The 57,671-nt window shown below is 34.7% G+C and carries 57 protein-coding genes (1 of these 57 only partly in view); 20 read left to right on the top strand and 37 right to left on the bottom strand.

Annotation, left to right across the window (positions count from 1 at the left end):
• Together JHL15_RS06815 and JHL15_RS06810 are read right to left on the bottom strand one after the other, a co-directional pair.
• Positions 1 to 1,787: the 5' portion of an AAA family ATPase gene (locus JHL15_RS06815; protein ID WP_200244438.1), read on the bottom strand. It extends 1,249 nt beyond the left edge of the window; only the first 1,787 of its 3,036 coding nucleotides appear in the window; its start codon is at positions 1,785 to 1,787; its stop codon lies beyond the left edge, outside the window.
• A 2-nt stretch (positions 1,788 to 1,789) separates the two neighbouring features.
• Positions 1,790 to 2,995 (bottom strand): metallophosphoesterase family protein, encoded by a 1,206-nt coding sequence (locus tag JHL15_RS06810; RefSeq protein WP_200244436.1) that lies wholly within the window; start codon positions 2,993 to 2,995, stop codon positions 1,790 to 1,792.
• A 448-nt stretch (positions 2,996 to 3,443) separates the two neighbouring features.
• On the opposite strand from JHL15_RS06810, the gene JHL15_RS06805 reads away from it, so the two are divergent.
• Positions 3,444 to 3,695 carry a VF530 family protein gene (locus JHL15_RS06805; RefSeq protein WP_200244434.1) on the top strand — a complete coding sequence of 84 codons (252 nt, stop codon included), beginning with the start codon at positions 3,444 to 3,446 and terminating at the stop codon, positions 3,693 to 3,695.
• A 113-nt stretch (positions 3,696 to 3,808) separates the two neighbouring features.
• On the top strand, positions 3,809 to 4,309 hold the full coding sequence (locus JHL15_RS06800; RefSeq protein WP_200244432.1) for an FKBP-type peptidyl-prolyl cis-trans isomerase: 501 nt from the start codon (positions 3,809 to 3,811) through the stop codon (positions 4,307 to 4,309).
• Between the two features lie 66 nt (positions 4,310 to 4,375).
• Here the strand turns inward: JHL15_RS06800 and JHL15_RS06795 are convergent, their stop codons facing one another.
• Together JHL15_RS06795 and JHL15_RS06790 are read right to left on the bottom strand one after the other, a co-directional pair.
• Positions 4,376 to 4,753 carry a YchJ family protein gene (locus tag JHL15_RS06795; RefSeq protein WP_200244430.1) on the bottom strand — a complete coding sequence of 126 codons (378 nt, stop codon included), beginning with the start codon at positions 4,751 to 4,753 and terminating at the stop codon, positions 4,376 to 4,378.
• A gap of 225 nt (positions 4,754 to 4,978) precedes the next feature.
• Positions 4,979 to 7,120: a M3 family metallopeptidase gene (locus JHL15_RS06790; protein WP_200244427.1), complete on the bottom strand. Its 2,142-nt coding sequence runs from the start codon at positions 7,118 to 7,120 to the stop codon at positions 4,979 to 4,981.
• Positions 7,121 to 7,342: 222 nt separating this feature from the next.
• On the opposite strand from JHL15_RS06790, the gene JHL15_RS06785 reads away from it, so the two are divergent.
• On the top strand, positions 7,343 to 8,158 hold the full coding sequence (locus JHL15_RS06785) for a head GIN domain-containing protein (protein ID WP_200244425.1): 816 nt from the start codon (positions 7,343 to 7,345) through the stop codon (positions 8,156 to 8,158).
• A gap of 3 nt (positions 8,159 to 8,161) precedes the next feature.
• On the opposite strand, the gene JHL15_RS06780 is transcribed toward JHL15_RS06785, so the two are convergent.
• From JHL15_RS06780 to JHL15_RS06760, 5 genes are all read right to left on the bottom strand, one after another.
• The gene (locus JHL15_RS06780; RefSeq protein ID WP_200244424.1) at positions 8,162 to 10,048 is read right to left on the bottom strand and encodes a monovalent cation:proton antiporter-2 (CPA2) family protein; all 1,887 of its coding nucleotides are present in this window, start codon (positions 10,046 to 10,048) and stop codon (positions 8,162 to 8,164) included.
• A gap of 3 nt (positions 10,049 to 10,051) precedes the next feature.
• Positions 10,052 to 10,573, bottom strand: a complete 522-nt coding sequence (locus JHL15_RS06775) for an NAD(P)H-dependent oxidoreductase (protein WP_200244423.1) — start codon at positions 10,571 to 10,573, stop codon at positions 10,052 to 10,054.
• Between the two features lie 180 nt (positions 10,574 to 10,753).
• Entirely contained in the window at positions 10,754 to 11,560 is an 807-nt protein-coding gene (locus tag JHL15_RS06770; protein ID WP_200244421.1) for a TPM domain-containing protein, read from the bottom strand.
• On the bottom strand, positions 11,541 to 11,969 hold the full coding sequence (locus JHL15_RS06765) for a TPM domain-containing protein (RefSeq protein WP_234047703.1): 429 nt from the start codon (positions 11,967 to 11,969) through the stop codon (positions 11,541 to 11,543). Before JHL15_RS06765 ends, JHL15_RS06770 begins: the two co-directional genes overlap by 20 nt.
• Positions 11,969 to 12,577: a LemA family protein gene (locus JHL15_RS06760; RefSeq protein WP_200244420.1), complete on the bottom strand. Its 609-nt coding sequence runs from the start codon at positions 12,575 to 12,577 to the stop codon at positions 11,969 to 11,971. The genes JHL15_RS06765 and JHL15_RS06760 overlap by 1 nt, the downstream gene beginning before the upstream one ends.
• 74 nt (positions 12,578 to 12,651) lie before the next feature.
• Between JHL15_RS06760 and JHL15_RS06755 the strand changes: the two genes are divergently transcribed.
• Both JHL15_RS06755 and JHL15_RS06750 read left to right on the top strand, forming a co-directional pair.
• Positions 12,652 to 13,146, top strand: coding sequence for a dihydrofolate reductase (locus tag JHL15_RS06755; protein ID WP_200244418.1), 495 nt, complete (start codon positions 12,652 to 12,654; stop codon positions 13,144 to 13,146).
• 75 nt (positions 13,147 to 13,221) lie between these two features.
• On the top strand, positions 13,222 to 13,794 hold the full coding sequence (locus JHL15_RS06750; RefSeq protein WP_200244417.1) for a tetratricopeptide repeat protein: 573 nt from the start codon (positions 13,222 to 13,224) through the stop codon (positions 13,792 to 13,794).
• A gap of 62 nt (positions 13,795 to 13,856) precedes the next feature.
• Here the strand turns inward: JHL15_RS06750 and JHL15_RS06745 are convergent, their stop codons facing one another.
• The 3 genes from JHL15_RS06745 to JHL15_RS06735 form a co-directional block, all read right to left on the bottom strand.
• Complete coding sequence (locus JHL15_RS06745; RefSeq protein WP_200244416.1) at positions 13,857 to 14,489, bottom strand: trimeric intracellular cation channel family protein; 633 nt, start codon at positions 14,487 to 14,489, stop codon at positions 13,857 to 13,859.
• Between the two features lie 99 nt (positions 14,490 to 14,588).
• Positions 14,589 to 15,053, bottom strand: a complete 465-nt coding sequence (gene coaD, locus JHL15_RS06740; RefSeq protein ID WP_089028976.1) for a pantetheine-phosphate adenylyltransferase — start codon at positions 15,051 to 15,053, stop codon at positions 14,589 to 14,591.
• 2 nt (positions 15,054 to 15,055) lie between these two features.
• The gene (locus JHL15_RS06735; RefSeq protein WP_200244415.1) at positions 15,056 to 16,048 is read right to left on the bottom strand and encodes a D-alanine--D-alanine ligase; all 993 of its coding nucleotides are present in this window, start codon (positions 16,046 to 16,048) and stop codon (positions 15,056 to 15,058) included.
• 156 nt (positions 16,049 to 16,204) lie between these two features.
• Here JHL15_RS06735 and JHL15_RS06730 point away from each other — a divergent pair, with 156 nt between their 5' ends.
• The 6 genes from JHL15_RS06730 to murI all read left to right on the top strand — a co-directional run bounded on the left by JHL15_RS06730 (position 16,205) and on the right by murI (position 23,142).
• Positions 16,205 to 17,317, top strand: a complete 1,113-nt coding sequence (locus JHL15_RS06730; protein ID WP_200244414.1) for a PASTA domain-containing protein — start codon at positions 16,205 to 16,207, stop codon at positions 17,315 to 17,317.
• 71 nt (positions 17,318 to 17,388) lie between these two features.
• Positions 17,389 to 18,453 carry an RluA family pseudouridine synthase gene (locus JHL15_RS06725; RefSeq protein ID WP_200244412.1) on the top strand — a complete coding sequence of 355 codons (1,065 nt, stop codon included), beginning with the start codon at positions 17,389 to 17,391 and terminating at the stop codon, positions 18,451 to 18,453.
• 51 nt (positions 18,454 to 18,504) lie between these two features.
• Positions 18,505 to 19,455, top strand: coding sequence for a PorP/SprF family type IX secretion system membrane protein (locus JHL15_RS06720; RefSeq protein ID WP_200244411.1), 951 nt, complete (start codon positions 18,505 to 18,507; stop codon positions 19,453 to 19,455).
• Between the two features lie 50 nt (positions 19,456 to 19,505).
• Positions 19,506 to 20,630, top strand: a complete 1,125-nt coding sequence (gene hemW / locus JHL15_RS06715) for a radical SAM family heme chaperone HemW (protein WP_200244409.1) — start codon at positions 19,506 to 19,508, stop codon at positions 20,628 to 20,630.
• Between the two features lie 45 nt (positions 20,631 to 20,675).
• Entirely contained in the window at positions 20,676 to 22,268 is a 1,593-nt protein-coding gene (locus tag JHL15_RS06710) for a DUF4139 domain-containing protein (RefSeq protein WP_200244406.1), read from the top strand.
• A 43-nt stretch (positions 22,269 to 22,311) separates the two neighbouring features.
• Complete coding sequence (gene murI, locus JHL15_RS06705; protein WP_200244405.1) at positions 22,312 to 23,142, top strand: glutamate racemase; 831 nt, start codon at positions 22,312 to 22,314, stop codon at positions 23,140 to 23,142.
• Positions 23,143 to 23,197: 55 nt separating this feature from the next.
• On the opposite strand, the gene JHL15_RS06700 is transcribed toward murI, so the two are convergent.
• Positions 23,198 to 23,797, bottom strand: a complete 600-nt coding sequence (locus JHL15_RS06700) for a nitroreductase family protein (RefSeq protein WP_200244403.1) — start codon at positions 23,795 to 23,797, stop codon at positions 23,198 to 23,200.
• Between the two features lie 83 nt (positions 23,798 to 23,880).
• On the opposite strand from JHL15_RS06700, the gene JHL15_RS06695 reads away from it, so the two are divergent.
• Complete coding sequence (locus JHL15_RS06695; protein ID WP_200244402.1) at positions 23,881 to 24,228, top strand: winged helix-turn-helix transcriptional regulator; 348 nt, start codon at positions 23,881 to 23,883, stop codon at positions 24,226 to 24,228.
• Here JHL15_RS06695 and JHL15_RS06690 read toward each other — a convergent pair.
• The 4 genes from JHL15_RS06690 to JHL15_RS06675 all read right to left on the bottom strand — a co-directional run bounded on the left by JHL15_RS06690 (position 24,225) and on the right by JHL15_RS06675 (position 26,608).
• On the bottom strand, positions 24,225 to 24,803 hold the full coding sequence (locus JHL15_RS06690; protein ID WP_200244401.1) for an RsmD family RNA methyltransferase: 579 nt from the start codon (positions 24,801 to 24,803) through the stop codon (positions 24,225 to 24,227). The two genes, JHL15_RS06695 and JHL15_RS06690, sit on opposite strands and share 4 nt — an antisense overlap.
• 74 nt (positions 24,804 to 24,877) lie before the next feature.
• Positions 24,878 to 25,594 (bottom strand): DUF3822 family protein, encoded by a 717-nt coding sequence (locus tag JHL15_RS06685; protein ID WP_200244399.1) that lies wholly within the window; start codon positions 25,592 to 25,594, stop codon positions 24,878 to 24,880.
• An 18-nt stretch (positions 25,595 to 25,612) separates the two neighbouring features.
• On the bottom strand, positions 25,613 to 26,107 hold the full coding sequence (locus tag JHL15_RS06680; RefSeq protein WP_200244397.1) for a Smr/MutS family protein: 495 nt from the start codon (positions 26,105 to 26,107) through the stop codon (positions 25,613 to 25,615).
• Positions 26,108 to 26,113: 6 nt separating this feature from the next.
• Positions 26,114 to 26,608 carry a metallophosphoesterase family protein gene (locus JHL15_RS06675; protein ID WP_200244395.1) on the bottom strand — a complete coding sequence of 165 codons (495 nt, stop codon included), beginning with the start codon at positions 26,606 to 26,608 and terminating at the stop codon, positions 26,114 to 26,116.
• A 100-nt stretch (positions 26,609 to 26,708) separates the two neighbouring features.
• On the opposite strand from JHL15_RS06675, the gene JHL15_RS06670 reads away from it, so the two are divergent.
• The gene (locus JHL15_RS06670; protein ID WP_200244393.1) at positions 26,709 to 28,253 is read left to right on the top strand and encodes a serine hydrolase; all 1,545 of its coding nucleotides are present in this window, start codon (positions 26,709 to 26,711) and stop codon (positions 28,251 to 28,253) included.
• 85 nt (positions 28,254 to 28,338) lie between these two features.
• Here the strand turns inward: JHL15_RS06670 and JHL15_RS06665 are convergent, their stop codons facing one another.
• Both JHL15_RS06665 and JHL15_RS06660 read right to left on the bottom strand, forming a co-directional pair.
• On the bottom strand, positions 28,339 to 29,388 hold the full coding sequence (locus JHL15_RS06665) for a T9SS type A sorting domain-containing protein (RefSeq protein ID WP_200244392.1): 1,050 nt from the start codon (positions 29,386 to 29,388) through the stop codon (positions 28,339 to 28,341).
• Positions 29,389 to 29,621: 233 nt separating this feature from the next.
• Positions 29,622 to 30,098, bottom strand: a complete 477-nt coding sequence (locus JHL15_RS06660) for a SixA phosphatase family protein (RefSeq protein WP_200244387.1) — start codon at positions 30,096 to 30,098, stop codon at positions 29,622 to 29,624.
• 114 nt (positions 30,099 to 30,212) lie between these two features.
• On the opposite strand from JHL15_RS06660, the gene ruvX reads away from it, so the two are divergent.
• From ruvX to JHL15_RS06635, 5 genes are all read left to right on the top strand, one after another.
• Complete coding sequence (gene ruvX, locus JHL15_RS06655) at positions 30,213 to 30,629, top strand: Holliday junction resolvase RuvX (RefSeq protein WP_200244385.1); 417 nt, start codon at positions 30,213 to 30,215, stop codon at positions 30,627 to 30,629.
• Positions 30,626 to 31,198, top strand: a complete 573-nt coding sequence (def, locus tag JHL15_RS06650) for a peptide deformylase (protein WP_200244383.1) — start codon at positions 30,626 to 30,628, stop codon at positions 31,196 to 31,198. Before ruvX ends, def begins: the two co-directional genes overlap by 4 nt.
• Positions 31,199 to 31,278: 80 nt before the next feature.
• Positions 31,279 to 31,845 (top strand): DUF5606 family protein, encoded by a 567-nt coding sequence (locus tag JHL15_RS06645; RefSeq protein ID WP_200244381.1) that lies wholly within the window; start codon positions 31,279 to 31,281, stop codon positions 31,843 to 31,845.
• 290 nt (positions 31,846 to 32,135) lie between these two features.
• Positions 32,136 to 32,909 carry a nucleoside triphosphate pyrophosphohydrolase gene (gene mazG, locus JHL15_RS06640; protein ID WP_200244380.1) on the top strand — a complete coding sequence of 258 codons (774 nt, stop codon included), beginning with the start codon at positions 32,136 to 32,138 and terminating at the stop codon, positions 32,907 to 32,909.
• Entirely contained in the window at positions 32,909 to 33,793 is an 885-nt protein-coding gene (locus JHL15_RS06635; protein WP_234047702.1) for an SdiA-regulated/phytase-like domain-containing protein, read from the top strand. The genes mazG and JHL15_RS06635 overlap by 1 nt, the downstream gene beginning before the upstream one ends.
• Positions 33,794 to 33,870: 77 nt before the next feature.
• On the opposite strand, the gene JHL15_RS06630 is transcribed toward JHL15_RS06635, so the two are convergent.
• Positions 33,871 to 37,587: a metallophosphoesterase gene (locus JHL15_RS06630; RefSeq protein WP_200244378.1), complete on the bottom strand. Its 3,717-nt coding sequence runs from the start codon at positions 37,585 to 37,587 to the stop codon at positions 33,871 to 33,873.
• A gap of 26 nt (positions 37,588 to 37,613) precedes the next feature.
• Here JHL15_RS06630 and JHL15_RS06625 point away from each other — a divergent pair, with 26 nt between their 5' ends.
• Both JHL15_RS06625 and JHL15_RS06620 read left to right on the top strand, forming a co-directional pair.
• Positions 37,614 to 38,801, top strand: a complete 1,188-nt coding sequence (locus JHL15_RS06625; protein ID WP_200244377.1) for a Pycsar system effector family protein — start codon at positions 37,614 to 37,616, stop codon at positions 38,799 to 38,801.
• A 19-nt stretch (positions 38,802 to 38,820) separates the two neighbouring features.
• Entirely contained in the window at positions 38,821 to 39,744 is a 924-nt protein-coding gene (locus JHL15_RS06620) for a bestrophin family protein (protein WP_200244375.1), read from the top strand.
• A gap of 2 nt (positions 39,745 to 39,746) precedes the next feature.
• On the opposite strand, the gene JHL15_RS06615 is transcribed toward JHL15_RS06620, so the two are convergent.
• From JHL15_RS06615 to JHL15_RS06535, 17 genes are all read right to left on the bottom strand, one after another.
• Positions 39,747 to 42,047: a ligand-binding sensor domain-containing protein gene (locus JHL15_RS06615; protein WP_200244373.1), complete on the bottom strand. Its 2,301-nt coding sequence runs from the start codon at positions 42,045 to 42,047 to the stop codon at positions 39,747 to 39,749.
• Between the two features lie 74 nt (positions 42,048 to 42,121).
• Positions 42,122 to 43,501 carry an NADH-quinone oxidoreductase subunit N gene (locus JHL15_RS06610; protein WP_200244371.1) on the bottom strand — a complete coding sequence of 460 codons (1,380 nt, stop codon included), beginning with the start codon at positions 43,499 to 43,501 and terminating at the stop codon, positions 42,122 to 42,124.
• 136 nt (positions 43,502 to 43,637) lie between these two features.
• A complete protein-coding gene (locus JHL15_RS06605) occupies positions 43,638 to 45,131 on the bottom strand; it encodes a complex I subunit 4 family protein (protein ID WP_200244369.1) in 1,494 nt (497 codons plus the stop codon).
• Complete coding sequence (gene nuoL / locus JHL15_RS06600) at positions 45,131 to 47,044, bottom strand: NADH-quinone oxidoreductase subunit L (RefSeq protein WP_200244367.1); 1,914 nt, start codon at positions 47,042 to 47,044, stop codon at positions 45,131 to 45,133. Before nuoL ends, JHL15_RS06605 begins: the two co-directional genes overlap by 1 nt.
• A gap of 3 nt (positions 47,045 to 47,047) precedes the next feature.
• Positions 47,048 to 47,377 (bottom strand): NADH-quinone oxidoreductase subunit NuoK, encoded by a 330-nt coding sequence (nuoK, locus tag JHL15_RS06595; protein ID WP_089029005.1) that lies wholly within the window; start codon positions 47,375 to 47,377, stop codon positions 47,048 to 47,050.
• Positions 47,378 to 47,381: 4 nt separating this feature from the next.
• Positions 47,382 to 47,879: an NADH-quinone oxidoreductase subunit J family protein gene (locus JHL15_RS06590; RefSeq protein WP_200244365.1), complete on the bottom strand. Its 498-nt coding sequence runs from the start codon at positions 47,877 to 47,879 to the stop codon at positions 47,382 to 47,384.
• Positions 47,879 to 48,436, bottom strand: a complete 558-nt coding sequence (locus JHL15_RS06585) for a NuoI/complex I 23 kDa subunit family protein (RefSeq protein WP_200244363.1) — start codon at positions 48,434 to 48,436, stop codon at positions 47,879 to 47,881. Before JHL15_RS06585 ends, JHL15_RS06590 begins: the two co-directional genes overlap by 1 nt.
• 60 nt (positions 48,437 to 48,496) lie before the next feature.
• Complete coding sequence (nuoH, locus tag JHL15_RS06580) at positions 48,497 to 49,558, bottom strand: NADH-quinone oxidoreductase subunit NuoH (RefSeq protein ID WP_200244361.1); 1,062 nt, start codon at positions 49,556 to 49,558, stop codon at positions 48,497 to 48,499.
• Between the two features lie 118 nt (positions 49,559 to 49,676).
• Positions 49,677 to 50,675 (bottom strand): 2Fe-2S iron-sulfur cluster-binding protein, encoded by a 999-nt coding sequence (locus JHL15_RS06575; RefSeq protein WP_200244360.1) that lies wholly within the window; start codon positions 50,673 to 50,675, stop codon positions 49,677 to 49,679.
• A gap of 43 nt (positions 50,676 to 50,718) precedes the next feature.
• Positions 50,719 to 51,600 carry a hypothetical protein gene (locus JHL15_RS06570; protein ID WP_200244358.1) on the bottom strand — a complete coding sequence of 294 codons (882 nt, stop codon included), beginning with the start codon at positions 51,598 to 51,600 and terminating at the stop codon, positions 50,719 to 50,721.
• 6 nt (positions 51,601 to 51,606) lie between these two features.
• Positions 51,607 to 52,965 carry an NADH-quinone oxidoreductase subunit NuoF gene (nuoF, locus tag JHL15_RS06565; protein WP_200244356.1) on the bottom strand — a complete coding sequence of 453 codons (1,359 nt, stop codon included), beginning with the start codon at positions 52,963 to 52,965 and terminating at the stop codon, positions 51,607 to 51,609.
• 102 nt (positions 52,966 to 53,067) lie between these two features.
• Entirely contained in the window at positions 53,068 to 53,577 is a 510-nt protein-coding gene (locus JHL15_RS06560; protein WP_200244355.1) for an NADH-quinone oxidoreductase subunit NuoE family protein, read from the bottom strand.
• Positions 53,578 to 53,682: 105 nt separating this feature from the next.
• A complete protein-coding gene (gene nuoD / locus JHL15_RS06555) occupies positions 53,683 to 54,906 on the bottom strand; it encodes an NADH dehydrogenase (quinone) subunit D (RefSeq protein ID WP_200244353.1) in 1,224 nt (407 codons plus the stop codon).
• Between the two features lie 61 nt (positions 54,907 to 54,967).
• Positions 54,968 to 55,462, bottom strand: coding sequence for an NADH-quinone oxidoreductase subunit C (locus tag JHL15_RS06550; RefSeq protein WP_200244352.1), 495 nt, complete (start codon positions 55,460 to 55,462; stop codon positions 54,968 to 54,970).
• Between the two features lie 6 nt (positions 55,463 to 55,468).
• Positions 55,469 to 56,029 carry an NADH-quinone oxidoreductase subunit B gene (locus JHL15_RS06545; RefSeq protein ID WP_179468964.1) on the bottom strand — a complete coding sequence of 187 codons (561 nt, stop codon included), beginning with the start codon at positions 56,027 to 56,029 and terminating at the stop codon, positions 55,469 to 55,471.
• Between the two features lie 65 nt (positions 56,030 to 56,094).
• A complete protein-coding gene (locus JHL15_RS06540) occupies positions 56,095 to 56,466 on the bottom strand; it encodes an NADH-quinone oxidoreductase subunit A (RefSeq protein WP_200244351.1) in 372 nt (123 codons plus the stop codon).
• A 115-nt stretch (positions 56,467 to 56,581) separates the two neighbouring features.
• A complete protein-coding gene (locus JHL15_RS06535) occupies positions 56,582 to 57,625 on the bottom strand; it encodes a T9SS type A sorting domain-containing protein (RefSeq protein ID WP_200244350.1) in 1,044 nt (347 codons plus the stop codon).
• Positions 57,626 to 57,671 lie beyond the last annotated feature (46 nt).

Below are 57,671 nucleotides of genomic sequence, written 5' to 3'. Positions count from 1 at the left end.
TTAAATTCAAAGTCATTTTCATCCTCGGGATTAAAGCTCTTCCATATGAAATTTTGGTGATGGGACTGTATATCTTTTTGAAGTTGATTTAAAACGTTCTGTTCTGTTTGTAGCTGATCTTCAAAAATCTTTTTACGGTCCAGAATTTTTTCAATTTCCGTAATATGCTTTTGAGTTTTTACTATATCATTGTCAATAGCTTGTATTTTCTCATGAATATCATTGAGTTCAGCATCGATATTATGAAATTCACCAATATTAGGATGTTCCAGAGATCCACAAAGAGGACAGGATTCACCATCATGCAACTCATTAGCAAAACGCGATAGTTCTTTTTGAATTTTTAGTTGATCAAACTTTTGTATTAATTCTTTTTTGTTAGCTTCTAAAGACTCATTTTTCAACTTAAAATCTTCTCTGAAGCTTGCTGGATCAATATTAAAAGTTTTTAGTTCTTCTAAAGTTTTTACAATCAGATCATTTTGTTGAATCAGCTTTTGTGTCTGCTTATGCTGGAGATCAGTTATATTTCTTTTCTGTAGAAACCAATTTCCAACATTGATCAATAAATTAGCCTCAATTCTTTTTGGTTTCAAAGTCTCTATTTCTTTACCCAAATCATTTATTCTTTTCTGGCTAATCTTTTGTTTTTCCTCAACCTCATGTACTTTTTCAGAACCTTTCTGCGTTCTCTCCTCAAGAGCTTTGATCTCTCCCGAAAATTTCAGCATTTGCAATATAAGGTCTAAATCACTCTCTTGTATTTTGGATTGTCCTAATGCATCAAATTGAGGTTGGATTGACTGAAGTTGTTCTTGTATGGCAATGAAATTTTTCTCGGTTTCTTCTGTCGATTTTATATGAGTTTCCTGTTCTTTTTTTCTTGCTGAAATTTCATCCAAGAGCTTCTTTTTTTCATTCAATAAAGGATTGAAAATCCTGAAAACAGTTTCATAGCTGTTTGTTTTCTTCTCTAGTTCATCAATTTTTATTTTTTCAGAGGAGAGCTTTTCAAAAGTCTCTTTCTTTTGTTGTAGACTTTCAAAATCAGATTTTAAATTTTTTAGCTGTTGATATCTTTCTGAAATCAACTGGTGCTCTTTTTTAATCTCATTGAATTTTTGCTGTTCTTCTTTGAGATTTTCTTTTTGATGATTAATCTGCTCATCCGTTATTTCTTCAAAGCCTTTTAGTTCACCCTGTAACTGATCCAGCTCAGATCGGTTCTTAGCATTTAAAATCGATATATTATTTTGAAGATCAAATCTCTGGAGATTAAAGATCTCCTTCATCATGTTTGTCCTTTCTGTAGCTCCCAGTTCTAAAAATTCTTTAAACTGACCTTGTGGAATAATAATCGTACGCTTAAAGTTGGCATAGCTCAATCCTATAATTTGTTCTGCATCTGAATGATCGAGTGGGATCCATTTTTCACTTTTACTTTCATAAAAGGTAACAGAAGAAGGTTTTACATCATCGAATTTTTTTGAGTTTCTTTTAAAATCTCTTGTGGCACGGAATAACTTATTTTCATGAACAAAATCGAACTCAATATAGGAAGTATTCGATTTGAGATTCATCATATTGTAAGCCCTTTTATCACGCATATTCAAGCGTTCTGTTTCTCCATATAATGCGAAAGAAATAGCCTCAAGGATAGATGACTTTCCAGAGCCAACAGAACCAAAAATTCCAAATAGTCCAGCATTCGTAAGGTTTCTGAAATCAATCGTCTGGCGCTCCTGATAAGAATATAAACCTTCTATTGTTAGTTGAATTGGAATCATCTTTATGCGTTTAAAATTTCATTGAACAATTTCATTAAATCCTCATTAGCTTCCTGTCCTCCATTTTTAGATTTGAAATAATCCTGAAATAAAGTTTGTATATCCTGATTCAGATTAATTTCATGAAGCTTATTTTCATTAAAATCCTGATTTTTAACCTTTGGAATTAAATGTACAATACCACTATGAGATTGATAAAGAAGCTTTCTATCTTCAGCTTTTAAAAAAGTTTCACTTTCCAATGTTAATTCAACCAATGTATCTGGATTTTCACGCAACCAAGCAACAGTAGCTTCTACAGAGTCAAAAGTTTTTCTTGCCAAAGGTTTCCCATTTTTTAATACAATTTTTTCATAGGAAACTTCGCGGTTGGGTTCTGCCTCAATAATGTTGATATATTTTGTCTGTCCAGCTTCACTAAAACTGTAGCATAGAGGAGAAGATGAATAGATGGCGGGTTTTTCTTTTGTTCCAATATTTTGGAAACCATGAAGGTGCCCCAAAGCAGTATATTGGATCTGATCAGGAATGATATCTGAATAGATGAGGTCCGCTGCTCCGATCTTGATAGGTTTTTCACCATCAGGTTCATCAAGAAGTTCAGTCCCTCGTTTATTCATGTATAAATGAGCAGTTAAAATGTTAACACCATTGCTGTCACAAAATTCATCTGCAAGTTGTTTCCAATTTTCAGCTAAAACTTTATTAAGCTCTTCCTCTTTATTTTCACCAAGGTATTCCTTTAATCGGATCTCATTAGCATACGGAGTGTGTAAAATTCGAATTGGAAAATCAAAACCATTAATCTGCAATTCGATCAATCCTTCAACCGAATTTGAAATTCTAAAATTTTCTAGCTCAAATGGATTTACCTTAGCTTTTGGATGGCCAATCAGAATAATTCCACATTCTCTTGCCAATGGGTCCGGGGCATCAATTAAATTAGGCGAATCATGATTTCCTGAGATTGCGATAACAGGTCGCCTTCCATTGAGTGATAATCGTTTTAGAGTTTTATAAAATAATTCGACTGCATCGACGCTGGGGTTGAAATTATCAAACAGATCTCCAGCAACAATAATCATATCAACCTTTTGGGTATCGGCTATCTGAACAATCTCATCCATAACCTGAACTTGTTCTTCCAGACGTGAAAACCGATCCAGACGTTTCCCTAAATGCCAGTCGGCAGTATGCAGAATTTTCATATCTCAAATGTAAGAAACAAAAAAGGGAAAGTGAAATTTAAAGAATAATTTCATGATTTCAGATGATAACTTGACGTCACTTCGAGTACGAAACGAAGTGGAGATATCGAGAAGTGGTTTATCATAGTTTTTTAATACAAGGTTCTCGATACAAAATTATTTTCCATTTCCTTCCAAATAATTTCACTCGAACTGACGGGACGGCTATCGTCACTTCGAGTACGAAACGAAGTGTAGGTATCGAGAAGTGGTTTATCGTGTTTTTTAATATAAGGTTCTCGATACAAAATTATTTTCCACTTCATTTCAAATAATTTCACTCGAACTGACGGGAAGGCTCTCGTCACTTCGAGTACTAAACGAAGTGGAGGTATCGAGAAGTGTTTTGTCCTACTTACAGGTATTTTATAATAGTTTAAAGTCTTATCCTTATTTTTACAAAAAAAATATGCACGAAAAATCTCCAGATCCACTACACGGAAAAAGACTCGATGCTATTCTGGAAGAATTAGTAGAGTATTATCAAGGATTTGAAAAGTTAGGAGAGCAAATTAATATCAAATGTTTTACAGATAATCCAAGCATTAGCTCTTCTTTGAAGTTTTTAAGAAAAACGGATTGGGCAAGAACAAAAGTTGAAAGTCTATATCTCTTTATGCTGAGACAGAAAAAAAGAGATGAGGCAAAAAAGAGAAAGTAGAGGAATGGACATTGCTTTGAAGCTTCTATACCTTTTTTCTTCTAAATAATCAAAAATAGTATATTTGCATTCATTACTAATCGTGATAAAAGTTCACGAAAAAAAGAAAAAATATGACAATCGAAAACAAACACGTTGTAGCTGTAAGTTACATACTTCACACTATCGAAGAGGATGGAAGTAAAATTCTTGTAGAAGAAACAACAGCAGAAAATCCACTTACATTTTTACACGGTGTAGGAATGATGATTCCAAAGTTTGAGCAAAATATCCTTGGTTTGAAAGCTGGTGATAAAACAGCCTTTACTATTCTTCCTGAAGAAGCTTATGGTGAAAGACAACCGGATGCTATTGCTCAATTACCAATTGATATGTTTAAAGAGTCTGGAGTTCCTCCTGTTGGAGCTATTTTACCTTTATCAGATAATCAAGGAAATAATTTTCAAGCATTAGTGGTAGAAATAACACCAGAAGTTGTAGTAGCAGATCTTAACCATCCAATGGCTGGAAAAGTTTTAGATTTCCAGGTGGAAATTTTAAATACACGTCCAGCTACAGAAGAAGAATTAGCACACGGTCATGCTCACGGAGTTGACGGTACAGATGCTCACTAATAAATAATATAAATGTCCGATTTTTTCGGACATTTTTTTTGTAATATAATATTGTCGATGAGTATTCTAGTCTAAAAATTCTCCAGAAACATAATACCATCGGTCATGCATTTTCTGAAAAACGGAAAACTCATGATGAATCTGCGGATCTCCATCCTCATCAATATAGTGAGCCTTGAATTCAACATGATTTAAGGCTGGTGTTTGAATGATCTCCAGTTTTACCCATTGGTTGATCTCTCCCCATTCCTGAAGGTCTTTTTTATTATGCAACTTACGCTTTCCGGGAAGCGTCGTTTCCATTAGATATTCTCCGTTAGGAATAGCAAATGCTGAAAATCGGGAACGCATTAAAGCTTCTGCAGTTGGAGCATGTTTTTCTCCAGTATGGTAAGGTTTGCAACATTCTTCATAGGATTTTCCAGAGCAGCAGGGACAGTTCATTTTCGTAAGCTTTTTTTAAAATACAAAAATCACGAATTTTTAGCACAAATAGCATAAATTTTATTCGATACATTAAAATTTTAATAAGGTAATTGAATAATTTATGGCTATAGGAAGGCTAAAAACCTCTTCTAGTGATAAAAGACTTGTGCTTATTTGTAAATTTATTCATGTCATTTGTGTTTAAAAAAGAAAAGCATCCAACTTAATGAATGCTTTACAATGTTATTTAATAAATCCTCTGTTTCTCAATAAAGGTTTAATATCCGGATCATGCCCCGTAAAATCTCTGAATGCCTGATTCAAGTCTACAGAATTTCCTACTGAAAGAATATATTTTCTGAAACGATCTCCATTTTCTCTTGTTAGACCTCCATTACTCTCAATCCATTCCCAGGCATCATTATCCAATGTCTCAGACCATAAATATGCATAATAGCCTGCTGAATATCCGCCACCCCATATGTGTGCAAAATAAGGAGTATGATATCTCGGTGGGACAGTTGCTAAGGTAAATCCATGTTTTGCTAAAGATTGTCTTTCAAAATCTAAAACAGGAATAAGCTGACCTTCATTAGTTACAGTATGCCAATCCATATCAAGTTCAGCTGCAGAAACTAATTCTGTGGTCATATAACCTTGATTGAAAGTACCTGCTTTTTTGATTTTATCAACCAGTGCTTGTGGTATTGGCTGTTTAGTTTCATAATGAAGAGCATAGTTTTTCAGGATAATAGGATCCAGTGCCCAGTGCTCATTAATTTGCGAAGGAAACTCCACAAAATCTCTTGGTACATTCGTTCCTGAAAGGGAAGGGTACTTTTGGCTGGCAAACATTCCGTGGATAGAGTGTCCAAATTCATGGAACATTGTAGAAACATCATCATAACTGATTAAAGATGGTTTTCCTGGTGCTGGCTTTTGATAATTATAACAATTAACGATTACCGGCTTTGTTCCTAATAGATAAGACTGTTCAACAAAGTTACTCATCCAGGCCCCTCCGTTTTTAGAATCTCTTGTATAGAAATCTAAGTAGTAGATTGCAATTGATTTTCCATCATGATCGAAAACTTCATAAGTTACTACATCAGGATGATAAGTTGGAAGATCTGTTCTTTTTTTGAAAGTAAGACCATAGAACTTTTCAGCCGCATAAAAAACTCCTTTTTCCAAAACGGTAGTTACTTCAAAATAAGGTTTGATCTGATTTTCATCCAAATCGAATTTCGCCTTTCTCACTTGTTCAGCATAGAAAGTCCAGTCCCAAGGTTCAACTTTAAAGCCTCCTTTTTGCTGGTCAATCAGATCCTGAATATCTTTTGCTTCACGTCTTGCAGTTTCCACTGCAGGAGTTGCAATCTGGTTCATTAGTTTAGTAGCAGCCTCAGGCGTTTTTGCCATTTGATCCTGAAGTTTCCATTCTGCATAACTTTTCTTGCCAAGGATCTGAGCTTTCTTAAGTCGTAATTTAGCTAGTTTTTCAATGGTTTCTCTGGTATCATTAGCATCTCCTTTTTCAGCTCTTAACCATGAAGCCTTAAAAAGTTTCTCTCTGGTAGCTCTGTTTTTTAGGTTTTGTAATAAAGGTTGTTGTGTGGTATTTTGCAACGCCAGTAAATATTTCCCAGGTTGTCCTGCTGTTTTAGCATCAGCTGCTGCAGCCTCAATTTCGTCAGCAGAAAGTCCATCCAGTTCTTTTGCATCAGAAAAGAAAACACCACCTTGCTTTCTTGCTTCCAATAATTTATTTGAATATTGTGTAGAAAGTGAGGCCAAATCCTGGTTCACTTGCTTTAACTTTTCTTTATCCGCAGAAGAAAGATTAGCTCCTGCAATCTCAAAATTCTGGTTGTAAAATTGTAATAGCCTTTTACTTTCAGAATCCAGACCATTTTCCTTGATTGCTTTTATTCTTTTGTAAAGATTATCATTCAAATACATTTTATCAGAATGTGCGGCAAAAATTGGAGCATACTCTTCATCAAGAGCTTGTAAAGTGGGGTTGGTATTCGCACTTGTTAAGTTTGAAAAAACAATGATCGCCCTTTTTAATACTTCACCGCTTTTCTCTAATGCAACGATCGTGTTTTCGAAAGTTGGAGCTGCAGGATTATCAGCAATTTTGATGATTTCAGCATCATGCTGTTTTAATCCAAAATCAAAAGCCGGTTTAAAATCTTCATTCTTAATTTTATCAAACTCAGGAGCCTCATATTGAAGCTTACTTTTTTTCATGAAAGGGTTTGACGAAAGTGAGGAATCTGGAACAGGAACTTCCTGTTGAGTATCGGTTTTTTTCATTGTTGTACAAGAGTAGTTAAATGCCAAAGCAGAAATTAATAATACCGATGAAATATTTTTCATAAAATTAGTTATTATTGAAGCATAAAGATATTAAAAACTAGCGTATAATATAAGTATTGCCATAAGAAAGTCTTTGTTTGGAGATTGAGAATATCCTTATCAGAGTTTATAGTTGGGACTTCGGATTAATGGAGCAGGTACAATTATCAAAACTGTTGTAATATTTTTTATACTTTAGTTGTTATTAATATAGAATACTAAAACTTTAAAAAAATGATACATATGAAAACAACACCTCTTTTTATTTTTTCGGCTTTCCTGGCATTATCGGCATGTAATGAAAAGCATGATAGAAAAAATGGAGAAAAACATGACTGGGTATCTACCGTAGTTGAAAAAGGTAGTGGTCCTGTTCGGGAGAAAGAATTTAAAGGTGACTTTGATGAAATTGAAGTTTCTCAAGCCATTGATGCAGAGATTATAAAGTCTGAAACAGAAAGAGTAGTGATTTCTGCTCCAGAAAATATTATCAATGAAATCCTGGTAGATAATAGTGGAGGCAAGCTGCATATCCATTATAAACCTGGAATCAGGGTAATGAATTCAAGCAATGTAACAGCAAAGATTTATACTAAAGATTTTACTAAACTTGAAGCTAATTCTGCAGGTAAGATCACTCTTAAAGATAAATTTACTCAGGAAAAAACGGATATAGAGATTTCGAGTGCTGGAAGCATTAACGGAAATATAGAAGCAAACAATCTGGATATTTCGGCAGGAAGCAGCAGTAGTTTTGACGGGAAAATATGGGCTGTTGATCTTGGAATCGATGCCTCTTCTGCGGCGAGCATTTCGTTGTCCGGGAAATCTAAGAATGCTGATATTACCTCTTCTTCAGGAAGCAGTATTTCTGCGGAGGATGTTATTGTGGAAAATGTAAAGGCAGAAGCTTCAAGTGGAGCAAGTGTACAAATAAGTGCAACATCAAAGATTGAAGCAAGTGCGTCCTCAGGAGGAAGTATTGATGTACGTAAAAAAGGAAATGTGACTGTTGTAAACAAAGAAGAAAGCAGTGGTGGTAGTATTAATGTTCATTAAGCATTAATTTTTGGGTTCCTCTTCTTCGTCTTCATCGACAGTGGAGGAACCTTCCCAATCCTTATTGTCAAAACTAAGATTATCAAATGCTAATAATTCCTCCTCTCTTTGGAGGATTTCTTTTGTTGTAAACTGAAGAATTTCGTCTTCCTCTTTAGCTTTAGCTAATCTTCTTATGGATGCTTTATCGATAGCCATAAATCTTTGGCCAAGTCGTCTGGCGGCATATTTTCTCATTCCTGTTTCGTGAAGAACATCTATAGCCATGTCTACAGCGGTTCCCAGAGTTTCCCGGTAGATCTTGTCAATACCATTATTGAGATAGCTATAAGCATCAATTCTATTTTTTGCTCGCACGAAAATTTTAACCTTAGGGTAGTGCTCACGAACAAGATCTGCAATAAACATATTATCGTTGGCATCATCTAAACAAAGTACCAAAACTTCTGCATCTTCAATTCCTGCAGCCCGTAAGATAGGGATTCGGGTAGCATCACCATAGTATACTTTGAAACCATAACTTCGTAATAACTTGACCCGATCAGAGTCCCTGTCCAAAACGGTGGCTGGAATTTTATTAGCCTTTAACAGTCGTCCAACTGTGCTTCCAAAGTGACCAAAACCAACAATAATGATTTTCTTTTGAGTAACATCACTTCCCAGGATGTTAAAATCATGCTCTCCTTCCGGTTCCTCTTTAATGAATTTAGGGGTAAGAAACCGATCATTAAAAATGAGAAGGAAAGGTGTAATACACATGGTAATAGCTGTTACAGCCATCATCTGAGCATTCAATTCCGGACTTAGAAGATAAAGATCTGAAGCATAATTAATCAATACAAAGGCAAATTCACCGACTTGCGAAAGAGCAAAAGCGTAGAATAAACTTTGCGGAGTATCAATCTTGAAAAATTTTCCGATAGCGTATAGAACTACAAATTTTACAATGAGAACAGCAAATACAGTACTGAAAATAAATAAAGGATCCTGCTGAATAATATTAAAATTCATTGTTGATCCCACACTTACAAAGAAAACAGCCAATAACAGCCCTTTAAACGGATCGATCTGTGCTTCCAGTTCGTGCCTGAATTCACTATTAGCAAGCATTACTCCTGCAAGGAAGGCTCCAAGGGCAGGGGATAAGCCTATTGCAATCATTAATTCAGAAACACCTATCACAAGAAATAGGGAAGAAGCGGTTAATAATTCCGTCATTCCTGATTTTGAAACATATCTTAAAAACGGAACAAATACATACCTTCCTAATAAAATAAGAAAGACAACTCCAAAAATTACAGTTGCAGCCTGCAGCCATTGAGGAAGTTCTTGGATGATGATTTGTATTTCATTGTCATGATTTTTTGTCTTATAGTGTGCTATAAGAGGTAGAATGGCAAGAATAGGTATTACGGCGATATCCTGAAATAACAAAGTGGAGAAAGAAGCCTCACCGGCTGTTGTTTTGAGGTTGTTCTTTTCCTGTAAAGTCTGTAAAACGATGGCAGTGGAGGATAGTGCGAAACACATCGCTACAGCCGTGGCCTGATCAACTCTCCATCCTACACCAATGAAAACCAATATGAGCAATGAGATCGTAAGAACCATTTGAGTGAGTCCTAATCCCATAATTTTTTTCCTCATTTCCCAGAATTTCCTGGGTTCGAGTTCCAATCCTACCAAAAATAAAAGCATGATCACCCCAAATTCACTGGCGTGCATGATGTCATTTACATTTTTTCCGGTAAGTTTAAGAACATAAGGCCCAATAATAATCCCTCCGGCGATGTATCCTATCACAGAGCTTAGCCCGAATTTCCTGGCCAGTGGAACCATGATAATGGCTACACCGAGGAAAAGTAATGTGTTCATTGCTAAAGAAGATTCCATAGTTTATTGATTCAAAAGTTCCATAAATTCTTTTTTATGGAGAATAATTTCCTTTTTTGTAAGCTTGTTGGCTTCGTATACGATTTTAATATTTTTAATGTTGGCTTTAAAGACATTTAGAGAAACAATCAAGCCACTGATAAGTTCATCTATTGTGTATTTATACGTTCCTGTTTTTGCGAAAGATCTTTCCTTTCCTCCTGTTGTCACTAAAATGTAAACCTCTTTACCTTCTAAAGGATTATACTCTCCTTCTTTTAGCCAATCACGATCGAAAACTTCATCGATCCACAATCTCAACAGAGGTGGCATTCCAAACCAGATTATGGGAAATTGAAAAATAAAACGCTCATAATTGTTCAGACGTTTTCTTTCTCTGAATGCAGCGATGTGAAAGTCAGGATAATCTTCATAGAGATCACGCAGGGTAAAATGCTGATGACGAACGTAGAAATTAATAAGCTCTACATTTGAGTTGGAATGTTCCAGATAAGGATGCGCAAAAACCACCAATGTCTTTTTCATAACCCTGTTTTTAGTAAATATATTAAAAATTTAATGGCTAAACGATATTTTTTAGAAGGTTTTGTTAATTTATTACTATGTGAAATTGAATTTATTATTAAAATAAATCAATAAAATGCATCTGTTTTAATATTTTAAATAAAAAAAATCAGCCACTTAGTGACTGATTTATATATTGTATTACCATCCTCCTGAAGCGCCTCCACCACCGAAACTTCCGCCACCGCCGAAGCCTCCAAATCCTCCTCCTCCGGAGCTTCCGCCACCGAAACCGCCACCTCCAAAACTACCTGGGAAAGGAAAAAATCCACCAGGATAATTTCGACGTCCTCTTCTTGTAAGGATCATATCATCATCGTCATTGTTATTTCCGCCACCGCCGCCTCTGTTTCCAAACAGGATGGCAAGGATAATGAATATAACAAAAGCAATGATAAGGACTTTAAATGCTTTTCCATTTCCACCACCGTTTGATTCACTGATAGGTTTAAACTTCCCTTGTACGGCTTCCATGATAGCTGAGGTACCACGGTTAATACCTTCATACCAAAGTCCTTGCTTAAAGTTTGGAGTTACTAGATAGTCTAATATTTGTCCGGAAACCGAAGCTGTAAGATATTGTTCCACAGCTCTTCCTTGCTGTATAGACATTGTCCGGTCTTGCGTAGCAATAAGAAAGACAATACCATTATCTACTCCTTTTTTACCGATTCCCCATTTTTCCCCAAACATGGTTGCCAGAAAGTTGACATCTTCTCCCTTCGTACTTGGGATAATGATGACTTCAATTTCTGTTGATGTTGAATCTGCAAACTTGATCAGTTTGTTATTTAGCTGATCTTTTTCCTGCTGTGTAAGCAGATTGGCTTCATCATAAACCGGATATAGGACAGCTGGCTTTTTAGGTATGCTGTATTGTGCTGATACAAAAGTGTAAAAGCAAATAAATAGAAATGAAAATACTAATTTAAGAGAACGTAATTTCATTGGGGAGTTCGTTGTGGTTTTCTCCTTTTACAGGAAAATATTTTTTTAGCTCAAGACCAGTTTCGAGAATAGCACTTTTTAGTGCCCTATAATAGTTTCCTTTTGCAAACTCAGAAGTGATATAATCATGCAGGTGATCCCAGTAGTATTGCTGTACTTTTTCATGAATGCCAATATCACCAATGATGGTAAGATACTTTCGTTCGAAATTGACATGGAAAAGGACTGCATTTCTTTCAGTTGTTTTATGCATACCTAATTTTTTGAAAACCTCTAATGCGGTTTCTGCATGCTGAACTTCTGTATTGGAATCTATATGCACTCTGATCTCACCTGTAGAATTTTCTTCCGCAGATTGAATAGCTTCCACAAGGGAAGCTATTTGTTGATTTGTTAGAAAATTGCTCATTATTCAGAGAAAACATCAGGTGCTTTATTAGCTCCTGCTTCTGCTTTGAAATACGGTTTTTCCTTAAAGTTTGTAAAATTCGCCAAAATATTATTTGGGAAAGTTTTAATCGATGTATTATAATCCTTGGCAGCATCATTAAAGTAAACCGTTTCCGATCTGATACTGTTTTCGATAGCTGTATACTCTCTCTGGAAATTGATATATTGTTGATCCGCCTTTAAGTTTGGATAAGATTCCACTACAGCCATTAATCTGCTTAGCGCTCCGGATAATTCTCCCTGAGCAGCCTGGAATTTTGCAAGATCAGCTTCAGTCATATTGGTAGGATCAATATTAATAGAAGTTGCTTTAGAACGTGCTTCTACTACTTTTGTCAAAGTTTCCTGTTCGAACTTTGAATATGATTTTACAGTTCTTTCAAGGTTTGGAATTAGATTGGCTCTTTTCTGATAAACGGTTTCTACATTAGACCATTTGCTATCAACATTTTGTTCTTTTTTTACGAAATCATTATATCCGCTTTTTCCCCAGAAGAAGATCACGGCAACAATAATAAGGAGAGCGATGCCTATTGTTCCGGCGCTCAGACAGCCTTTATTTTTCATAGTTTATTTTTTTTAAATTTTTTGTGCTAATCAAATATACAAATTATGTGCTAATTTTGTAGAAAATAATTTGAATGACAACAATAGTGGTAGCAATGGGAGAGAAGAATGAGATTGGTTTTGAAAACCAGTTACTTTGGCATCTTCCTAAAGATTTGAAACACTTTAAAGATCTAACTTCAGGACATCCGGTGATCATGGGACGCAAGACTTATGAAAGTATCGGGAAACCTCTTCCTAACCGTACCAATATTGTTATTTCAAGAAAAAAAGATTGGTTTGAAGAGGGGATTTTAATTGTTGGAAGTATTAAAGAAGCTGTAAAATTTGCCAAGAAAATAGATGAAAATATCTTTGTAATTGGTGGTGGAAATATCTATGAGCAAACAATGGATATCGTAGACAAACTTGAAGTAACTTTAGTAAAGGCAGATCTTAAAGCTGATACATTTTTTCCAAAGATAAATGGAAAGGTTTGGAATAAAACAAGTGAAATTTGCCACGAGAAAGATGAAAAGAATCAATATGATTTCTGCTTTCAAACCTATGAAAAGATTAAAAGTGAATAGTTGTATGAATTCTGACTACCAACCTCTAGCTTCTAACCTCTAATTTTTTTATCTTTGCACTTCTAAATTTTAATAATGAACAAGTACATAAAAATTGTAATCGCAGCACTTCTTATCATCGGAGGTCTTTATTTGATGATCTTCACAAGAAGTTTAGGTTGGGGAATCGTGGTATTTCTTCTAGCAGCATTGCCTATTTTTCTTTTCTTTAAAAATGAATATATTCTTTTGGCATTCTGGCAGTTGAGAAAACAGAACATGCAAAAAGCGGTGACATATTTAGATCATATTACCAATTATCAAACCCAGCTTCATAAATCTCAATATGGATATTTCCATTATCTTCAGGGATTGACTTTGGCTCAGGAGCATCCTACAAAAGTAGAGCCTCTAATGAAAAAAGCGCTTGAGTATGGTTTGAATATGAAACATGATAGAGCAATGGCCACGTTGAATCTGGCCGCTTCGGCAATTTCTAAAGGAAGAAAACAAGAAGGACAGAAATTACTGGAAGAAGCTAAAAGATTAGATAGTGCAGGAATGATGACTGATCAGATCAAAATGATGAAAGATCAGTTGAAGATGCCAACAATGCAGAAGCATATGCATAATCCTAACATGAGACAGAGAGGAGGAAAAATAAGATAATCCACTACTACAATATAAAAGGCAGAAAATTTATTTTCTGCCTTTTTTGTTATATTTTTTATCTACATTTCTGAATTGTGATCATAACCATAGAACTTAGGCATTTGCCAATGGTATTTTACGGCAAGCGTTCGTATGGTAACAATCAAAACAATAGTAAATATCTGGATGAATGTATAAGATAGAGTAGTATACTTCGTCATTAGTAAAAATGCAGCTCCTCCCACAATACAGGCGGTTGCGTAAATTTCTTTTCTGAAGATTAATGGTATTCTGTTGAGTAAAATGTCCCGAATAATACCTCCAAAACAACCTGTGATGGTTCCTAAACCAATACATATTAATGGATGAATGTCAGCATTAAGACCTTTTTGAACCCCAATTATTGTAAATAGACCCAGTCCCAGACTGTCAAAAATAAATAGAGTGACACGAAAGTTTTTTTCAAAAGATTTAAAAACCATCGTGAAGATACTCGTCATTATAATCACCGCACAGGTTAATAGATCGTGCATCCAGAATACCGGAATATCCAATAATAAGTCCCTAACAGTTCCTCCTCCCACAGAAGTTACAAATGCAATAATAAGTACACCAAAAGGATCAAGACGTTTTTGCATGGCCGCAAAACTTCCGGACATTGAAAAGGAAATGGTTCCGAGTACTTCTATAGCAAAATTGAACTGTTCGTGCATGATTTATAAAAGATAAATGATAATTGATGAATGATTTCTTCCTAAGCAAATTTTCTACCATTCTCCAATTACCATTTAAAGCTTATTGAAATTTCTTTTTTATTTTTCTACTCTCACAGAGTCTGGTACTAATAATTCATATTCTCCTCCGTGATTAATGATCTCCCGTACAATGCTACTGCTGATGAAAGATTTTCCAGATGAGGTTAACAAAAATACGGTTTCCAATTTTTTATGTGCTAAAGTTCTATTGGTATGTGCAATAGCCTTTTCAAATTCAAAATCAGCAGGATTTCTAAGTCCCCGGATAATATACTGTGCATTTTTTTCAAAACAATAATCAACCGTAAGTCCTTCAAAATAATCAACCTCCACATTAGGAAATTCAGCAACAGAATTTTGAATGAATTCCATTCTCTTTTCTAAAGGAAACATATATTTCTTTTGAGAGTTTTGTCCAATAGCAATGATTAGCTTGTCAAAAAGTGGAGCAGCTCTCTCTATAATATCGTAATGGCCTAAAGTAATCGGATCAAAAGACCCTGGAAAAACAGCAATTTTCATAATTAATTCGATTTTTTCGCTAATGCTTTTTCAACTTCATTTCCGCAAAGGTCCATAATGGAAATCCCATAATGTCTTGCCTGCTGAGGTAAAATACTTGCCGGAGAGAATCCAGGATTTGTATTCATTTCCAGCATATAAGGAATACCGTCCATCAATATGTATTCACTGCGTGAAAAACCACTCATTCCCAAAGAATCATACGCTCTTTTAGAAATTTCCTCTACTCTTTTTGTTGTTTCTTCATCTATCCTTGCTGGAGTTATCTCTTCTGAAGCACCCTCGTATTTTGCTTCATAGTCAAAGAATTCATTGGTAGGAACGATTTCTGTGATACCTAAAACAACAGTTTCTCCTTTAAAATCAATTACCCCTACAGATACTTCCATACCATCCAGAAAGCTTTCTATTAAGATTTCATGGTCTTCTTTGAAGGCAATTTCAGTGGCTGCAAGCAATTCTGATTTCTCTTTTACTTTAGATATACCCAAAGATGAACCTGATTGGTTGGGTTTTACAAAAACAGGAAGCCCTAATTCATTGATAATTTCATCTACATTGATATCTTCTCCTTTTCTCAGATAAACACTTTTGGCTGAGGGGATACCATATTTGGATAATACAGCTAAAGTATCTTTTTTGTTGAAGGTTAAAGCACTCTGGTAAAAATCACAACCCGTATAAGTTTGTCCGATAGCATCCCAATATGCCTGAAGGATACCATTCTCACCTGGTGTTCCATGAATAATGTTAAAGCAGACATCGAATTTCAGCAATTCATTATTATCCAATGTCACTGAAAAATCTCCTTTGTTGATCGGATATTCTTTACCATTCTCGTCCAAAAAATACCACTTATCCTTTAAAACAACTACTTTATGTACATTATATAGATCTCTGTCTAATGAATCATAAATTAATTGACCGCTTTTCAGGGAGACAACATATTCATCAGAATAACCTCCCATAACTACGGCAACACTTTTTTTGCTCATAACCATATAGTATCAATTAAGGCAAATTTAATCATTTTATGTAATGCAATAAATGAAAATTCAAAATTTTGAAGTCAAATATGAATTGTGACAAATAAAAAGTACATTCTAAAATTATTAGCTATATTTGCCATTATAATTAAAGTATTTTTAGGTATGCTTAAATCACTTTTCAACTGGAAAGTTTTACTGAATTTGTTAATAGCCATCGGTGTTTTTGTGGGGTTGGTCTGGCTTACATTTCGTTGGCTAGAATATCATACCAATCATGGTCAGGAAATGCCTGTTCCCAATGTTATCAACAAATCCGTACATGAGGCTGTCAAAATACTTGATGACGCTGGTCTTGGTTATGAGGTAGATAGTGCTACTTATGATCCTAAATTCAGACCTTTTCAGGTTTTGAAAATGTCACCTACACCCGGCTCTCACGTTAAAAATGGAAGAGCTATTACCTTAATAGTTAACCCTAGAAGCTGGGCTCCCGTTGCTGTTCCTGATGTTATCAATAAGTACTCGGGATTGGCTTTCCAAAGAATAGACCAGGTAGGTCTAAAAGTGGGTGATACTATTTTTGAACCAAGTATCCAAAAAGATGCTATTCTTAGAATACTATTTAAAGGAAATCCTGTGAAACCTGGATCATTGATTCCAAGATTTTCAACCATCGATGTTGTGGTTGGTTCTGGTCCGATGAGAAATATTTCTATTCCAAATGTGGTTGGTTTAACGGTTAAAGAAGCCAGAGCTTTGATTACGAGAAGTATGTTTGAAGTAGGATTGGTAGAACACGAAGATGGTGGAAAAGATGAGTCTGATATCATTTATTATCAAGATCCTGCATCAGGAGATGTAAGAGATCAGGGAATGCAGATGGATCTTTGGGCAAGTAAGAAAACTCCAGCGGAACTCCGAACTAAAATAGATGAGCTGAATTCAATATATCGTATGAAAGTTGATACTTCACTCCCTCCTATACAATATCAGGAAGTTCCTATTCATAAAGAGCCTGTTTATGAGCCGGTGCCTGCACCTCCTGTTGTTCATAAGAAGGTTGAACCAGCTAAAGTAGAAACTCCTAAAACTTCTGTTTCTACAAAACCTGTGACCACCACTGAAACAAAGCCAAAAACAACAGCTGAAAACAAACCTAAAGCGACTCCTGTTTCTTCCGGAAATAATGCTGCAGGTAATAATAAGCCAGTAACAAACAGTACAACACAACAGCCTGCCCAAAAGCCAAAAGCTAAAAAGGTTGTAGTAGAATAATTGCTATTTATTATAAAAAATATAGGCTTCAACTTATCATGTTGAAGCCTTTTGTGTAAAAAATAAAAATCATGACAGAAGATAACGAAGATTTTTTAGATGAAGAATTATTGGACTCCAATAGTATTGATATTGATGAGGAAAATAAGGGATTGTATGAGCATTTTAATATTACTGTCGATAAAAATCAAGAGCCACTGAGAATTGATAAATTCTTATTAATATTCAGACAGAATTCTTCAAGAAATAAAATCTCTCAAACATGTAGAGCCGGAAATGTTGTCGTAAATGGAGTTGCTGTAAAGCAAAATTACCGTGTAAAGCCGGGAGATCAGATTTCTGTTTTATTGGCGCACCCTCCAAGGGAAAATGTAATTATTCCACAGGATATCCCAATTAATATTGTTTATGAAGATGATGATCTTGTTGTCGTGGACAAGGAGCCGGGAATGGTAGTGCATCCGGGATTCGGAAACTGGGATGGTACTTTGGTCAATGCATTGGCATTTCACTTTGCTAAAAATGGTGAAAAGTCTGACCTTGATAGAGTAGGACTTGTTCATAGGATAGATAAAGATACATCCGGTCTATTGGTTATTGCTAAAAATGAGTATGCATTAAGCTTTCTTGCCAAGCAGTTTTTTGACAGAAAAACCAGAAGGCTGTACTGGGCTTTCGTATGGGGAAATGTGCAGGACGATGAAGGTACAATAAAGGGACACATAGGAAGACATCCTAAAAATAGAATGCAAATGTCCGTATATGAAGATGGAAGTCACGGAAAGCACGCTGTAACTCATTATAAAGTTCTCGAGAGGTTCAGATATATGACCTGGGTAGAGTGTAAATTGGAGACCGGAAGAACGCATCAGATCAGAGCACATTTCAAGCATATCGGACACACATTGTTCAATGATGAAAGATATGAAGGTCATACGCCATTAAGAGGTGTTAATTTACCTAAATACAAGAGTTTCATTAAAAATGTTTTCGAAATTTTGCCAAGACATGCACTTCACGCACATACTTTAGGATTTATACACCCAACGACTAAACAGGAATTGTATTTTGAGAGCCCAATGCCTCAAGATATGGCGGATGCTGTAAAAAAATGGAGAAATTATTTGGAAAACTAAAAATATATTGAGATTTTTTTTATATTTGTTGAATTGAAATCAAGATTTGTTATGAGAAAACTATATGCTATAGTGGGTTTGGCTCTTTTGTCAAATGCATACAAAGCACAAGAAACATTACCATACTATCAACAATATCTCTTGGATGGTGAGTTCCTGTTTAACCCGGCACAATATGGAAAAACAGATTACGTACAACTCAACCTCAACTATCAACAACAATTTTCGAAATTTAATGAATCCCCTAATGTACAGTCTGTAGGGATTAATGCTAATATTTTTGATAGAGTTGGTGCAGGGATATCTGTTTTTAGAGATAGTAATGGTCCTATTTCAGCAGGAGGTATTACAGCAGGTGCTTCATATTTTATCCCATTAAGTAGTGAGGGAGAAAGAAAAGATCAATTCTCTTTTGGTACAAGTGTTAGTTTCTACAATATGAATTTTGATTATACTAAAATTAATACTGAAGACGGTTACGATCCTTTATTACAGGGTACTGAAAGTAATATTTTCATGGCGTATGCTAACTTCGGTTTAGCGGCTACTTTCAGAAATATCTTTGCAGGTGTGTCAGTGAATGATATCGCTTTAACAAATGACGAATCAATCGTTAACGGACGTGAGCCGTCTCCAATCAAATTCTTTTTAAACTTAGGATATGATTGGCATTTTGCAGATAATATGTATGTTACACCATCTGCATTAATCAACCTGAATACGAATTCAACAAGAACAATTGATTATAACTTAATGGCAACGTTCTTTAATGATATCAATTCATTCTCTTTCGGAGTTAGTTATAGATCAGTTCAAAATAGATTTGACAACCAACAATTGAGTATTTCACCACTTGTTAAAGTAAGATTCAATAAATTTATGATTGGAGCTACTTATAACTTAGGATTGTCTGATATTCAGACTTATGGAGGAAATAGCTTTATGATCGGATTAGGTTATAATTTTGATAACTTTATTAATCATAGAGGATATAGATATTAATCAATTTAATTTAAATAAATTTGAGCTCTGATTTTTTCAGAGCTTTTTTTATGATTTACATTCACATTCCTTTCTGTAAACAAAAATGCAGTTATTGCAATTTTCACTTTTCTACATCCTTACAATCTAAAGATGAGGTGCTTTCTGCTATTAAGAAAGAGATCTTTTTAAGAAAAGATGAGTTACAGAATAAAACACTTCAATCCCTTTATTTTGGTGGTGGTACACCTTCGGTTCTCTCAGGAGATGAAATCAATTCGATCGTTGATGAGGTTCTTAAATATTATAGTTTTGAGAAAGATATAGAAATTACGTTGGAGGCGAATCCGGATGACCTGGATAAAAGCTTTCTTAAAGATCTATCCAAATCTCCAGTCAATCGATTATCTATAGGTACCCAGAGCTTTTTTGATGAAGATCTCAAGTTAATGAATCGTGCCCATAATGCTTCAGAAGCCGAGGGTTCCATCAAAAGGTCACAGGATTTTGGGTTTGAAAATTTAAGTATAGATCTTATTTATGGTTCCCCGACTTCTAATTTGGAAATCTGGAAAGAGAATTTAAATAAGACAATAGCTCTTGAGGTTCCCCATATTTCTTCATACGCATTGACCGTAGAGCCTAAAACAGCATTGAATGACTGGATCCTAAAAGGTAAAGTTGCCAATCCGAAGGAAGAGGAACAGAATAAAGAATTCTATTATCTATCCGATTTTTTGAAGGATAATGGATTCGATCATTATGAGGTTTCCAATTTTGCAAAACCAGGCTTTTATTCCAGACATAATTCAGCCTATTGGAAGTATAAAGAATACTTGGGAATCGGGCCATCCGCGCACTCTTATAATGGATCGGATATTAGGAGCTGGAATGTTGCTAATAATCAAAATTATATCAAGAAATTGAATGCAAATCTTCTGGCTAAAGAAACAGAGGTTCTTTCATCAGAAGATCAGTTTAACGAAATGATTATGATAGGGCTGAGAACCTTTTGGGGAGTCGATCTAGAAAGTTTGAAAGATAAATTTTCAGATGAAACATTTCAAAGGCTGCAATCTGAAATCAAACAAAAGTTAGCCGATGGTATTTTAGTTATTGAAAACAATCATTTGAAAATTCCTGAAAAGCATTGGTTTATGGCTGATGGAATCGCATCAGATCTATTTTTAGTGTAATTTTTATTAATAATATCGTTTGAATATTTTTTTAAGTTAATAACCATGAAGAAAAATTTATTTCTATTTTTTCTATGCATGAACGCCTTGTGTTTTGCACAGAAACCAATTTTTGCAAAAGCGAAAGTAAATGCAGTGAATATCTATAGGAACTCTGCTGAGTTGCAAAATTCAGTAAGTTTCTCAGTGCCTGCCGGATTATCTGAAGTTGTTATCACGAATATTTCAGATGAAATTGATGATAAATCGTTACAGATCAATATTAATAACAAAAGCATATCTATCCTTTCTTCTCAATATACTGATAGTTATACTTCTGAATATGATATGGATAAAACAAACCCAAGGATTAAGAAAGTAACAGATAGTATTGCCATATTGGAGAATCTCATTTCAAAGTTTAATATAGAATTGGAAGCCAATAATAAAACTCTTGAACTTTTGGATAAGAATCAGACCGTTCTTGTTGGTAGTAACACATCTAATGTTTCACAATTGATGCAACTAACAGAATTTTATAAAAATAAAAGAGTTGAAATAAGCAATACTATTGCTGCTATTAATAAAAATAATACTGGACTTCAAAAGAAATTAACGAGATTAAAAAGTAGTTTGAAAGTAAATTCTGAAATGGAAGAAGCCTCATCAGATGGGGTTCTAATTCTGAGATTGATGAGTAGTGCTGCCGTAAACGTAAAAGCTGATATGAACTATTTAGCGAATAATGCATCCTGGCAACCTTTTTACGAAATAAGAGGTAGCAAGCTTTCAGAACCTTTAGATGTAATTTTTAAAGCTAAGATAAGACAGGATACTGGCTTAGATTGGAAAGGTGTAAAATTGTCTTTAATTAATGGCAGATCCTCTCGCAAGAATACGGCTCCGGTTTTAAATCCATGGTTTCTAAATTCTTACAAGAATGATGAGAGGATTGTAGGACGAGTATATGGTATTAAAAGTGATACTGTTAAAGAACAAAATATAGAAGAAGTTGTTGTAACAGGAAGTTTTACATCTGTTGAAAATCAATTTAATATTAGTTTTGATGTAGATATTCCATATGATATTTTGAGTAATAATGAAGATCATCTTGTGAATCTTAAACAGATAAAGATTCCAGCTACTTACAAATACACTGCAGTTCCCAAATATAATAAAGATGCATTTTTAATTGCAAAGGTTAAAGATTTTAATAAATTTAATCTCATTGCAGCTCCTGCTACAATAGTATTTGAAAACATGTATATTGGAGAAACAAATATTAAACCTGATCAAACGACTGAAGAGCTTAATATTACATTAGGAGATGATAAAAAAATAAGTATTATGAAAGAGACTATTGATGACAAGAGCAGTATCAAGCTATTTTCATCTTATCAGGAAAAGACTTATACTTATGATATTATAGTACGTAATAATAAGAAAGATCCTATAGAGCTGGAACTGAAAGATCAATTTCCTTTGAGCAAAGATGAGTCAGTAAAAATTGAACTTTTACAAAGTGATCAGGCGGAAATTGATAAAGAGAAAGGGTATCTAACATGGAATTTGAAAATTTCTCCATCTGAAACTAAGAAGTTTAGGGTGAGCTACAAGGTAAGATTTCCAAAGGATTATTCGATAAATAATCTTAATTAAAATATCACAGTATTTACTATTTTTGTATAAAATTTCAACTCTTTTGAAAACTAAGAAACAAGACTACTCACACCTTTCTGCTAAACAACCTATTGGAATTTTTGATAGTGGGGTGGGAGGTTTAACAGTAGCTAAGGAAATTAAAAGACTTCTTCCTAATGAAGATCTTATTTATTTTGGGGATACGAAGCATCTTCCTTATGGCGAGAAATCCCGTGAGGCAATCATTGAATATTCCACCAAGATCACCAATTTTCTACTGGAACAAAACTGCAAAGCCATTGTTATTGCCTGTAATACGGCAACAGCAAATGCTTTAAATGAAGTAATGCAGGCTGTTGCCGGGAGAGTTCCTGTTATAGATGTTATTAATCCTGTTGCGGAAAAAGTATCTTATGAAATTCATACGAATGTTGGGGTCATTGCTACCAAAGCAACGGTGAATTCAGGGTTATATAAAAAGAGTATCAGGAAGCATAATAAATGGATCAAAGTAGATGAACTGGCAACACCATTGTTGGTTCCTGCTATAGAAGAAGGATTTAAAAATCACCCGATTACGCATGCTATTATTTATAATTATTTAAGCAATAGTAAATTAAAGAATATTGAAACTCTAATTTTGGGATGTACCCATTATCCTTTATTGATTGATGAGATCAAGCAATACTATGGGAACCGTGTCCGGGTTATTGATTCACCTAATATTGTTGCGAGTCATTTAAAAATTATTTTAGATAAATACAATCTTCTAAATGATCAGAACACAAAGCCAAGTTATCATTTTTATCTTTCGGATCTGACTAAGAATTTCGAGAAAATATCTAAGAAATTTTTTGGTAAGAGTATTGATCTGGAGCTAAAAGTATTATAAGCAAAAAAGCTGTTACAGAAGTGTAGCAGCTTTTTTTATCGATGTGCTTTTATAATTATAATTCTACAATTATCTTTTCAGATTGTAATCTTTTCTTTACGGTTACTGCAGGGTGATTAGCATCATGTTCTGATCTTTCACCAATTGCAACCGCGAATAAAGTTTCATACATGTCATTTTTCAATATTACATCGTATTTATCTGTCTCTACACCTTCCATTGGAGTAGAATCTATTCCCATAGCTGCACACGCAGAAAGTAAAACCCCTAAAGAAAGGTACACCTGATGAGCGAGCCAGGATTTAATGAATACTTCACCTTTAGGCTTTACCATGGTTCTGTAATAATTTATAGATCCTTCCGGGAGATTCTCTTCTATTTGTTTTTCAAAATCCTGTGTATTTCTGAGAACCTGGAAAACGATAAGGTGACTGCTATCCAATACTTTTTCCTTGTTAAAGTAAGAGGCTTCTGCCAATTGTTCTTTGATTTTAATATCGTTTACAAACACAAAATTCCATGGCTGGCTGTTAATCGATGAGGGGCTCAGGTTAAGAATTTCTTTCAGCTGCTGAATTTGTTCGTTACTTAAGTTACCTTGAGGATTATACTTTTTAACAGTATATCTTGTTTTCATTTTGTTTAAAAAGTCCATAATTTTATACTATATTTTTTATAGTTGCAAAACTAATGTAAGTTTAGTAACTTTGCAATAACGGTCAAAAATGATAGTACAAAATGTATACAATAGATAATAAGACATATCCGTGCTGTACAAGCGTAACGATGAAATTCATTGGAGGAAAATGGAAGGCAGTAATTTTATACCACCTTATTAAAGGTACCAAAAGATATAATGAGATCCGAAAAGAAATACCCACCATTACAGAGCGGACATTAAGTCTTCAGTTAAAACAGTTGGAGGATGATGGGATCATCAGCAGAAAGGTATTTACAGAAAAACCCCCGTTGGTTGTGGAATATTCATTGACAGATTTTGGAAGAACCCTATTGCCGGTTTTAAATGAGATTACAAAATGGGGTGAAGATGCAATAATACAATCAAAAAAAATAACCAGGAATTAAATTTCCTGGCTAGTTGTATCTGTTTGATTAGGCTCAAAAAAACTGAAACTAACGTTTCCGTATCTTCTTGTGTCGACTAAATTGGGATGATCAAATTTGAGACGGCTTTGATGCTCTATAATAAGTACTCCGTTTTCTTTAAGGTATTTATTGTTTAATACCAAAGAAAGAATTTCGTAATATTTTTTTTCTTCTGTTTCAAAAGGAGCATCAGAAAAAACGATCTCGAATGATTTTTTGTTTCTGAATTTTTTTAGCCAGTCTGTTACATCTCCTCTTTGAACACTGATCTGTGAAGACATATCTAGTTCAGATGCTGTAGAATTAATGAAACTGGTGTGTTTCGGATTCATTTCTACAGAAACAATATCTTTACAGCCTCTTGATGCAAATTCCAGGGTAATAGAACCTATACCGGCAAAAAGATCAAGCACAGAAATCGACTGCATATCGTATTTGTTTTCCAAAATACTAAACAAAGCTTCCTTTGCGAAATCTGTAGTTGGTCTTACATCAAAATGTTTTGGAGCGGATATTTTTTTTGATTTCCAGCGACCTGATATTATTCTGTACATGTTATTTAGGTGTTAGATTGTAGGTAATGGGTAGCAGGTTTAGGAACTATGACCTATTATCTGCAACCTGCGACCTAATTGAGTATAAAATTTTTATTAGGAACGTTATCAAATACAATTTTCAGGTTCTTTACGAATTTTTGCAGTTCAGAAATGAACGTTTCGTTTTCAGTGGTTTCTCCATAAGCGTAAAAATTGGTTTCATTAATTCCAAAACCTATTTTGCTTAATGTAAACATCACAAAATAAAGAAAATCTACCTCAGAATTTACATCGAGGTTATTGTATAGAATCAGTTTTTTATTGTCAATGGCAAAGAATTCACATTGATTATGGTAAAGATTAATGTGAATCTCTTTATTGTTCTTATTATTGATGGAGTTAAGAAACTTTTCTCCGGAGAAATTAAAGTGAACAGGAACTGCCAGTTCCTTTATTTTTTTATAAAAGTTTTTTGGAAAAGTATAATAGAACTGAATTCTGTATTTCTTATTTAACGAAAGCATTAATTCTTCGTTCTCTTTATCCACAGGAGCATTGAACGCAATTAAATCATATCCAGCCTCGTGCTCCGAAAAACCTTCAGGCATTAATGTAAAATGATTAAAAGCTGAAATCACAGAAATTTCATCAAATCTCTGTTTTATTAAAATTTCATCTAATTTCTCAGCGATGAAATCTTTAGGAGATTCTTCAGTAACGAAATAGGACTTTTCCTCCAAAATGCTTTTGTTTCGGGCAATTTGGTAGATTAATCCGTCTTTTGTAAAAAGTAAATTAAGTACGTTCATATTTCTAATGATGCAAATTTAGTGAAATTCTACCATTACGGCACCTGATTGCTCATGAAGTATTTCCTTATTATAAAAATCCAGATGGGTCTGACTTTCTAAAACATCAAAAACCATCCTTTGAAGAACACCATCCCCAATTCCATGAACGATCTCTAATCTTTTCAAATGATTTTTCCTGCAAAAAGCCAAAACCTCCAATAGTTTTTCCTTTTGAATGAAAAGTCTTTCGAAACTATCATAATCATTAGGATTTTTAACAAGGTTATGAAAATGCAGGTCTAAAACCAACTGGTTTTTCTGATGCTTTTTCGAAATAATCTTTTTAGGTTCTACCTTTCTTACTACTCTTATGTCCTCATATAAGGAAGCATTTTTTGGAACCAGTTTTTCTTTTGGATATTGATGGGTGAATCCATATTCATCTTTTATAACCACAATACTTCCATTCACGGAAGTTATTACCCCGCTTAAATCCTCATCTACTACAGAAACCTGATCGCCAATCTTCATATGTATCTATTTTGGTCCTAATTCAATAATTTCCAAATCTTTTATTTCTTCGCCCTCCACTACAAAACGCATCATAGTTCTTACCTTATGCCAGCCCTGTTTTCCACAAGCACCTGGATTCAAGTGAAGTAAATTATTTTTCGAATCAAACATGGCTTTTAAAATATGGGAGTGTCCGGAAATAAATAATTTCGGAGCTTTTTCGCTGATTTCTTTTTTAGCCAGTGGTGTATATTTCCCAGGATAGCCTCCGATATGAATCATTAAAACTTCAAGATTTTCACAAATAAAGCGGTTTACTTCCGGAAATTCGGAACGGATTTTCGCGTTATCAATATTTCCGTAGACTCCTTTTACAGGATTGATTTTTTCAAGCTGTTCAATAATTTCAAAACTTCCAAAATCACCACAATGCCAAATTTCGTCAGCTTGTCTGGCATATTCCAGGATTCTGTCATCAATATAGGAATGAGAGTCGGAAAGGAGGAGAATTTTGGTCATTATCTAAAGGTTCTTTCAGTGGTGTCTTTGTGTTTAAAATAAAGTACAAATTTACTTAATAAATGTCGAATTGATTAACTTTGAGAAAATTTAAAAAATAATGAAACAGAAAATTTCTTTTTTCATTTTTCTATTAGCAGTTGGCATGTTTAATGCGCAGGTTGAAGAAAAAAAGCTAGATGAGCTTGTCCAGAATACCTTAAAAACTTTTGATGTCCCAGGAATGTCTGTTGGAGTAATTAAAGATGGTAAATTGATTTATTCAAAAGGATTTGGCGTGCGTTCTCTTACCTCAAAACAACCAATGGATGATCATACACTTGTTGGTATTGCTTCCAATTCCAAAGGCTTTACCTGTACCGCATTAGCGATTTTGGCGGATGAAGGAAAACTGAAATGGGATGACAAAGTTTCGAAATATCTTCCTGAATTTCAGATGTATGATCCGTATGTTTCTCAAAACGTTACTATAAAAGATCTGGTTACGCATAGAGCTGGATTAGGCTTAGGACAGGGTGATCTGATGTTTTTTCCTGAAGGTGGAAGTTTAACGGTGAACGACATTGTACATAATGTAAGATATCTGAAGCCGGAGAACCCTTTTAGAACAACACTGGATTATAACAACATTATGTTTATTGTAGCAGGAGAAGTTATTCATAGAATTTCCGGACTAAGCTGGGCTGACTTCATTGAACAAAGAATCATGAAACCTGTCGGAATGACTTCTAGTTTTGGAAGCTATAACAGAGCTAAGGCTGTAGCCAATAAAATTGATGCTCATGCTCCGGTAGATGGGAAAGCGGTTGCGGTTCCTCACGATTGGAATGAAACCGGAAATGCAGCTGGTGGTATTATGAGTAACATCAAAGATATGACAACATGGGCTGAGTTCCTGTTGAATAATTTTACCACAAAAGATGGTAAGAAGCTCGTTTCTGATAAGCAGGTTCAGCAATTATGGAGCTTACAGATCCCAAGCGGTGTGGCAATGAAAAATCCTTATGATACCAGTTTTTATGGATATGGAATGGGTTGGTTTTTAAGTGATGTAAAAGGGCATAAGCAAATTCAGCATACAGGAGGGTTAATAGGAACAGTTACTCAGTTTACTTTAATCCCTGATATGAAATTAGGAATTGTGGTATTAACGAACCAGCAATCGGGTGCAGCTTTTAATACGATTACCAATACTGTGAAAGACTCCTACCTTGGACTTGCTGATAGAAATTGGCTGAAGACCTATGGAGACAGAATGTCCAAAATGAATGCTGAATATGAAAAACAAAAGAAAGATGCTTTTGCAAAATCAGATGCTTTTAAAAAAGATAAAAATCTACAGCCAAAAGCTGAACAGTTTGTAGGGACTTACAATGATATCTGGTTTGGGGATGTAGAAATTAATCAACAGGGAAGTAGCTACAGAATTTCATGTAAAAATTCTCCCAGATTAAAAGGCGAACTATTACCTTTCTCAAACAATAGTTTTATCATTAAATGGGATGACAGAAGCTATGATGCTGATGCCTATATTCTTTTTAATTATGACGAAAATGGAAAAGCTGAGTCCGCAAAACTAAAACCGATTTCAGATGTTACTGATTTCAGTTTTGATTTTGATGATTTGGATTTAAGAAGAAAATAAATAAGTGGTTTCTGAGAGGTTCCACTTAATCTTCATTACATTAAATAAAAAGCTCCAACCTAGGTTGGAGCTTTTTATTTTTTATCTATTCTTTGATGAATTTTTTGATCATATCTCCAATTTGAATAATATAAGCACCTTTCACAAGCTGGCTTACATTGATAGAATCTCTTTCTAATTTTCCGGAAAGAACTAATTTACCTACCATATCAAATATTTTATAATCTTTCGACTTAGTGTTCAAAACAGTTATCAGATCCTTGGCGGGATTCGGGTAAATAAGAGTCTTATTTTTATATTGTTGTTCAGATACTGATAAAGCAGCTAAATCAGCTTTTAATAATGAACTGCTAAAAAAGTCGGTAATGTAGATGGTATTATTTTTTACAGCTAATCCTGATGGATAATTAAATTCACTGGAAATAATGCCATCAGATACGGTAGGATTTGCACTGGTAAAATTCAGTTTTGAAATCTTAGAGGCTCCGGCTTCAGAAATAAATAACTCATTTCCATACGATGTTAATCCTGATGGATAGCTTAATCCCTGTGCAATAATAGTTGGGGAAGTAGAACTATTCAGCTTAAATTTTGAAATCCTTCCTTCAAATCTCTCTGTAAAGAAAATTTCGTTGCCAATAATTTCAATTTCAAATGGGGAAGAGGCAGGGGTAATATCTATTAATTGCGGTATTGGCTGGGTTACATCTATTTTGGCAATTTTGTTATCACCTTCAAGAGCCATATACAAATCGTTTCCAACAAATTCCAGTCCCAGAGGGCTGTCTATATTAGTTAAAATAGTTTCAGGGGTAGGATTGGGAATGCTCAGGTTGACTTTTGAAAGCTTATTCCCTCCAAATTCTGAAATGTATAGAAAGTTGTCTTTTAATGCTAAACCATAAGGACGGTTTACGTCAGTCACTACATCAACAGGGGGTGTACCAGGGTTATCGAGATTTACTTTTATAACCTTATCCTGAGAATAAATCCCGATATACATTTCATTTCCGTCAATTACCATTGGATTCGGTGTATCCAGATTATGGATAATGGCACTTGCTGAAATTTGTGAATACGTTTTGTTTCCTATTAAAATCAGGATGAAAAATAAGAAATAGAGTTGCTTCTTCATTGCAATTTTTATTTAGAATAATTATATATAATGCAAAAATATTTTATTCTAAATGGAATGACAAAAAGGAGAACATGATATTTTCCCAGAATTATAAAGGATTTTGAAAATACTCTTTAGTTAGTAGATAGAAAAGAAAACCACTTTAATTAATCCACGATAATTTTCTTTCATGCTTTTGACATGAAAATAAGAATACGAATATCAATACATAATAGATTTTGAAAATAATCTTAGATCTTTCCGGGTTCATAAAAGAAAAGTAATCTCTTACTAGCTCCATCAAATTCAGACCACGAATCACAGTCTATTTCAAAGCCGGCAACTCCGCAGGTAGGAAAGTGAAAAATATCCTCAGATATAGAATTGGCAAAGTTAGAAATCCCATTGTTATGAGAGAAAAAAGCTACAGAATTATGGTGGTCATCCAGGCTGTAAATTACAGATTCAAAATTCCTTTCCGATGGATTATATAACTTTTCATCAGTCATAAAATTTAACTGATAGGTTTGGTTGAAAATTTTACAGGTATTCAAAGCACGAACCGCCGGACTCGATACCAGATAATCGATCGAAATGCTATTGGTTTTTAAGAATCTGGACATGTTCATAGCATCTTCCAAACCTTTGTCTGCCAAAGGTCTATCAAAGTCTTCAGTTTCTTCGGGCCAGTCGCTTTTCGCATGTCTCACAAGGATGAGTTTCTTCATAATTTCGTTTTTTGGAAGATTAAAATTATAAAAAAAAATATGGATTGGAACATGATTTATAAAAAAAACTACGTTATGAATAAAATCATTAAAATTTACTAAATTTGCAAACCTATGGGACAAATCCTTGCAATAGACTATGGAAAGGCACGTTGTGGTATTGCTGCGACGGATGATATGCAGATTATTGCGAGTGGCCTTGATACTATCGAGACAAAACATGTACTGGTTTTTTTGAAAAAATATTTCAATGAAAATAGAGTAGATGGAGTCGTGATAGGACTTCCTGTAGATTTAAAAGGAAATATTTCCGAAGTGGAAACTGATATTTTAAAATTCATAGAAGAATTTCAAAAAGAATTTCCAACCATTTCCGTGCACCGTTTTGATGAAAGATTCACTTCCAAAATGGCATCGTTTTTTATTTCTCAAAGTGGAAAAAGTAAAAAAAAGCGAGAGGAAAAAGGGTTAATAGATAAGATAAGTGCAACGATTATATTGCAGAATTTTTTAGAACAAAGAACAAGATGATTCTACCAATAAGAGCCTTTGGGGATCCTATTTTAAGAAAAGTAGGCAAAGATATAGACAAAAATTATCCCGATTTACAAGAACTTATAGATAATATGTTCGAGACTATGAATAGTGCAAATGGAATTGGGCTGGCTGCTCCGCAGATCGGTCTTGATATTCGTTTGTTCGTAATAGATGTAACTCCTTTGGCAGAAGATGAAGATTATGAAGATATCAAAGACGAATTGAAAGATTTTAAAAAGGTTTTCATCAATGCTACTATCCTGGAAGAATCCGGTGAGGAGTGGAAGTTTAACGAAGGATGTCTTTCTATTCCAGATGTAAGAGAAGATGTTAAAAGAAAGAGCACAATTCTTATCGAATATTATGACGAAAATTTTGTGAAGCATACAGAAACTTTTTCCGATATTAGAGCCCGCGTAATTCAACATGAATATGATCATATTGAAGGGACATTATTTACTGATCATTTAAGTGCTTTGAAAAAGAAATTGGTGAAAGGTAAATTAACGAAGATATCTCAAGGTGATGTAAGCATCAATTATAAAATGAGATTTCCGAAGTAGTAAGTGTAATTAATTTAAAATAAAGAATAATAGACAGTAAAAAGTCCCGCGCTGATTACTAAAATTAAAAAAATAAAATTATGTTGTTAGAAAAAATAATTTCAATCTCTGGAAAACCAGGACTTTACAAATTAGTTTCTCAATTAAGAAACGGATTTATCATTGAAGATGTTACTACAAAGAAGAAAGTAAGTATTGGAAATTCAAGCCAGGTAAGTTTGCTTGATAATATTGCAATGTTTACGTTTGATAAAGAAGTTCCTTTGTTTGAGGTTTTCGAAAATATTGCTAAAAACCAAGATTATAAAGAAACGATCTCTCACAAATCTTCTGATGCTGAATTGAAAGAATTTATGGGGGCTTCACTTCCTAATTATGATACTGAAAGAGTATATGCTTCTGATATCAAGAAATTAGCTCAATGGTATAACATTTTACATAAAGCCGGATACATCACTCCTGAAAGTTTTGTAAAAGCTGAGCCTGAAACTTTAGATCCAGCGAACACCAACGAAGAAGTAACGTTAACAGAAAAAGAGGCTCCTAAAAAAGCAGCTCCAAAAGCTGATAAGCCAGTTACTCCAAAAGCAAAAGCTTCAACAGGAGCAAAAGCGGCTACAAAAAGTACGCACAGAAAAATGGGATAATTCATTCATTAATTTGAATTACAAAATAATGCCTTGTTGAGAATTTCTTGACAAGGCTTTTTTTATTTAATTGAAAGTGGAAAGTGGAAAATTGAAAGGTAATAAATGACACTTGTAGACTATTTGTAATTTTGCTTCTAGCTTCTAGCTTCTAGCTTCTAGCTTCTAGCATCTAGCATTTTAGCTTTCCACTTTCCACTTTCAATTTTCCACTTTCTACATCTTATTTTCAATTTCCACAGAAGGTAAATATCCCTTACATTTGTATAAGATTGAATTTTCAATTACTTATGAATACGAAACAAGAAAAACTGGAAGCCTTCGGAAGGTTATTGGATATAATGGATGATCTGCGTGAGAAGTGTCCGTGGGATCAGAAACAGACTTTACAATCGCTTCGTCATCTGACGCTTGAAGAGACCTACGAACTCTCCGATGCTATTCTGCAGGAAGATCTTCAGGAGATAAAAAAGGAGTTGGGAGATGTGTTGCTTCATTTGGTTTTTTATGCTAAAATTGGTTCTGAAAAGGGAAGTTTTGATATTGCAGATGTCATTAATTCTTTAAATGAAAAGCTTATTTTCCGCCACCCTCATATATATGGAGATACGGAAGTAAAAGATGAAGAAGAAGTAAAACAGAATTGGGAGAAATTAAAATTGAAAGAAGGAAATACATCTATTTTGGGAGGTGTTCCCAAAAGCCTTCCAAGTATGGTAAAAGCCTACAGGGTTCAGGATAAAGTAAAAGGGATCGGTTTTGAGTTTCATGATGCAGAAGATGCATGGAAAAAAGTAGACGAAGAACTTGAAGAATTTCACGCTGAAACAGATTTACTGAAAAAAGAACAGGAATTAGGAGATGTCTTTTTTTCGTTGATCAACTATGCACGGATTTCAGGAATTAATCCTGATTCTGCATTAGAAAGAACCAATTTGAAATTTATTTCCAGATTTCAAAAAATGGAGAATATGGCATTGGAAAGGAATTTGAAGTTAGGGGAAATGTCATTAGAAGAGATGGATCTGCTTTGGGACGAAGTTAAAATGTTAAATAAAAATTGATGAAAATGTATATTTTTTGTGCGGTGACCTCTCTTTTATTATTAGGATGTAATCCTAAAAATCCAAATGAACAAGCTAAAAATGACACTTTAAAAGTTGAATTTTCTTTACCCAAAAAATTAAAAGAAGTTTCAGGAATTACCTTGTCTCAGGACCAGAAGACCATCTGGGCCATAGAAGATCAGGGTAATAAAAATGTGGTTTACGGATTAGACAGACAAGGCCAATTGGTCGCGGATGTTCTTGTTGAAGATACGGATAATAATGACTGGGAAGAAATTACAAAAGATACTCAGGGAAACATTTATATAGGTGATTTTGGAAATAATGATAATGACAGACGTAATCTTTCTATTATAAAAATTGATCTCAAAGACGCTTCCCAGAAGAGTACAAAAGTTATCCAAACCACAAAATTCCACTACGAAGGACAGACTGAATTTCCGCCAAAGAAATCGAACAGATTATATGATTGTGAAGCTTTCGTAGAAATGAATGGAAATTTTTACCTCTTTACTAAAAACCGGAGTAAGGGTTTTGACGGAACATTTCTGGTATTTAAGATCCCAAATAAAGAAGGGGATTTTGAAGCTCAATTGATTGGAAAATTAAAGTTAAATGGAAAATATGCTGATGCTGCTATAACTTCTGCTTCCATCAATAGCAAGCAAAATCAAATCGTGTTGTTGAACCATAAAAATATTCATGTTTTGACAGGGTTTACTCCCAATGATTTTAGTAAAACTAAAATTCAGAAAATCTCTTTGAACCACAATTCCCAGAAAGAGGCAGTTGTCTTTCTTAATGATAAAACTTTATTAATTGCTGATGAAAAAGACAAAGCGAAAGCAACAGGGGGAAATGTATATAAATTTTCATTTTAACAGAACAGGCTATAAATAGTATAAAATAAAATCCTCAGAAATTTTCTGAGGATTATTTATTTATAATAAAAGTCTTTTTAGAAGTTCATTCCGATACCCGCTGAAACTCTTCCGCCATCAGAGCCATAGAAGTAATTCAATCTTGCAGAGAACATTTCTACAACACTTAACCAAAAGCCAACTCCGGCAGCCTGATGCCATTTTCTGGAAAATTCATTATCATTCCATACCCTTCCCAGATCGTATCCAACTAAAATACCCATGTTTGCCGGGATAATATTATTTCTCACTCTTCCAAAATCCCAACGGATTTCAGAATTATTGGTAAAGTATGATTTTCCTGAGAATCGGTCATTTCTAAAAGCACGTAAGCCATTGTTTCCTCCGATACTTGCCGCCTGATAAAATTCAAAATTATTATTGTTGATCCACATTACATTGTTGGAGTTCGAAAATACAAAACTTCCTTTTTTGTCAATTCTATGATGAAGATTTAAAGATCCGCTTAATACAAGAAAGTTCCTGTCGATATCAGAAAGGTTGGTTTTCCAATTCGCATTAGCTACAAGTTCCATACCTAGTGTAGGAAAAGCATTATTATCAAGATTTTTATAGCTGAAAGTATAGTTGGCTCCAGCGAACTGTTGACTCTTGAATACCGCTGGATTTACATCCGGAGATTGATCTACAAAACGATCACCGTTTCTTTGTACTTTATTATCTTCAAAAGTTAATTGGAACTGATGCTGTAAATTAAGCCAGCTTTTTTTAGAAATAGAAGGTGCAAAATTGAATCTTGAAATTCTTGCTCTATTATACTTTGTTTGAATAGCATCTCGATCATACTTACTCTCATTCGATAACCCGAAGAAGTTTTCTGAAAAACGAGGGGTAGTATATGCGGCATCCAGATTAAAATCCCATCCGTAAATTGCTTTTTTAAAGATTCCTTTATAAACAAGATTGAAACCTGCTGTATTGGTGTAAAAATTAGCTTTTAAACTATGTTTTTGGGTGTATGGATCGCGGATAAAGTTGTTTACCGTATAACTGGCCAGAAGCCCAATAATAAGCCCATCATCAGGATTATAATCCGCATTGGGATATCCTGCGAAGAAATTATATTTTGGGTGCTTATAATTATAGGTATTGATATCGAAATCGTCAGAGATATTTTTAGTAGCAGTGCTGGCATTATACGTATTCTTCTGAGATTTGAAATCGTAAATCTTTACCTTACTTCCGTTAGCAACGTTATAAACATCATGGTTCGGACCGCCTACCAGCCTGATGGTCATCTTAGGTCTTCCATTTCCGGATACTTCATAAACATCATCATCTTCCAATCCATAAATCCAAAGTTCCTTTGTCTTGTTATCATAATAGGTTTTATTGAATACCAATTCAGGATTTTCGCCCTTTTTATCAAGTTGATATTGTTTTACTTCAACAGAGTGTCCGTTCTTTATGATCACAAATTTATCCTGATTTACAGTACCGGCTAAAGAAACCTTTTCCTGTAATACATCATAATATTGAGCTGCGTAATCCTGCAGCTTTTCTTTTCGGGATTTTAACTTTCTCTGAATCTCAGCTATTGTTTCATCTTTTACCTCTTTGGGTAAATTATTGAAAGCATTATCAATATCTGCATCCGTCAGATGTTCCTGAATGTATTTTGCCTGAGCAATCCAGTCTTCCTGTGCAGATCCTTTCAGGAATACAAGGTCAATAGGATAAGGCTCCATCGCCAGCCATTTTACATTTTTAATGTCATCTTTAAATGTTTGCATATGGCGAACTGCCGGAACATTCATGATCAGTTTAAATGCGGCACCATCATATTTACTGAAAGCCTGATCTCTATCCCTTGGAATAGGTTTATAGGTGATCTTATCACCATCTTTATATTCTGCCCACTTCCATTGATCGGAATGTCTGTCCCAGTCACCCAGAAGCATATCAAAAATCCTTGCTCTGATGTAAGTTTCTTTATCAACAGAATATTTATAATTTTTAGAAAGATTTTTAAGAACGTCATCAGTAGAAAGGATGTCCCTTGCGTTATCCAGATATTGAAGTGTTTTAGGATCTTTAGAGTAGCGTTCTTCGATCATATACATTTCATCACCGTAATGTTCATTATATTCTCCTAGAGCCTCTTGTTTTGGGATATAAAACAACCTCGCATTACTGTGAAAAAGATTTAATTTGTCTGCCAGGTTTCCTACGGCAAACGGAGTGAATGGATGGTTGGTCGTATAAAAGTCAAGCAAGAATTTATCTGGAAATGTATTTTCAAGCTCATCTCCGAATGTACTCTTCTTAAAAGCCATATTATTAAGAAAGCGAACAGCACTTTTTTTAATGGCTCTCATAACGAACTCCTGCCCATCTTTGGCTTTCAGTCTTAAACTATTGGATTGATTTCCCCCACCTTCTCTAAATGGTATATATCCTCCATCCAATTCAGAAATATTAGCCGTTTTGGCTTCAATAGGTATTCCATAATATTTTCTGTAATGATCTCCCCATAGCCATCTGTAGAATTTTCTTTTTTCGGTTAAATTTTTAGGGTATATCGTTGAGGTTATAGTAGCTGGAAAAGAATTGGGATAATTATTTATAAAGGTATCAGGTTTCTTAATGATATCAATATGGCTGAGAGACTTAAGCTTATTATCTTTAGTAGAAAAGTATTCAACATCAGTGCTTTGATCTTTTCTTATATTTAAAATAGCAAAACCACTTCCTCCGTAAGAAAAATCTGTTTGCTCAGCTATCGTCGCAGGATCAACCTTAGAACCCGCTCCACTAATAACCTGTCTGATATTTCTGTCCGAGTGGTATTGTAAATTATGATCATGTCCTGAAACAAAAATGACATTTTCTTTATCCTGTACAATACTCTTTAATCTATTAGCCAAATCGGCATAATGTTGATTATTGATGTCCTGTGTACTGGCACCGGAGGTATTTCTAAGGAAATTGATAACCGTTGCAACACCAGGAGCAGGAATATTTCCTTTAAAAGGAAATAGATGCGATCTTGCAGAATTGTATCCCGCGTGTGTTCCACTGCTGATGACAGGGTGGTGTAAAGCAACAATAATTCTTTTATTCTGATTTTTAGTAATCAGATCCTGGAATTCATAAAACAGATCGTCACGGGTTTTAATAGAACAATTTTTATTGATTCCCGGATAATGATCCCAATTTGCTAACACCCACTCACTATCAATTACGATTAACTTGATATCATCCGTAAGGTTGATATCATCGATAGGACAAGCATTTTTGGGTAAAAATGATTTTTTATCATTCAGATAATCTCTGACAAAGTCTTCCTGAGCTTTTAATCCATCCAATCCGTGATACCAATCGTGATTCCCGGGAATGACTAACGTTTTTCCTTTGAAATTTTTGGTAATAGAAAGCTGATTCTCCATCTTTTCTTTGGCTGAAGGATAATCTTTGTTTTTCTTTTTAGGCATTCCCGATGGATATATATTATCCCCAAGGAAAATAAGCATAGAATTCTTGTCTGCTGAATCTAATTTATTTTTTAAAAGATTCAGTGTATGTTGTGCCTGTTTTTCATCGGCATTACCTGCATCTCCAACTAAGAAAATTTTAAAGTCATTTTCGGATTTTATATCAGAATTTTTAACTTCCTGTAAGTTTTTACCTTTTTTTACGTTATACGTAGCACAAGAATATAAGAGTCCTGATACCAACAAGAATCTAAATGGAACAGAAATTATTTTTAGATGAGTTTTAAAGGATAAATTCATAAATTTACATTAACAAAAATTCAGTAATGGATATTTTACAAAAAGCTAAAAATTATGTTGAAATCTTATTCAAAGATAAGTTATCTTCGGTATATTTCTATCATAATTTTATTCATACCACATACACGGTTAATAAGGCCGAAGAAATAATGAGAAATACACCGGTTTCCAAGGAGGACCAGGAGAAGGTGATATTGGCACTTTGGTTTCATGATACCGGTTACATCGAATGTGCTAAAGATCATGAGGAGAAAGGGGTTGAGATTTTGAAAAATTTTCTCACCAATGAAAATTATCCGGAAAATTACATTGAAGATGTTTCTAAGCTGATCCTGGCAACAAAGATCAATTATGAGCCCCAGAACTTATTGGAAAAAATAGCAAAAGATGCTGATTGCAGCCATTTTGCCAGCCACGATTATAATGACATTTCTGATGCATTGCGAAAAGAATGGGAATTGACTAATGTGCGATGCTTTTCAAATGATGAATGGAATGCAGGGAATCTTGATATGCTTAAAAATAAGCACCATTATTATACGGATTATGCCAAAGAAAATTGGGATCCTTTAAAGAAAAAGAACATTAAGAAGATCGAAAAGAAGTTGGAAAAAGAAGAGGAGAAGAAAGAAAATACGGAGGTTAAGGATAATAAAAAAGAACCTAAAGAACCAAAGGAACCTAAGTCGGATAGAAGTGTAGATACACTTTTCAGAGTTACCTTAAATAATCACACCCGATTAAGTGATATTGCGGATAGTAAGGCGAATATCTTACTTTCTGTAAATGCAATTATTATTTCAGTCTGTTTGTCTGTATTGGTTCCAAAATTAGATGCTCCTAAAAATGCACATTTGATCATTCCAAGTTTTCTTTTGTTGATCTCCAGTGTAATGACCATCATTTTCGCCATATTATCGACAAAGCCAAATGTGACAAAGACCAGATTTACCAATCAGGATATCCAGAACAGAAAAGTAAATCTTTTATTCTTTGGGAATTTTCATCAGATGATCTTCGACGATTATCATAATGCAATGAAGGATCTTATTAAAGACAGAGATTACATTTATGATTCTATGGTAAAGGATTTATATTATCTGGGAAAGGTTTTAGATAGAAAGTATAAACTTTTATCCATTACCTATCAGATTTTTATGGCTGGAATTATTATTTCTGTACTTTCTTTTGCATTTGCATTCCTTACACTGTAATTTTTTAAAATAGCAGGATATGATTGTTAGACAGCGTACCAATTGGCTGAAAATGTTATTTATATGGCGAGGTTCAGTGTTGAAGAAAATAATTGTTCAGCTTATTACGATTACGTTGTTTTCAATTGGAGTCTATTTTTTTAAAGGAAAAATATATGACTATAAAGTTCATTTAAACCCTACTATTTTTACGTTAATAGGTTTAGCTCTGGCCATTTTTATGGGATTCTGCAATTCAGCGAGTTATGACCGTTTCTGGGAAGGACGAAAGCTTTGGGGTTTATTAGTAATAGAAACAAGGTCACTTACCAGACAAATCTTCTCTTTTGTTGATGATTCTTCAAGTCAGACATTGGACGAAAAAAGGGAGATTGTAAAAATGATCTCTGCTTTTTCATGGTCTTTAAATTATCAGTTGCGTGATAAATCTGGAACAGAACATCTTACTAGGTTACTTTCCCCGGAACAAGTGGAACAGCTGAAAAACAAGAAATTCATTCCAAGTATTATTTTAGGTTTTATAGCAGACTGGCTAAAAGAACAGAATAGAAAAGGAAATATCGATACGATTGTAATGACTTCGATGGATCAGCAGCTCAATCAATTTTCCAACATTTCAGGGGGGTGCGAAAGAATTTATAATACGCCACTACCTTTTGCTTACAGCGTTCTTCTCCATCGTACCGTATACCTTTATTGTTTCTGGCTGCCATTTGGATTAGTAGACAGCCTGGGGTGGATGATGCCGTTGATCGTGTTATTAATCAGCTATACTTTTATTGCTTTGGATGCGATAATTCAGGAGATCGGAGAACCATTTGGAGAAGAGGAAAATGACCTTGCATTGAATAGCATTTGCCGAACAATTGAGTTTTCTATTTTTGAGCAGGCAGGAATTCCACAAAATGAGTTAAAGAAACCAGATACTTATTTTGTAGATTAATTCTATACAATAGATACCCTTAATGCTAATAATCCGGTGATCCCTTGTAGATCTTCCACTTTTAAGAATTCAATATCAGACTGAAGAATGTCTTTTTTCTGAAGTTTGTTGATGTATTGCAAATATTCTTTCTGGTTTTCCATTCCAAAATAAACGATTGTTATTTTACCAGGACAGGTTATTCTTTCTGTGGAATTCTTGATATGAGCCTTATCTATTCTCTTTTTAATGATCTCATAATAAGAATTGTAAGCTCCATCCACATCAAAGCGTTTTTCGTCCATTCGGAAACGGATATCTATCTTTTCATTATAGACAAAGATTAGTGAGGCAATATCCAAAGGAATAGGAAGATCTTTCTTAAAAGTCTGAATTTCCTGCTCCATTTTACAGACAGTCTTTAATTGCCAATATCTCAGCTGATGAACTACTTTAGATGTATAATGAAGATCCGGTGATATATTTTGACCTGTAAATAGATTATGCTCAACACCATCCGACTTAAATCTTTCGTAGTAATGAGGAAAGATCAATTGAGCCTTAACCTGGCTTTCATCAAGCATGTCCGCAAGCTTTCTGTTGATGAGTGTAATGGAATCATCCAGGCTTTTTCTGCTGTTATAAAACAAGCCGGTTTGGATAAAAACCTGATCAAAGTAGTCTGATATTTTTGCTTTTATCTCTTTTGGTGTTCTTACCTCCAGTTCACCCTGGAGATAGGGATGAATCTCATCGCGTAATAATCTTTGGAAACGTTGTTCTGTATCCGCCTTTATTTCGTTATTTAATTCATTTTCAAAAATTTCCAGAGCCAGCAGATATTTTTCAGAATCTGAATTGATTAATGAGAAAATATCATGCAGACATTCAATTTGTTTATTAAGGTCTTCCAGCATCAGGTTAAATCGTTTTTCGGAGGAAGAACGGATATCGGAGAACCCAAATAAAGGGGTAAGATTTTTGAAAGAGATCTGTTTTAAAGTATATATTTTTTTGGCTAATGAAGCATTAAAATACTTCTCTGCTTCATTCCTGAATTTCCATACTACACTATCATGAATGGAAGTGTATTCCCTTTGAATAATAGCTTCAATCTGATAGTTCTTTTCGAAGCTGAATCGGTTAAGGGAGAAGAGGATCATATCTGTGAAAAACTCAAGTCTTTTTAGCTTCAATCCATTTAAACTATTGGGAATGGGTGACGTAAATTCCATAATGGCCAGTAATTCATTATCTCTCATAATAGGAATTACCATGAAGCTGTTGATATTATTTTCCTTTAAAATGCTGAAAGAGGGCTGATCCTTTATTTCCTGCTCCATTTTATCAACATTCGAAATGACAATTGCTTTTGAATTATTATTTAAATTTTCAAAAGTGCTTTTGCGGGTTTCTTCGTCGAAAGTATTGATCCAGAAATCGAGAATATGATTGGTAAAAAGATTTTCATAGATAGGAATTTTTTCCAGTTTCTGATCTTTTTTATTAAAAAGCATTAATCCGAAATTAAGTTGGGCAACATCAAAATAAGATTTAAAGATCTCAATTAAATTTTCATCCGGAGCCAGGTCTTCAGGATCAATCTGTATCATGCTGGATTTGAGATCCGATAATGCAACTTCCGTTGTACAATCTACCAGTGAAATAATAGTAAACCCTTTCAAAACCCATGATTTTGGAGGGAAATATTTTTTCCAAAGTCTGAAATCGTCTAAATTTTCCAATAGCATGTCCAAAACATCATCAGTCGGTATTTGGGCCTTTTCAGTTGGATAAATATCAGTGAAATCTGAATTGACAGTGATCTTGTAATGTTTCATGATTCCCTGTTTATTAGGGATATCATAATACAAAGGCATAGTGCTTCTAATATCTTTTTTAAAATAACTCTGTACGATCAGACAGCAACAGAATACATAAAATTCATCGTCTCCAATGTTTCTAAGTTCTATTTCAAAATCTTTTCCGGCATCTTTGAGAATGTCTTTAAATCTTTCTGTATAATTAAAAGTAATTTTAGAAAGTGGAATACTTGCCGCTTTAATTTCATTATTTGTTAAGCCCGTTGGAAATAAATCTGCCAGCAAAAGCCTGATGAGTTCTTCATGTTTCTCCAATAATGAAACATCCTCAAAGCCATCTTTAAGTTCAGGGAATTTTTTTGTCTTATCAATTAAAGACTCTGCGTAATTTACCCTGTATTCCAGTCGGTCATTATATTTAATATGTTCAAGAACATCCAAATATTTTTTGAATGATATGATAACCTGAAATGGGGCGTCTTTTTTGTAAAGATTTGACAATGCTGAAAATTATAAAGTAAAGTTATAAAAAAAGCACAACTTTATGTTGTGCTTTTCTATTTTTATGTTGGTTCTTACAAACCAAATTGTTTAGCAAACATATCCGGGAACACCCCTAAAATAATAATAGAAGCAATAATTACAACTGCTACAATATTATAAGTAAGCGTTACTTTTTCCGAAGTTTTAAATGTTGTTTCTTTAAAGAAGAACATTGCAATAATTAATCTCAGGTAGTATGCAATTGAAACTGCAGAACCTAAAACAGCTACCAACACAAGGAATGCTGCTCCGTTCATTGCCTGAGAAAATAGGGCAAATTTACCCATAAAACCAGCCGTTAAAGGAACCCCTGCCATTGAAAGCATAGATATAGCTGCTACTGTTGCCAAAAGAGGTTCAGACTTAGCCAATCCTTTGAAAGCGCCGAATGAAGTTTCTCTTTTTAATTTTTCTACCCAGATCAGGCACATAAATACCCCTACAGTAGATAATGAGTAAGCAAATAAATAGAAAGCCAGATTATATGTAGAAAGACTCGTCATTCCAAAGAATACCAATCCAATGTATCCCGCATGAGAAACAGAAGAGTAAGCAAGCATTCTTTTTACATTGGTTTGAGCAAGACCCATTACGTTAGCTAAAAGAAGTGTAATGATCAGGAATACTCCAAGAACATTGATCCATTCATGAGTAACTCCCGTAAAGCCTATAGTCATCAATCTGAAAAATGCAAAAAATCCTGAGATTTTAACTACACTTGCCATGAATGCAGTGATCAGCGATGGTGAACCATAATACACATCAGGACTCCACATGTGGAAAGGAGCTAATGCAACTTTAAATGCCAATGCACATAACATCAGGATAACTCCAAGAATAAACATTACATTCTTAGGGTTAGCTGCTCCGAAATCATGAATTTTATATAAGTCAAAAGTCCCTGCACTACCATAGATGAATGTAATCCCGAATAATAAGAATCCAGTTGCAAATGCACCCATCAGGAAGTATTTTATAGAAGCTTCGTTTGATCTTAAATCAGTTTTATTGGCACCTGCCATTACATATAATGGGATAGAAAGAATTTCAATACCTAAGAACAACGTTACTAAATTCTGGTAACCAAAAAGAATAATACCACCACATAATGCAAATAACATTAATGCATATAATTCTGACTGGTGGCTACGATGGTTGCTGAATGCAAAACCTCCCAAAAAGAACAACAGTAAAGTCGTTACAATTGAGATCTTTGTGAATAGGGCAGTATTAGCGCCATACTCATACATATGTCTGTAATGTTCGAAAAATGAACATTCAGGCAGGAAGCTAACATATAATGCAATGATCAGCCCCAAAATCCCAATGTACCTTGCGAATTTCCCTTGTTCAAAAACTCCTGAAAATAACGCAGCAACTGCAGTTAGGAAAACAATAATTAAAACACTCATAACTTATATTTGAGATTTGAGATTGGAAGTTCAACGTTACCGTTTATGTCAGGGAGTAAAGGTGCAAAGTTGGTCTTTGTCTTTGTTTCCCGCTTCTAATCTCTTAATTCTTTAATCTTTTAAATTTTTAAATCTTTTAATTGGCCATTGCCGTATAGATAAACTTCAACGAACTACTCACCATTTCGATGATCGGCTGAGGGAAAATACCAAGTACAATCACAAAAACCGCTAAACTTGCCAATACGGAAAACTCTACTCCTGAAAGATCTTTTGCTGTACTTAATACTGCTTCATCTCCCTTTCCAAACATCGCTTTTCCATAAAATCTTAATAAATAAACTGCAGAAAGAATGATCGTTAAACCTGCAATAACAGCAGCTAATACATTGAAATCGAAAATAGATTTAATCAAAATAAATTCTCCGATAAATCCATTGGTTAATGGAACTCCCATTGAGCCTAAAAGGATAAGTAAAAATAACACGGCAAATTTAGGAGCTACTTTCGCTAAACCTCCCATTTGTCTGATATCTCTTGATTTAAATCTCTTATATAGAATATCTGCACAATAGAATAAACCGACTACATTGATACCGTGAGCAAAAGTTTGTACTAAAGCACCTTCAGCACCCTCAGTAGTAAAAGTTCCTCTAAGCGTAATAACAGCAGAAGCAAAAATACCTGCAACCATTAATCCAACGTGAGAAAAAGATGAATAAGCAATGATTCTCTTCATATCATTCTGAATGATGGCGATCAATGCTCCATGCAGAATTCCTACAATTGCCAGAATGATCACAATCTGTCCCGAAATTCCCATGATAGGAATCGGAGTGATTGGTAATAAATAACGGATAACTCCATACACTGCCATTTTCAACATGATCCCTGATAACAACATCGATCCTTGAGTAGGAGAGTAGGTATACGTATCAGGCTGCCATGTATGGAATGGAAATATGGGTAATTTCACTGCAAATGCGAAGAAGATGAACCAAAATACTACTGTTTGCTGTGTTGCATTAAGTGAAGCATTGTATAGATCTGTTAACGCAAATGATGCAGAGTGATTGTAAACATAAATCAATCCTGCCAACATAAACAATGATCCTACAAATGTATATACGAAGAACTTCGTTGTAAATTCAAATCTTTTATTTTCCTGACCCCAAAGCCCGGCAATAAACCAGATCGGAATTAACGTTACTTCCCAGAAAATATAGAATAATAAACCATCTAAAGATGTGAAAACTCCAACAAGTCCAAACTGCATCAACAGAATCAGACCGTAAAAGGAATTTTTGTAATTTACATTTTCATTAAATGCCGATAAAATAATTAAAGGCGAAAGAATATTGGTCAATAACAAAAGTAACATACTCATTCCGTCAATACCGAAATGAAGTGAACTTTTGATAAATTGTGACCAAGGATAATTGATCTCATGCTGCAATACACTATCTACAGTCGGAGTAAAATCGAAATCCGAAAGTATATAAAATGTAAGAAGCATTTGTACCAATGCAATTCCTAACGCCAAATATTTGCTGGATTGATTTTTCCAGGCAAAAACTAATCCCGAACCTACTAGAGGTAATAGTAATAATGTTAATAATAAACCAGACATTATTGTAATATAAAGTTAACAATCAGTATAATTCCCACCGCTAAAGACATGATAAGAATGTATGTCTCAACATTTCCGTTTTGAATACGTTTCATAGATCTTCCGCTATCTTCGGCACCTTCACCTACGAAATCTACAAAACGATCTAGAACACCCTTATCAAACATTTTACCTCCACGTCCTAATCCTTCAACAGTTTTTACAATCAATGCATTGTAAAGCTCGTCAATATATAATTTTTTAGCAGAAAGCTTTTCCCATCCAGTATAACTTTCTTCCGGTAAAGCTCTTTTTTGCTTATTCACATAAGTATTTTTAACAATAAACCACACAGAGAAGAACATCACAACGGTTGCTCCTAAAAGTATCATTTCAGTATTAAAATCAACTCCTGAAAGCGTTGCTTCCATTTGCTTGAAACTTTCTTCAGTAAGTACCGGTTTTAACCACTCCATTAATTTTGCATAATGACCGTGACCGATAAAGTGTGGCAAATTAATGAAACCTCCGATTACAGACAGAATAGCCAATACTACTAATGGTAACGTCATGTTCATTGGACTTTCATGTAAATGATGTTTTTGCTCTTCCGTACCTCTGAACTCTCCATGGAAAGTTAAATAGTACAATCTGAACATATATGTAGCTGTAATAGCTGCTAAGATAAATAGCATTACCCAATAGATCGGGTTTTTAGCAAATGCAGCGACTAAAATTTCATCTTTAGAAATCATCCCTGATAATAAAGGGAATCCAGAGATTGCTAATGTTCCGATAAGGAAAGTAGCATGAGTAATAGGAATTACTTTTTTAAGTCCACCCATAAAACGCATATCCTGTTCATTGCTCATTGCATGGATTACAGAACCAGCACCTAAGAACAATAAAGCCTTAAAGAACGCGTGTGTCATTACGTGGAACATAGCTGTTGTATAAGCTCCTAATCCTAAAGCAATGAACATAAATCCAAGTTGTGAAACTGTAGAATAAGCCAATACTTTTTTGATATCGTTTTGACGAAGTGCATAGAAACCAGCTAATGCTGCGGTTAAGAATCCTATTAATAGAATTCCACCCTGAACTGTAGGAGCTAAAGTAAATAAGAAATTAGATCTTACTACCAAATAGATCCCGGCAGTAACCATAGTTGCTGCGTGAATTAATGCAGAAACAGGCGTTGGTCCAGCCATTGCGTCCGGTAACCATGTATATAAAGGAACCTGAGCAGACTTACCAGTTGCACCGATAAATAAACTCGCCGTAATAAAGATAATTACAGTTCCGTCTAATTCAAATTTTGAAGAGTTTTGTGCTACCGAAAGGAAATCAATAGCATTGGTTTGAGAAGCGATCATAAAGATACCGATCAATAAACCAAGGTCACCAATTCTGTTCATGATAAAAGCTTTTCTTGCTGCTTTACCATATTCTTCGTTTGTGAACCAGAATCCGATCAATAAATAAGAACATAAACCTACACCTTCCCATCCGATGAACAGGATCAGGTAATTGCTTCCCATTACTAAAAGTAACATAGAGAAGATAAAAAGATTCAGATAAGTAAAGAACTTATAGAAACCTTTATCGTGGCTCATATATCCGATAGAGTATAAGTGGATCAAAGATCCGATACCTGTAATGATCATGATCATCATTAAAGACAACTGATCGATCTGGAAACCAAAGTTAACCTGAACTCCATTTACTCTAAACCATTCAAAAGCTTTTACGATAATGGGCTGACTTTCAGAATTGAAATTCATGAAAATACTTACTGCAATACAGAACGATGCGAAAACCGCTGCTGTTGCTAATCCTCCAACGAATATCTTTGGAAGGTTTTTCCCGAACAAACCGTTAATAAGAAAGCCTAAAAGTGGTAAAAGTATTATTGCATACACTAAATTTTCCATTCTTTATCCTCTTAATTTATTAAATATACTAACATCTACAGAACGGGTATTTCTATATAGCATAGCAATAATTGCCAAACCTACCGCTACTTCCGCAGCAGCAACCACCATAATGAAGAAAACTAAAAGTTGTCCATCGCTATTTCCTTTATATGCTGAAAATGCAGCTAATAAAAGATTTGCAGAATTGAGCATAAGCTCTACACAACCCAAAATAACAATAGCGTTTTTTCTCAATAATACTCCTAATACTCCCAAACTGAATAATACCGAAGAGAGGATGATGAAATAATTTAGAGGGACGCTTTGTATAAATGTATTTACTTCTCCCATAATTTTATAAATCTTTTTTACCGATTAATACCGCACCTACAATACCTGCCAAAATAAGGATGGATGCAAGCTCAAACGGTAAGACATATTCATTAAACAAAAGTTTACCCAGATTTTTAGTAAGACCAACCCCTCTGTCTACATTCTCTACGACAATGTGGTTGTCCTGTACCCCTCTGAATACTCCTAAAATACCAATCAATAACAGACCGGCTGTAAAAACTCCAATAAACTTTAAAGTATTGTTCTTCTTACTTTCGTCTTCTTTATTAAGATTAAGCATCATTAGAATATAAAGGAACAATACCATGATTGCTCCGGCATACACTATGATCTGAATAATTGCTAGAAACTGAGCATTCAAAAGAATGTACATTCCGGCAATTGAAAACATTGTAACAATTAATGACAAAATAGCATGTAAAGGATTTTTTGCAAATACGAAGTATACTGCACTTGCCACCGCTAAAAAAGCCACCAAGAAAAATAAAAACTGATCCATTATTTTACCGCATTTTTTTGTTTCTCGGATTGTCTTGCTGTGATGTCAATCCTTTCATTTATCTTTTCAACTAATTTATCCTTTCCATAGATAAAAGAACCTCTGTTTGTTTCCACATCCACTAATCTATCCGTTAAATAGATTGCAGATTTTGGACAGGCCTCTTCACACATACCACAGAAAATACATCTTAGCATATTGATTTCATATACAGAAGCATACTTCTCTTCTCTGTATAGATTTTTTTCTTCTTTTGTTCTTTCCGCAGCAGTCATGGTAATGGCTTCTGCAGGACATGCAACTGCACATAATCCACAAGCGGTACATCTTTCTCTTCCTTCTTCATCTCTCTTAAGGACATGATGACCTCTCCATACCTTAGCTCTTGGCTTTTGTACTTCAGGATACGAGTAAACTGCAGGAGCACCTTTTACTACGGTTCTTACAGCATGCTTGAATGTAATCCCCATACCTTTGAAAATCGCCGGTAAGTAGATTTTCTCAGCAAGGGTCATTTCTTTATTAGAAACAACTTTTGATCTGTTAGTAAGTTTCATTTATTGTAATTTTTTTAGGCTGAATTGATGTTCAGCATTAAAAATATATTCTTATCTCTTTTAATGTCCGAATGCTAAAATTAAAGCTCCGGTAATAACAAGGTTTAAAACTGCTAATGGAATTAATGTCTTCCATCCTAAATGCATCAGCTGGTCATATCTGAATCTAGGAAGTGTCCATCTGATCCACATAAAGATCAGAATTCCGATGATCGTCTTACCTAAAAAGGCAGCGATACTTATAATTCCAGCAATGTTTTCACCCCAGTTTTGAGTTACCCATTCAATTCCAGGATAGTTATAACCTCCAAAGAATAGAACAACCATAAACGCATTTGAAATAAACATGTTTACATATTCTCCAAACATGTATAATCCCAGCTTCATTGATGAGTATTCCGTAGAATATCCTGTTACCAATTCAGATTCACACTCAGGTAAATCGAAAGGGTGTCTGTTGGTTTCTGCCAAAGCAGCAACCATAAAAATAAGGAAAGCTAATGGCTGATAGAAAATATTCCAGTTCATTCCATCGATATGGATAAGTCCCCATAATTTTCCTGTAGTCTGAGTTTCAGTAATTACTTTTAAATCTAAACTTCCTGTCATCATAATGATAGAAAGTAATGCTAATCCCATTGCCAATTCATAAGAGATCATCTGAGAAGAAGCACGAATAGCACCCAATAGTGAATACTTGTTATTTGAAGCCCAACCTCCGATCATGATTCCATAAACACCGATAGAAGCCATTCCGATAATGAAAAGTACCCCAACATCGATGTTAGCTACCTGTAGATCGTACGACATTCCACCAATATTTAAGCTTTTTCCCCATGGAATTACAGCTCCAGTGATCAATGAAATAAACATAACCAAAGCCGGTCCCAATACGAAAAGAAACTTTTCTGCATTGGCAGGAGTAAAGTCTTCTTTAAAGAAAAACTTTCCACCGTCAGCAAGAGGCTGCAGCAATCCGAAAGGACCTGCTCTGTTTGGTCCGATTCTGTCCTGCATAATTGAAGCTACTTTTCTTTCCGCCCAGGTAGAGTAGGCTGCTATCGTTAACGAAAGCAAGAAAAGCGCTAGTACAAGTATCAATTTAAATGTAATTAAATCCATTTTTTATGTATTTAGATATTAGAGAGATAAGAAGATGGAAGTAGGAAGACGGAACTTATAGAAACCGCATGACCAAATTTCTCATTTTCAAATTAACTCATTATCAAATTTTCAAATTTTATTTTTCGTCTTTTTCGCTGATTTCCTTTGCCATAGGATTGTCTAAAACTCTTAGTTCATCCTTAGGCTTCTCATAATGGTTAAGTGAAATCACAGAATGTCTGTCGATATGTCTAGGACCTTCAATATTCCAATCCTTTAATTTTTTTCTTTCGAAACGACACGTATCACAGATGAATTCTTCAACCTCTCCCCACTGGTCTTTTCTTGCAGTAACTCTTACCACTTCATCACCTTTCATCCAAACGACAGCTTTTCCTGAACATTTATCACATTTACATGAAGCGTTCATTGGGTTGGTAAACCAAACTCTGCTTGCAAAACGTGCTGTTCTATCTGTTAAAGCTCCCACTGGACAAACATCAATAACATTTCCAATGAAATCATTATCCAATGCTTTATTTAAATACGTAGAGATCTCTGCATGATCTCCTCTGAAAAGGATACCATGTTCTCTTGTATTGGTAAGCTGATTAGCAGTAAGTACACATCTTGCACAAAGAATACAACGGTTCATATTCAGCTTGATGTTTGGCCCAAGATCATCTGCTTCGTAAGTATTTCTTTCAAATTCAGTTCTGGTATTTTCTACACCATGTTCATAACCTAAGTCCTGAAGATGACATTCTCCAGCCTGATCACAAATCGGGCAATCTAATGGGTGGTTTACCAATAAAAATTCAGTAACCGCCTTTCTACCTTCCTGAGCTTTATCTGAAGTAAGATTTTTTACTTCCATCCCATCCATCACATTCGTTCTGCAACTTGCTACTAATTTTGGCATAGGACGAGGATCTGCTTCAGATCCCTTAGAAACTTCCACTAAACAAGTTCTGCATCTTCCTCCACTGGTTTCCAGCTTGCTGTAGTAGCACATTGCAGGAGGTACAGATTTTCCACCGATTTGTCTGGCAGCTTCCAAAATAGAAGTTCCAGGCAAAACTTCAGTAGTTTGTCCGTCTATAGTTATTTTGAATTTTTTAACCTCTTCGCTCATATTTTATGCTTTCGCTTATGCTTGTAAGGCGTTAAGCTATATTTTAATTATACTTCTTCGTGTTAAATGTATACCCAACTCCGGCAAGAACCTGTCCGAAAACAAAATCCTGTCTGGCTTTATCTGGTTTATTATTTAATGTGGTTTTAATGTCCCACATATTAATATATCCTGCTTTACCTTCTAATCTGATCATCCAGTTTTTCCAGAAAACCAGGTTAAGACTGGATCTTATATCAGTTCCCATACCAGCCACATGAAAACGGTCACTTCTTTCATTACCGAAAAGTCTTACATTACTTTTTGGAAACATTACACCAAGTCCCGCTCCATAAGACCATACCAAATCAATATTTTTCTTGTGAATAAGGTTTTGGTATTTTTCAAGACCTAAATTTTCATAATTAAGACCATCTGTATGTTCGAAAGTAAGAAATTTTTCATCTGCTAAATTTACCTGTCCGTTTTGTACCATTGCCGCATATTCAGGATCCGAAATATGTCCTTTAAAGCCAACAGTCTGATTCTGATCCATCACATATTTCATATGATCAATACCCAGAACAAGCGCCAAATTATCTTTAATAAAATAACCTGCTCTAAAGTTGTATTGTACTACGGTAAACCAACCTGGATTCACGTAAACAATACCAAATTTTGTAGGTCTGTCCTGTGCTGATACATTATTCAACTGAAAATTATAACCATTTCCTGAGAAATTGATATCAGAATTACTGAAAGCAGCTCTGTTCCACCCGAAAAAGACAAACATCTGACCCTTTTTGCTTAAAGGCATAGGTTTTTCTTTCTTTTTAATAGGAGCCGGAGTTACAGTTAGTAAATCAGATTGCAAAGAGTCATTTTTAGTTTTTTGTGCAAACACAAAATTTGAGATAACTAAACTAACAACTAATAACTTTTTCATTTGTAACTACGCATTATTTTCAACAACAGGAATAGGATCTGCATAATTTGCCAATCCATAATTTTGAGTTAAACATAACTCAGGATTTTTAATATGCCATTCAAATTCATCTCTGAAATGACGTATAGCCGCTGCAACAGGCCAAGCTGCCGCATCTCCTAAAGGACAAATTGTATTTCCTTCAATTTTTCTCTGGATATCCCAAAGTAAATCGATGTCTTCCATTTTACCCTGTCCGTTTTCAATCTTCTTTAAAATTTTGTACATCCATCCTGTCCCTTCACGACACGGAGTACATTGTCCACAGCTTTCGTGATTATAGAATCTTGCCAATGTCATGGTATGTTCTACAATACACTGGTCTTCATCCAAAACAATAAAACCTCCTGAACCCATCATCGTTCCGGTAGCAAAACCACCATCAGCTAAGGATTCATAATTCATATATCTTGGTTCGCCGTTTACAGTTCTTAATAATAGGTTAGCCGGAACGATAGGAACAGAACTACCACCTGGGATACAGGCTTTTAATTTTTTTCCATTCGGAATACCACCACAATATTCATCAGAATAAATGAATTCTTCAACGGTAATTGTCATATCGATTTCATACACTCCAGGTTTGTTGATATTTCCGCAAGCAGAAATCAATTTAGTACCTGTAGATCTTCCAACACCTATTTTAGCAAATTCAGCTCCGGTAATATTTATGATAGGAACCACTGCTGCGATAGACTCAACATTGTTTACCACTGTTGGTCTTTCCCAAAGTCCTTTTACAGCAGGGAATGGTGGTTTTAATCTTGGGTTACCTCTTTTACCTTCCAGGGATTCAAGCAACGCAGTCTCTTCACCACAGATATAAGCTCCACCACCTCTTTGAACGTAGATTTCACAATCGAAACCTGTTCCGAGAATATTTTTACCTAAAAATCCAGCTGCTTTAGCCTCTTCAATAGCTTCTTCTAAAATATCAGGAATCCATGAATACTCCCCACGGATGTAGATATAAGAAACATTTGAACCTAAACAGAAAGAAGAGATAAGCATTCCTTCGATCAATAAATGAGGAATAAATTCCATCAAATATCTGTCTTTAAATGTTCCTGGTTCAGATTCATCCGCATTTACTACAAGGTGTCTTGGAACGCCTTCCGGTTTTGCCAAAAAGCTCCATTTCATTCCTGTAGGAAACCCTGCACCACCACGACCACGAAGTCCTGAAGTTTTTACTTCTTCTAAAATATCATCGGGTGTCATCTTCAAGGCTTTTTCTGCTGCTTCGTAACCTCCCTGTTTACGGTAAGTTTCGAAATAGCGGATGCCTTCTACATGTGCGTCTTTAAGTAAAAGTTTTTTACTCATTGTTATTTGCTTATTGCAATTGGCTTTTGGCCTCTTGCATTAATTATTATTAAACGTTAAGTGAATAATTTAAAATCTAAAACTTAGAATTTAAAATTTCTATTAATCTAAAGCAACTTGTCCTTCTCTACAAAGATCAAGGATTTCGTCTACTTTTTCTATCGTTAAATTTTCATGAAAGAATTTTCCTAACTGCATCATCGGTGCATATCCACAAGCGCCAAGACATTCAGCAGGCTTTAGTGTGAACATTCCGTCTTCTGTAGTTTCCCCATCCTTAATGTTCAGTTTGGTTCTTATATGATTCAGGATCTTTTCACTTCCGCAAACCATGCATGGTCCCGTTCTGCAAACCTCCAAAACATATTTACCAACCGGTTTCATATTGAACATGGTATAAAAAGTAGCTACTTCATATACTTCAATTGGCGTAATACTCAATAATTCTGCAACATAATCCATTACCGGAACATCCAGCCATCCTCCAAATTCTTTTTGTGCTAAATGCAGAACAGGAAGAAGAGCAGACTTTTGTCTTCCTTCAGGATATCTTGCGATAATTTTATGTACCTGTGCTAAACTTTCCGGTTTAAAAGCTATTGTTTCGCTCATTTTCTTTAATGTATTATTGTACAATGTACAATGTACTAATGACTTAATTTATTTTGGTCATTGTAAAAAGTCATGAATACATTTTACAATGATACTTTTTACATTTTATGCGTCTAATTCTCCCGCAATGATATTCATACTACACATAGTCACAATCGCATCAGAGATTACAGAACCTGTAATCATTTCCGGATATGCCTGGTAGTAGATAAAACATGGTCTTCTGAAGTGTAACCTGTAAGGACTTCTTCCTCCATCACTCACTAAATAGAATCCTAATTCTCCATTTCCTCCTTCTACTGCATGATATACTTCTCCTTTTGGAATTTCAGTTTCTCCCATTACAATTTTGAAGTGGTAGATTAGTGCTTCCATTTTGTTATAAACATCTGCTTTCTCAGGAAGATAAAAATCAGGAACATCCGCATGGAAATCTCCTTCAGGAAGATTATTATATGCTTGTTCAATAATTTTAATGGATTCCCAGATTTCTTGTTGGCGAACCATGAAACGGTCATAGGTATCACCCGCTGTTCCTACCGGAATAATGAAGTCGAAATCCTGATAAGAAGAATAAGGTTGTGCAACTCTCACATCATAATCTACACCTGCCGCACGTAAGTTAGGACCTGTAAAACCATAGCTTAATGCTCTTTCAGCAGAAATCGCTCCAGCACCGATGGTTCTGTCCATAAAGATTCTGTTTCTTTCTAAAAGCTGACCAAATTCAGCAAACTTTTTAGGGAAAGTTTTTAAGAAATCTTTGATTAATTCATGGCACTTAGGTGTTAGATCTCTTTCAAAGCCTCCGATTCTTCCCATATTGGTAGTCATCCTAGCTCCACAGATCTGCTCATAGATATCATAAATACGCTCTCTTTCGATGAACATATACGTAAGACCAGTAATTGCTCCAGAGTCCATACCTGTTACTCCATTACAGATCAGGTGATCTCCGATCCTTGCCAATTCCATAAGAATAACACGGATGTAATCTACACGCTTAGGAACTTCAATTCCAATCAGCTTTTCTACAGTCATATGCCATCCCAGATTGTTAATAGGAGCAGAACAGTAGTTCATACGATCAGTAAGGGTAGTGATCTGAGTATAATTTCTTCTTTCAGAAATTTTCTCAAATGCTCTGTGGATGTATCCTACCGTTTGCTCAGCATGAAGAATTCTTTCTCCATCCATCGTTAAGACATTCTGAAAAATACCGTGAGTTGCAGGGTGGGTAGGACCTAAATTGAGGGTGTATAACTGACCGTCAATCTGTTCCTTACTTTCGTATTGGTTAAGTATATTAGATAATGAGTTATCTTTCATAATGATTGCTTTTAGCTGTTTGCTTCAGGCTATTGGCTAGCTGCCATTGACCATTGGCTTTTTATCTTCCGAACATGCTATCGTTCTTGTCAGTTCTTGTGCCATCCTCAAGACGATATTCTTTCAACATTGGGTGGTAACCCAGATCTTCCATATTCAAAATAGGTCGAAGATCAGGATGTCCCTTAAACTTGATCCCAAAGAAATCATAGGTTTCTCTTTCCATCCAGTTAGCTCCGGCATATAGTTCCGTAAGAGAATCTACTTCAATATTTTCTCTGGACATAAATACTTTAAGACGGATTCTGAAATTGGTCATCATATTGTGTAAATGATAAACCACTCCTATTTCTTTTTCAGGAAATTCAGGATAATGAATTCCGCAAATATCTGTAAGGAAATTAATTTCTAAAGACGAATCCTTAAGGTAATGAATCACTTTTTTGATGTCATCTTTTTTCACTTCAACGGTCAGCATTCCATAAGGTTCTGAACTGGAAATTACAGTTTCAGGAAATTCTCTTGTAATTGCTTCTAATACAAATTCGTTCGTCATTTCCGTTTAGTTACTTATATTGTAAGAATCTAATAAATTCTGATATTCAGGCATGTCTCTTCTTCTGATGCTTTCGCTTTCTGCAAGAGCCTGAACCTGCATTACTCCTTCAATAATCTGTTCTGGTCTTGGCGGGCATCCCGGAACATAAACATCTACCGGAATAATTTTATCAATTCCCTGTAAAACAGAGTATGTGTCAAAAATACCACCGCTGGAAGCGCATGCTCCTACAGCAACCACCCATTTTGGCTCAGCCATCTGAGTGTACACTTCTTTTAGGACGGGTCCTAATTTCTTAGATATAGTTCCACAAACCATCAGCATATCTGCCTGTCTTGGAGAGAAAGAGTTTCTTTCCATTCCAAATCTTGAAGCATCATACGTTGGATTCAGGGTAGCCATAAACTCGATACCACAACAAGAGGTTGCAAATGGTAATGGCCAAAGAGAAAACTTTCTTGCCATTCCGATTACACTGCTCAGTTTCGTTGCGAAAAATCCTTCTCCTTCAAATCCATCGGGAGCAGGTGCATCTGTTCTTATTATTGGTTTTTGATCTGACATTGTATTTGATTTTAGATTTTGAATTTTAAATTCTGGATTTAAAATTCATCATTCATAATTTTACTTTATTTATCCCAATCTAATGCGCCACGTTTCCATACATAGATAAACCCTACGAAGAAAATAGCAACGAAGGTAAGTACCGCAAGGAATCCTTCAAATCCGAATTCTCTGAAGTTAACAGCATATGGATAAAAAAATACGATTTCGATATCGAATAGGACGAACAATACCGCAGTAAGGAAATACTTGATGGAAAAAGGAGTTCTGGCATTTCCTTCTACTGGAACACCACATTCCCAACTTTGGTTCTTCACAGAATTTCCTTTCTTTTGACGGGGTCCTAAGAAATGCGCTCCAAGCAACGAAACAGCTACAAAACCAATTGCAACACCGGCTTGAATAAGTATCGGAATATAACTTTCAGGTAAATTCATTTTTGCATTATTATCTCAATTTGCAAATTTAGCGAATAAACAAGAAAGCATGAAATTAATAACCTTAAATGTGGAGTTAAAATAAGGAAAAGTGGTAATTTAGAATGAATAAAAATTAGAGACTGGTTATTATCTTTTTGGTGTATTTCTCACCATTTTTCGTAGTCACGATCAAAAGATATTGTCCATGACTAAGATCAGAGATATCCAATTTTTCAATACTGTTTTGACTTGAAAAATCTTTAATAAGCCTTCCCGAATTATCAAAGAGTTGTATAGATGTAATTTGATCGCGTTCAATATTTGTTTTGCAGATAATGTTATTTTTAGTTGGATTAATCACATTGAAATAGATACCCGTAGTATTGGTCTCGTTAACTCCTAAAGTTGGGATGCATGTGGACTCTATTCCGGTTAAATCATAGTATGCTGCCGCACCGTTAATCTGATAATTATATGTTCTGATGGGTGGTCCAAGTACTTTATTAATCATATCAAGCTCATATAGTGTAGAGCCTGAGGCTGAAGAACCTATAACATAGACCTTGGAGTAGCTTCCATAATGTATTGAAAAGGCTGAGAATAAGTTTGACAATACTCCAAAATTGATAAATGGGCAGCTTGCAGACGGGGTATTCATATTGATTTCAAGTATGCCTGTTAAAGTAGTTGCGAAAAGCCTTCTGTTGTAAAAAAAGAGATCTCCCGCTATATATTGTCCTGCGGGTAGGTCGCCCATATACGAAAATGTACCGGTGCTGATTTCATATTTATAAAGTTTGGTTGGAGATCCAACAGCATATAAATAAGGCCCGGAATCAGAGACCAGCGCTTTAATTGAACCATATGGATTCGTGAAATCTCCAAGAAATTCACAAGTGGCATTAGAACTGTTTTTCCTGTATAATGATCCTGAAGTAGTTACGTAATACAGATTATTGGAAACGTCTATAGCAATATCTGTATAAACTTCGTTTGCTGGGTTTGTAGGTGCACAGAAAGTTTCTTCTACTTGACTGGTGTTTGAAACATTAAGTTTGTACACCTTATTTACGTTGCTGGTGAAGTTTAAAGTAGTGTCTACATAGAACTCCTGAGAATCTATTTTTATTAAGATAAAAAAAGCTCCTAAAAAGAGGGTTTTTAATATTAAGTTCATGGTATACAGGATATTAGTGTGTTGTAAAAATAAAAAATATTTTTAA

The sequence above is a fragment of the Chryseobacterium paridis genome (genome assembly GCF_016595215.1).
Lineage (GTDB): Bacteria > Bacteroidota > Bacteroidia > Flavobacteriales > Weeksellaceae > Chryseobacterium > Chryseobacterium paridis.
This window is presented reverse-complemented; position numbering and strand designations above follow the sequence as displayed.

Excerpts from the sequence above, each read along its gene's own strand:
- JHL15_RS06810 (WP_200244436.1), bottom strand. The coding sequence starts at position 2,995 with ATGAAAATTCTGCATACTGCCGACTGGCATTTAGGGAAACGTCTGGAT.
- JHL15_RS06805 (WP_200244434.1), top strand. The coding sequence starts at position 3,444 with ATGCACGAAAAATCTCCAGATCCACTACACGGAAAAAGACTCGATGCT.
- JHL15_RS06800 (WP_200244432.1), top strand. The coding sequence starts at position 3,809 with ATGACAATCGAAAACAAACACGTTGTAGCTGTAAGTTACATACTTCAC.
- JHL15_RS06795 (WP_200244430.1), bottom strand. The coding sequence starts at position 4,753 with ATGAACTGTCCCTGCTGCTCTGGAAAATCCTATGAAGAATGTTGCAAA.
- JHL15_RS06790 (WP_200244427.1), bottom strand. The coding sequence starts at position 7,120 with ATGAAAAATATTTCATCGGTATTATTAATTTCTGCTTTGGCATTTAAC.
- JHL15_RS06785 (WP_200244425.1), top strand. The coding sequence starts at position 7,343 with ATGAAAACAACACCTCTTTTTATTTTTTCGGCTTTCCTGGCATTATCG.
- JHL15_RS06780 (WP_200244424.1), bottom strand. The coding sequence starts at position 10,048 with ATGGAATCTTCTTTAGCAATGAACACATTACTTTTCCTCGGTGTAGCC.
- JHL15_RS06775 (WP_200244423.1), bottom strand. The coding sequence starts at position 10,573 with ATGAAAAAGACATTGGTGGTTTTTGCGCATCCTTATCTGGAACATTCC.
- JHL15_RS06770 (WP_200244421.1), bottom strand. The coding sequence starts at position 11,560 with ATGAAATTACGTTCTCTTAAATTAGTATTTTCATTTCTATTTATTTGC.
- JHL15_RS06765 (WP_234047703.1), bottom strand. The coding sequence starts at position 11,969 with ATGAGCAATTTTCTAACAAATCAACAAATAGCTTCCCTTGTGGAAGCT.
- JHL15_RS06760 (WP_200244420.1), bottom strand. The coding sequence starts at position 12,577 with ATGAAAAATAAAGGCTGTCTGAGCGCCGGAACAATAGGCATCGCTCTC.
- JHL15_RS06755 (WP_200244418.1), top strand. The coding sequence starts at position 12,652 with ATGACAACAATAGTGGTAGCAATGGGAGAGAAGAATGAGATTGGTTTT.
- JHL15_RS06750 (WP_200244417.1), top strand. The coding sequence starts at position 13,222 with ATGAACAAGTACATAAAAATTGTAATCGCAGCACTTCTTATCATCGGA.
- JHL15_RS06745 (WP_200244416.1), bottom strand. The coding sequence starts at position 14,489 with ATGCACGAACAGTTCAATTTTGCTATAGAAGTACTCGGAACCATTTCC.
- coaD (WP_089028976.1), bottom strand. The coding sequence starts at position 15,053 with ATGAAAATTGCTGTTTTTCCAGGGTCTTTTGATCCGATTACTTTAGGC.
- JHL15_RS06735 (WP_200244415.1), bottom strand. The coding sequence starts at position 16,048 with ATGAGCAAAAAAAGTGTTGCCGTAGTTATGGGAGGTTATTCTGATGAA.
- JHL15_RS06730 (WP_200244414.1), top strand. The coding sequence starts at position 16,205 with ATGCTTAAATCACTTTTCAACTGGAAAGTTTTACTGAATTTGTTAATA.
- JHL15_RS06725 (WP_200244412.1), top strand. The coding sequence starts at position 17,389 with ATGACAGAAGATAACGAAGATTTTTTAGATGAAGAATTATTGGACTCC.
- JHL15_RS06720 (WP_200244411.1), top strand. The coding sequence starts at position 18,505 with ATGAGAAAACTATATGCTATAGTGGGTTTGGCTCTTTTGTCAAATGCA.
- hemW (WP_200244409.1), top strand. The coding sequence starts at position 19,506 with ATGATTTACATTCACATTCCTTTCTGTAAACAAAAATGCAGTTATTGC.
- JHL15_RS06710 (WP_200244406.1), top strand. The coding sequence starts at position 20,676 with ATGAAGAAAAATTTATTTCTATTTTTTCTATGCATGAACGCCTTGTGT.
- JHL15_RS06700 (WP_200244403.1), bottom strand. The coding sequence starts at position 23,797 with ATGGACTTTTTAAACAAAATGAAAACAAGATATACTGTTAAAAAGTAT.
- JHL15_RS06695 (WP_200244402.1), top strand. The coding sequence starts at position 23,881 with ATGTATACAATAGATAATAAGACATATCCGTGCTGTACAAGCGTAACG.
- JHL15_RS06690 (WP_200244401.1), bottom strand. The coding sequence starts at position 24,803 with ATGTACAGAATAATATCAGGTCGCTGGAAATCAAAAAAAATATCCGCT.
- JHL15_RS06685 (WP_200244399.1), bottom strand. The coding sequence starts at position 25,594 with ATGAACGTACTTAATTTACTTTTTACAAAAGACGGATTAATCTACCAA.
- JHL15_RS06680 (WP_200244397.1), bottom strand. The coding sequence starts at position 26,107 with ATGAAGATTGGCGATCAGGTTTCTGTAGTAGATGAGGATTTAAGCGGG.
- JHL15_RS06675 (WP_200244395.1), bottom strand. The coding sequence starts at position 26,608 with ATGACCAAAATTCTCCTCCTTTCCGACTCTCATTCCTATATTGATGAC.
- JHL15_RS06670 (WP_200244393.1), top strand. The coding sequence starts at position 26,709 with ATGAAACAGAAAATTTCTTTTTTCATTTTTCTATTAGCAGTTGGCATG.
- JHL15_RS06665 (WP_200244392.1), bottom strand. The coding sequence starts at position 29,388 with ATGAAGAAGCAACTCTATTTCTTATTTTTCATCCTGATTTTAATAGGA.
- JHL15_RS06660 (WP_200244387.1), bottom strand. The coding sequence starts at position 30,098 with ATGAAGAAACTCATCCTTGTGAGACATGCGAAAAGCGACTGGCCCGAA.
- ruvX (WP_200244385.1), top strand. The coding sequence starts at position 30,213 with ATGGGACAAATCCTTGCAATAGACTATGGAAAGGCACGTTGTGGTATT.
- def (WP_200244383.1), top strand. The coding sequence starts at position 30,626 with ATGATTCTACCAATAAGAGCCTTTGGGGATCCTATTTTAAGAAAAGTA.
- JHL15_RS06645 (WP_200244381.1), top strand. The coding sequence starts at position 31,279 with ATGTTGTTAGAAAAAATAATTTCAATCTCTGGAAAACCAGGACTTTAC.
- mazG (WP_200244380.1), top strand. The coding sequence starts at position 32,136 with ATGAATACGAAACAAGAAAAACTGGAAGCCTTCGGAAGGTTATTGGAT.
- JHL15_RS06635 (WP_234047702.1), top strand. The coding sequence starts at position 32,909 with ATGAAAATGTATATTTTTTGTGCGGTGACCTCTCTTTTATTATTAGGA.
- JHL15_RS06630 (WP_200244378.1), bottom strand. The coding sequence starts at position 37,587 with ATGAATTTATCCTTTAAAACTCATCTAAAAATAATTTCTGTTCCATTT.
- JHL15_RS06625 (WP_200244377.1), top strand. The coding sequence starts at position 37,614 with ATGGATATTTTACAAAAAGCTAAAAATTATGTTGAAATCTTATTCAAA.
- JHL15_RS06620 (WP_200244375.1), top strand. The coding sequence starts at position 38,821 with ATGATTGTTAGACAGCGTACCAATTGGCTGAAAATGTTATTTATATGG.
- JHL15_RS06610 (WP_200244371.1), bottom strand. The coding sequence starts at position 43,501 with ATGAGTGTTTTAATTATTGTTTTCCTAACTGCAGTTGCTGCGTTATTT.
- JHL15_RS06605 (WP_200244369.1), bottom strand. The coding sequence starts at position 45,131 with ATGTCTGGTTTATTATTAACATTATTACTATTACCTCTAGTAGGTTCG.
- nuoL (WP_200244367.1), bottom strand. The coding sequence starts at position 47,044 with ATGGAAAATTTAGTGTATGCAATAATACTTTTACCACTTTTAGGCTTT.
- nuoK (WP_089029005.1), bottom strand. The coding sequence starts at position 47,377 with ATGGGAGAAGTAAATACATTTATACAAAGCGTCCCTCTAAATTATTTC.
- JHL15_RS06590 (WP_200244365.1), bottom strand. The coding sequence starts at position 47,879 with ATGGATCAGTTTTTATTTTTCTTGGTGGCTTTTTTAGCGGTGGCAAGT.
- JHL15_RS06585 (WP_200244363.1), bottom strand. The coding sequence starts at position 48,436 with ATGAAACTTACTAACAGATCAAAAGTTGTTTCTAATAAAGAAATGACC.
- nuoH (WP_200244361.1), bottom strand. The coding sequence starts at position 49,558 with ATGGATTTAATTACATTTAAATTGATACTTGTACTAGCGCTTTTCTTG.
- JHL15_RS06575 (WP_200244360.1), bottom strand. The coding sequence starts at position 50,675 with ATGAGCGAAGAGGTTAAAAAATTCAAAATAACTATAGACGGACAAACT.
- JHL15_RS06570 (WP_200244358.1), bottom strand. The coding sequence starts at position 51,600 with ATGAAAAAGTTATTAGTTGTTAGTTTAGTTATCTCAAATTTTGTGTTT.
- nuoF (WP_200244356.1), bottom strand. The coding sequence starts at position 52,965 with ATGAGTAAAAAACTTTTACTTAAAGACGCACATGTAGAAGGCATCCGC.
- JHL15_RS06560 (WP_200244355.1), bottom strand. The coding sequence starts at position 53,577 with ATGAGCGAAACAATAGCTTTTAAACCGGAAAGTTTAGCACAGGTACAT.
- nuoD (WP_200244353.1), bottom strand. The coding sequence starts at position 54,906 with ATGAAAGATAACTCATTATCTAATATACTTAACCAATACGAAAGTAAG.
- JHL15_RS06550 (WP_200244352.1), bottom strand. The coding sequence starts at position 55,462 with ATGACGAACGAATTTGTATTAGAAGCAATTACAAGAGAATTTCCTGAA.
- JHL15_RS06545 (WP_179468964.1), bottom strand. The coding sequence starts at position 56,029 with ATGTCAGATCAAAAACCAATAATAAGAACAGATGCACCTGCTCCCGAT.
- JHL15_RS06540 (WP_200244351.1), bottom strand. The coding sequence starts at position 56,466 with ATGAATTTACCTGAAAGTTATATTCCGATACTTATTCAAGCCGGTGTT.
- JHL15_RS06535 (WP_200244350.1), bottom strand. The coding sequence starts at position 57,625 with ATGAACTTAATATTAAAAACCCTCTTTTTAGGAGCTTTTTTTATCTTA.